Here is a 54,625-nt window from a genome sequence, read left to right on the forward strand (position 1 = left end):
TCAAACTCTCCGTTAAAAAGTTTGACTTGCTCATTGCACAACCGAAGTTGTGGCTCACTATCATTCATTGACGAGATACCTTGTATCTCTTTTACGCTTGGCTTTTGTTCAGTTTTCAAAGGACTCGTTTGTCGCCGTTCTCTCTTGGCGACTCTTAAAAATTTACACTACATCCAACCATTTGTCAACGGTTTTTTAAAACTTTTTTTATAAAACCGCAAAAAAAGGAAGACGGTACATAAAAATATACACCTAGTATGCCTTTTCGTCAACGCCTGTATTTAAGACTTTTTATTGGTTTGTTTCCGAAAAGAAGAGAGGGCATAACGAACATGGTCCTTTGGAGGAGCGACACGTTTATATAAATGAAAAAGAATGCTGTATTTTTCAATCATGACATTTTTGACAACACCATCAATCCGCTCATCCGAAAGATCAATCAACAAGGCTTCCAGCTCACGCTTTACTAAGTATTCCATTTCCTTTACTTCTTTATCAGACAACATCATTCCTAACATCGATCTCACCACTTTCATGGGTTCCTAGTTGGACAGTCTTTTCGTTTTGCTGCTTTTTTATTCATATCTTCCGCGGACAAACATATCTTGTCTTTGAGAACAATTGAAGGAGCGGTGTACATGAAAGGAATTTGGGTGTTTAATTTAAAAAAATGGAAGCCACTGCTGTTTATTTGCATCGCTTCTCTATTCGTTGCTAGCTGGCTGTTTATCCAGCGTGACCATATTTCCGTCTTTACAACTCCAGATGGTCCGCAAGCTTTTTACCGGGCCGAAAACGCTGACCATAAAATTGCGCTTACGTTTAACATAAGCTGGGGAGAGCAAAATGTACGGCCAATTGTCAACATTTTAAAGGAGAATGACGTGGAGCATGCGACTTTTTTCGTTTCGGCTTCATGGGCGGAAACATACCCGGAATTAGTCAAAGAAATTGCAGATTCCGGCTTCCACATTGGCAGCCATGGGTACCGTTATAAAAATTATACCGCTATGGATGATGAGCAAGTCATGAAAGATATGAGAAGAAGCAAACAAGTGTTGCAAGAACTAACAGGAGAAACACCGACGCTCCTTCGCCCTCCGAATGGCGCATTTACAACGCGCACACTTGCTTTAGCGGAACAGCAAGGCTTCGATATTGTCCATTGGAGCGTTAATTCTTACGATTACAAAAATCCTGGAACTGCGCAGATCATTGACAATGTTTTAAATGCGACTCATTCTGGCGATGTTTTAATGTTCCATGCTTCAGACACTGTTAAGCAAACTGGGGCAGCATTGCCAACTATTTTGAAAGAGTTGGAAAAACGCGATTATGAACTTGCCACCCTAGAAGAGCTCATGAACAGCGCCGATGCAACGAGCAATGAGGTGAATTAAAAAAACGCCTGTGCAGGCGTTTTTTACGGTTTAGCGATTAGTCGGTGCAACAATAGCAGTTGCCATGTATTCGCCACAAGCAGAGGCGTTATGTATAACAACAACCACCTGCCGTCGTTCGCCACTAAAGCCGGTACCCACTCAATCGTCGTAATGACAAACATAAAGAAAAGCGCGGGGACAAATGCGCCTTTGTTCGTTTCTTTTGCCTTAATCCGTGCCACAATAAACGCATAAATAAATAGCAATGTCGGGATTAGCAAATACCCCCAAAAGGAGTGCTCTTTTCCGAATGCAATATATCGGAAATAGACAAGGTCAAAAAAGACAAACGCGATTAATACCCACTGTATCCGATTCCATAACGTATGCGATTTCGATAACCCTAAACCAAATCGGTGTAAAAACAAATAAGCAAAAAACCCCATTTGGGCGACCAAGCTAAAAGCAGCGCTTATGCCAAGCATATAGATAATGCCTACGATTAGGTTGCCAATGCCATCCCCAAGATATACCTCTAAATTAATAAAAAAACCGACGATCCCGCCGCTAACGCTTCCAAAAAGCAGCGTCGACCAAAAAAGGAAAACAACTTTTTTGCTGTTCACAAGCCTATCCCCCAGTTCGTTATGCCTCGCTTTCATTGTAGCAACCCTTTTCATGAAACGCCAGCGCGTTATGCATATTTTGTCGCAGACAACAAACACTAAAGCCATCATGATAATGCAGAAAGGAATCATTCATCCATGAGCAAAAAAAATTGGAAAGTTTTGTTGGCATTGCCGTTGCTCGGTCTGCTCATGTTGGCTGGGTGTGCCCAGACAGAGGCGCAACAGAACGCCGATTATGAGGGCACCAAAAAAATGGTCATTGATTTGTTAAAAACGGATGAGGGCAAAAAAGCGTTCCATGAATTGATTGCCGAGGAAGAGATGCGGGAAGAACTTGTCATGGATAGTGACTTTGTCAAAAAAACCATCCAAGATACATTAACATCTGAAGAAGGCAAATCCTTTTGGCAAGAAGTCATGAAAGACCCTGAGTTTGCCAAAACGTTTGCGGAGAGCATGCAGTCGGAAAATGAAAAGATTTTAAAGTCATTGATGAAAGACCCTGAATACCAGCAAATGATGATGGACATCTTAAAAGATCCGCAAATGGGCGAGCAAGCGCTGGAACTGATGAAGTCAAAAGAGTACCGTGAACAAATTATGGGTATTATGAACGAAGCGCTGGAAAGTCCTTATTTCGCCTCAAAAATGACTGATTTAATGAGCAAGGCAATGGAAAAGCAAACAAAAGGACAAGATCAGAATAAAGAAGGTTCGTAATGAACGGGGTTTTAATAAAACTGCCCAGCAGGTCGTAGATTGCGACCTGCTGGGCTTTTATCAAATTCAATCAATCGATTCAGATATTTTCTTTTTAGCTGATTCGATATTGTCTTTATCTAACTCATACAGATGTTGACAAATTTGTTCCGTTACAAAAAGCTGTGACATTTGTGTAATTAATGTACTGCCTTCTTGTTCGATTTCTTTTCCTGCTGTATGAATAATCATCTCTCCGATATTCGTGATCGGCGAGTGGGAATGATTTGTGATCGCAATGGACTTTGCCTTGTTTTTCTTCGCATTTTCTAGCCAGCGAATCGTTTCTTTCGTATCTCCAGTAATGCTAAAGGCAATCGCTAAGTCGCCCTCAGAAATCAGGTGGGAGCTAATAAATTGTGTATGTTGATCCGAAAAAGCATACGCTTTATAGCCGAGGCGCATGAGTCTAATTTGCGCGCCTTGGGCCGCCAGCCCTGAAAACCCAATCCCAAATAGATAGATGGATTGGCTTTCCATAATCCAAGTGGCAGCCTTTTTGAGGACCTCATTATCAGCCAAATTCCGTGTGTCATTCAGCATTTGAATGATCTCTTCATAGGTTTCTTGGACTTCCGTACTAAAGGTGGACGGTGTTGGGTTTCGCAGTTGTTTCGCCATATTCGTTTTGAATTCATGGTACCCGGAAAAACCAAGTTTTTTAAAGAAGCGAAAAACGGTCGCTTCACCCACGCCGCATTCCTTAGCGAATTCCGTTAGTGATGGAAAAACAAAGTGATCGTAATGTTCTGTTATATATTGGGCTACCCGTTGTTCACTTTTCGTTAAGGAAGGGTAAATGCTTTTGATCACTGTTAACACGTCGGTTACATTCACTCCATGCCCCCCTCATCTATCAATGAGTTTCCCGAATGTCTAGATGAATGCTGATTTCAAACATCCGCTTCCAAGGGAATGTAATCTCTAGATTGGATATTACTATATTTTTAAAACTATGTCGAATGTTTGTATCATAAGCTTCTTTCAAGAGCGTTTCTATTTTTTCCCCGACAACTTCTTCTTGTCCTTTCACATCAAAATAGTTGGCTCCAATGTTCGGTAGGAATGTATCAGTGATCGATTTCCTTATAGCAGCCTGGTAAAACCCATCATCAAACAGGTGATAGAGAATGTTTTTCTTTAAGTTGACCGTATGCCGATTTGTGCTCTCAAAGCCGAAAATCGCCGCTGCTATTGAAGTTCCGATCGTATTGCAGTTTGTGTTCCACGCTTTGTACGAAATAATGTGGTCTAGCAGCCTACTGTCATCTAAAAGTGCGATTAGCTCTAAATCACCCCCATTAGCAAAAGCACTGTCCACGACGGCTACAGGGATACCCTCTTGTACATACCGCTCAATCGTATGGACAAAAACCCTCAATTGACGGAAGCTATTGTACGTACTATCTTTCGCCAATTGATCGAACGATTCTTGCATCACTTTTCCAGGCGTATTCACAGCTAAAATAAAATCGGCTTGCTCTGGATTCGAGACCCATATACAATCCGTGACAAACAAGTGTGATGTTAAACTTTCTGCCAGTGGCCTGTCTTCATATAACGGAATGATATTGGCACCTAAGGTTGAACTAAAGAATGGATAAACTTTGATGGTTCGTTTGTTTAAATAATTAAATGCTTTTGCTATCAAAGAGGAACCGGCCTCATCTGCTCCGGGGTACACGACCACTTTCGATTGTAGCCTCTTGCTTACTATTTGGTCATAGACTCGTTTTTGGTCCTGTGATGTATAGCCATATTCAGCAGAATCATCTTGTGGTATCGCTAAAAAGTCAATGACACCGTTCTCGACTAATTCCATAATCTTGACATTCATATTTAAGTTAAAGGCTCGTCTGTCTTCATAATCTTTAATTATGTCTTTTGGAACCTCACGTCGAATCGTTTGAAGTTCCTCTTGCTCTTTTTGAGACAAGCCGCTTCGTTCCCACTTATCGGTTAAATAAGCCCGTTTATATATACGTTCTCCGTACTGTTCATAATAATCGGGTTCTTCATCAGCGCTGTTATAACGAGGCGTTCGCATAATTAAACTAAACGAAAATATCGGTTTATCCCTAACCACTTTCCTTAATGTTCGAAAATAATCGATACGCTTCAACCCTTCATCTTCGCTTAAATGATGCAAGCGAGAAGGAAGTAGCCCTCCATAAAGCAGCATATCAGTAGATAATACAAGGGCATCCGCTGTTTTTGCTTGATCAAATACAAATTCCCATAAAGCCTCCGTATCAGCAGGCTTCTTCTTGTCCCCCAATAGATGGATAGGCGGTATTCGTAATCGCACATCTGATCTTGTGTTGGCTAGGAATGTTGGATAAGCATAGTTGCATGGACGTTCATCTAGCGGGATATAAACGATCGTGTACAAATGTTTCACACTCCTTTTAGAAGTCACTTAGCTTTTAACTGTTCGAGAATCTCTTCCATGCAGGCTTTGACACTTGTTTTCACTACGGTTGCCTTTTGTTTTACAGCTTCCGGGGCATGTTCCATCGCAAAGGAATAGCCGGCGACCTCAAATAAGGAGAGATCGTTTTCAGAGTCGCCTATTGCAACGACTTGCTTCGAGTTGGCCTTTAGTTTTTCCATCGTTTTTTCAAGAGCAGTCCCTTTTGATACGCCGTAGGGTAAAATTTCTAGTGTATGTGGACTCGTGGCGATGAAGTCAACATAGCCATCGTATTTTTTAGAAAGCTTTTCTTTGATTTCAGCAAATATCCCTACATCACCAAAAAGGAGGAAAATGGTAGGTTGAATTTGGACGCCTACCTTTTGCTCAAGATCAGGTTCAATAATCGAGGAGTCGATAAACTCAGCTACTTCCCCTTCCTTTCGCGGCGATGGAAAATAGCGATGATTTATATCAGATACTTCAATGCGAATATCCCAAGCTTTAAGGTCTCTCATTAATCTTTGTGCAACGTCTGAATGGATCTCTTTTTTTAATAAAACTCGGTTCTCTTTATCTTTAATAACCGCACCGTTTTGACTGATGCGAAACTCCCCAGCAATCCCTAGTTGTTTTTCAACATAAACAATATCGTGATCCAGCCTTCCTGTTGCAATCATGAATGAGCCGCCCACATGATGGAATGCTTGGATGACATCTTTTGTGCCAGCCATAATGCGATTTTGTTTATCAAGTAAAGTTCCATCTAAATCACATGCTACAAGGTTTGTCATTGACATCCTCCTGAACGATCGTGTTGTTTTTCTCAAATAAAGAACCAATAGGTTGTATCGGCCGTCGATACAACCTAACAGATTTTAAAAAGATTTAATGACTTCTTTCCTCGTTCGCAACCTTATTCGCTGCGATTACAAAAGGAAGGTAAATAAATACGGAAACACCAATTAACAGCACTGCTAAAAGTGCGGCCCTCCAGTCACCTGCGGTTGATAAAAAAGCAGATAATACGGGAGGCGTTGTCCAAGGAACCATGACAACGGTTTTTGATATGAACCCTAACGATGTAGCCATATAAGCGATATTTAAATTAACCAATGGCACGAGAATAAGGGGTATCGCTAAAATAGGGTTTAGAATAACTGGCAGTCCGAACATTAATGGTTCATTAATATTAAACAAACCTGGTGCCAGTGAAAATTTAGCAACCTCTCGATATTCTGCTCGTTTTGAGGCAATGAAAATGGCAATGATCAATCCGATCGTACATCCGCCGCCTCCAAGCATAGCAAAACTATCAATAAATGGTTTTGTGACAATATTAGGAATATCTAAATTAGTTTGAAAGGCATTGATGTTTTCCTGAATCGCTGTGAGCAACGTCGGTTCTGTTATCGGCCCAAGAACGAACGTCCCGTGGATACCCATTCCCCACAGCAAATTTTGAAAGGTCATCACAACGTTAATGCCGACTAAACCTTGGAAAATGGCCTTAAGAGGCACCTGGATAACCTCTGTTACGATTTCTTGCAGTCCTAAGCCAAACATTGATTGTAGGAGAAAAACCAATGTTCCAAAGAACGACAGTGTAACAAATGCTGGAATCAGCGCTTCAAATGATCTGGATACTGCAGGTGGAACACTTTCAGGTAGCGATATTCGTAATCTCTTGTTTTCTTGAAGCTTTAAAAAGAGCTCTGTTCCGAGCAACGCAGAAATAATCGCGAACAGCAAACCTGTTGCTGATGTCTCTGTCTGTGTAATAATCCCCGTTACTTGTACGGCTGTCTCGCTATTAAGAGGGGTCACATCTAATACAGAAGGGAACATTGTAACAAGGACAGCCACAGACATGACGCCTGGAATGATCCCGTCTTTGCCATAGCTTACCGCCAGTTTATAGGCAACCGTAAATGCAACAAATATCGAGAGAAACCCTAGCGTTCCATTATAGACTTGGGTTCCGATCCCTTTAAATTGACTTAAATCAATGACATTTTTCAAAATGCCATTGTCTGGGTCTAGCACAACATTGTTAATTAATATGAAGAATGAAGCAACAATGACTAAAGGAATCAGTAAAATAAAACCATCACGGACAGCTCCTAAATGGCGCTGATTGGCAAATTTGTTCGCAACGGGTGCCAGCCAAGTTGCGATCTTATCGGATAGTTTGTTCATCCACAATCCCCCCTCAAGCCTATTATTTAGACTGCTCGATCGTTTCTACAATATCTTCAAGCACTTTGTCTCCCCGCAGCATGCCATAATCAGCTTGGTTGATCACTTTCACTGCCATGCGGCCTTTAACGAACTCTTCCATTTGTTTTTGCATAAATGCCACTTGTGGTCCTAATAGCAAAAGATCATAATCATGTTTTTGCACTAAGGCTTTTCCTTCAGTAATAGATACAGCCTCAATATCCAAGTTTACCCCTTGCTTTTCGGCCTCGTTCTTGACCTTTTGTACGAGCATACTCGTTGACATTCCAGCACTGCAGGTCACCAAAACGTTATACATGATTGAACCCCTCCTATTGTTTTAACTTTTCAGCAAATGTGTGTGTAATCAATTGCGGCCGAGTAATGGCGGACCCAACCACGACTGCATGGGCGCCTAATTCTATCGCTTTTTTAGCTTGTTCAGGTGTTTGAATTCGCCCCTCAGCTATGATCGGCATGTTTAGTTCGCGAACCAATTGTTCGAGCAGATGAAAATCCGGCCCTGGTTGTTGTGGCGAATAAGGTGTATACCCTGATAATGTCGTCGAAATGCAATCAACGCCTAACTTGGCTGCCTCCACACCTTCATCGAATGTAGAAATATCGGCCATTACTAAGCATCGGTTTGTCTGAATGTGCCGAACTAACTGTTCCACACGCTCACCATTAGGCCTTTTCCTGTTAGTGGCATCGATTGCAATCATGTCAACACCTGTACTTAAAAGTTCATTTACCTCTGCTTTGGTAGGTGTGATATATACTTCTGATCCGGCATACTCCCGCTTAATGATTCCGATTACAGGAAGGTCTACTTCATTTTTTATGGCTTGAATATCTTGTACGGAATTTGCACGAATACCAACAGCGTTTCCCCATTTCGCTGCTTTCGCCATTTTCGCCATGATCATCGATCCATGCAAAGGCTCATCCTCTAAAGCTTGACAAGAAACAATTAACCCACCTTTTATCTCATTTAGCATGATCACATTCTCCTATTTTTGAACTTTCTCTTTATGCAGAAATAGCATTTCTTTCGCTAAGTCTAGCGCTAACATGGCAGTCATTAAGTGATCCTGTGCATGGATGAGCAGAATAGAAAGGTTGATTTCCTCTCCCCGTGCATTGCTTTGGATCATCTCGGTTTGTACTTTATGAGCGACATTGATTTCCTTCTCTGCTTCCTCTAGCAAATTGTCTGCTTCTGAAAATTGCTGTTCTCTAGCAAATTGTAACGCTTGCATCGTTTTGCTTCTTGCATTTCCGCTATGCAAAATAATGGAAAAAGCGTTTTCATGAATATTCATTGGGAGCCTCCTTTCTTTAATGGGAATGACAATTATAGTTTAAAGGAAGAATATAAAAATGTAAAGTTATTTTCACCACAATAATTATTTTGGAGAAAATATTTCATTTATTCGTTTTTAAACTTGTCCTCTCCTAACGAAGAGCTTTTCAAGAAAACTTAGCGACAGCGCTTGAAGAAAACGATAGAAAGGGAAGAGGAAAAGCCAACAAAAAAAAGCGGGAGAAGCATATCAAATGCTTCTCCCGCTTTTAAGGCAACCTCTTTCAATCACTCTGTTTTTTCAACAATTCGTTCCGCCAAACGGTGGTAAATCTCACCAATTGGATGTTCTTGTGCATAAACGGACGGGGCAAAATCATTTTCATCAATCTCAGGCTGCCCGAGAGGAATTTGCGCAAGCAATTCCGTTTTTAATTCTTCCGCCAAACGTTCGCCGCCGCCCGTTCCAAACACATATTCTTTCTCTCCAGTTGCTTTGCTTTCAAAGTAAGCCATATTCTCTACAACGCCAAGCATTTCATGGTTTGTTTTTATCGCCATTGCACCAGCTCGGGCAGCAACAAATGCTGCTGTTGCGTGTGGGGTGGTCACGATCAGTTCCTTTGAACCTGGCAGCATGGAATGCAAGTCGAGAGCAACATCGCCCGTACCTGGAGGTAAGTCCAAGATGAGATAATCAAGCTCTCCCCATTCGCATTCGGAAAAGAATTGGTTGATCATTTTCCCGAGCATGGGTCCCCGCCAAATGACAGGGGCATTGTCTTCCACGAAAAAGCCCATTGAGATGACTTTAACGCCAAAGCGTTCAACGGGGTGGATACGTTTGTTGATCACTTTCGGCCGTTCTTCAATCCCCATCATGTCAGGGACACTAAATCCGTAAATATCGGCGTCAATAATGCCGACTTTTTTCCCAAGGCGGGCAAGCGCGACTGCCGTGTTGACAGAGACGGTCGATTTGCCAACCCCGCCTTTTCCGCTCGCCACTGTAATAAACGTTGTTTTGCTTGTCGGCGCAAGCAAAGCAGGACCTTTAAAGGGTTCTTCTTTTAGGCCGCCAACCGCTTCTAGCTCTTCCTCAGTAAGTGTATCAAAACGGAGTCCGACTGATTCAGCGCCCTCGTTTTTGAGGACATTGACTATTTCCTGTTGGACTTGCATTTGCTCGGCTGTTCCTGTTTTTGCTAAAGCGACTTTTAGGCTGACGTGGCCATTTTTGTTTTTCAGCTCGCGAATGCCGCCAGTTTCTACTATGCTCTTATTCAAGTCACGATCTTTAATTCGTTTTAGCGCTTCCATTATTTCTTGATCCGTTATCATCGATGGCACCTTCCTTTAACAATCGCTCCTATTTTCCCCAGTATAGCACACATAAATAACAGAAAGAACTAGAGCGCTTCGCCCTAGTCCTTATCTGTTAGCGGTCCACCGCGACAATGCCTTTTTCTTTTGCCAGAACCCGTCCTTTTTTGTTGATGACGACAGTCCCTCCTAAGTTGGTAAACACGACTGGCGTAATTGTAGAAGCACCGTGGTTCCGGATATAATCTAAATCAAATTCGGCCAATTTGTCGCCTGCACTTATCTGGTCGCCTTCTTCTACAAGGACGTCAAACCCTTCTCCTTGAAGTTTAACTGTATCAATGCCGATGTGGATCAACACTTCCATTCCAGTAGATGTCGTCAGTCCAATCGCATGCTTCGTCGGGAAGATGGTCGTCACTTTTCCTTCAACAGGCGAATAAACAATGCCGTCTTCTGGATCAATCGCAAAGCCGTCGCCCATCATTTTTTCAGAAAAGACTTGATCTGGCACTTCCGCGAGCGACATGACCGTACCTGTCATTGGTGCTAGGAATGCCCCGTCATTCATCAATGCGTCTGGCTGGATTTCTTCCAGTTTGCCACTGACTTCCTCTTGTTGATTTGTTTCTAGAGGTCGAGGTGCTTTTCCCACCATGACATCTTGGATTTGGCCTTTAAGCGTCTCTGAACGAGGGCCAAAAATCGCTTGGATGTTGTTGCCTACTTCTAGAACTCCAGCTGCACCAAGCGCCTTCAGTTCGTCTTTGTCGACTGCTTTAATATCATTTACCGATACACGCAGCCGCGTAATGCATGCGTCAAGATGAGCAATATTGTCTTTTCCGCCCATCGCTTGCAACACTTGTCCTGCTAACTCGCCTGTTTTTCCTTTGCCTTTGTTATCATTAGCTGTGTCATCTTCCCGTCCTGGCGTCATTAAATTGAATTTTTGAATCGCAAAGCGAAAAACGACGTAATAAATTACCGCAAATACAAGGCCAATGAGAATGGTAATCCACCATTGTTCTTCATTCGGCAAAATCCCGAATAAGAAAAAGTCAATCGCTCCGCCTGAAAAGGTGAACCCAACATGAACGTCGAACAACGTCATCAATACAAACGATAGGCCATCGAGGATCGCATGTAGCAAAAACAATACCGGCGCGATAAACAAGAACGTAAACTCAATTGGTTCTGTGATTCCTGTCAAAAACGATGTCAACGCCGCAGAACCAAACAAACCAGCAACCAGTTTTTTCTTCTCAGGTTTGGCACAATGGTACATCGCCAGTGCCGCAGCTGGCAGGCCAAACATAAAAATCGGAAATTCGCCTGCCATGAAGTGGCCAGCCGTCAATTCCACGCCATCGCGGAGTTGCGCGAAGAAAATGAGCATGTCGCCACGGACAATTTCCCCTGCCGCATTGGTATAGGAACCGAATTCATACCAGAACGGGGCATGGAAAATGTGGTGCAGTCCAAATGGGATCAAAAGCCGTCTTATAAAACCAAATAAAAACACAGCTACATACAAGCTCGACCCTAACAAAAACTCAGAAAAGCTGTTTAAGCCGTGTTGGATCGGCGGCCAAACAACAAGCAAAAGAAGCGCCATTAAAAATGTAGCAACCGCTGTGATAATAGGGACAAACCGTTTGCCGGCAAAAAAACCAAGAAAAGCGGGCATTTCTATATCGTGAAAGCGGTTATAACAGTAAGCAGCAATTAAGCCGACGATGATCCCGCCAAATACGCCTGTTTGCAGAGTGTCAATCCCCAGAATATTAGCAAAGCTCGGGTCTTCGGCTACCATTTCCGCGCTCACGCCAAGCCATTGGCCCATCACGGTATTCATCACCAAGTAGCCGACTAGCGCTGCAAGTGCGGCTGCGCCGTCACCAGCAAGGCCGATCGCGACCCCGACAGCGAAAATAAGAGACAAGTTGTCAAAAATAATGCCGCCAGCGGCTTCCATCACACCAGCCGTATGTTGAATCCAGCCCGCGTCTAAGAACGGCATGTAGTTCAATGTGTTTTCCATTTGCAAAGCGGCACCAATGCCAAGCAGCAAACCAGCCACCGGCAGCATCGCAACCGGGAGCATCAATGCCTTCCCAATTTTTTGCAACTTCCCAAATGCATTTTTAAACAATAGAATTCCCTCCCAAATTGTTTTTTTGATATGTAGGAACGCAAAAAAGGCATGAGCAAAAAGACACTGGATTGGTTTTAAAACCCAGTCATTTCTTTTTCCTCATGCCTGATCGAATCAGTTACACGAATTTATTTGCTTTTGTTCTGCACCCTCTGCAAGTGCATCGTCAAGTAGACCGCCTCAGCATCATACACTGGTTTACCAAGCGTCCTTTGCATGACTTTAATGAGCTTCCAAGAAAGATTATAACATACGGGATATTCTTGTTTCAACAGTTTTGCAATCGCTTTCGGCTCTTCGACTTTTTCACCCGTCATCACCCGTTCAATCGTAAAGCGCAAATGCCTCACAAGACGAAGATAATCCATGCTCTCTTTGTCCAATTTAATCGCAAACTGGCTCTCCACAAGGGAAACGAGTTGACTAACTAATTGCGAATGGCTATTGACGATATTCATGCTTTTATTTTGAATGGCGCTATGGATATGAAGCGCAATAAAGCCAATTTCTCCTTCAGGGAGCTGGACACCGGTCTGCTGGCCAACAAGGGCTACCACTTCTTTGGCAATCGCATATTCACGTGGATAAAGCGCTTTCGTCTCTGCCAAAAAAGGGTTTTCAATCGACATTCCTTGGGCAATCCGGGCATGGGCAAAGGACAAATGGTCCAGTAGCCCGATATGGATATGCTCGTTTAAATCCATGCCTGCTTTTTTGGCAATAAGAGAAATGGCTTCCACCGTCACATCTATCATCGTTTGCGAAATATGTGGAAGCAGCTTCAAATAGCTTTGTTGCTCTTTTTCATCTTTTAAAACAAACAGTTTCTCAATGTCTTGCTGCTCAAGCCAGTCTCCATTTTTGCGGGCAAAACCGATGCCTTTTCCAATGACGACCACTTCTTGGTTGTCACGCTCAGCAATGACCACATTGTTATTAAGGGCCTTTTTTACTTTGTACTCCCCCACATTCATCACTCCAACAGCTTCTTCCCTTTCATGGTAATCCAGGGACAGACTTACGTCAACTTAATCGTTCACTCGTAAGGATTGCTGTTTGGCGCTTTTTCATCGGTAAAAAACCGAAGCATCCCTTCATAAATGGAAGCAGCCATTTTGTCTTGGTATTCGTCTGTTGCGAGCAGTGCCGCCTCCTGCGGGTTGGACAAAAAACCTGCTTCGATCAATGCCCCAGGAATTTCGGCTTCTTTTAACAAATACACATGATGGATCGGTTTCGGATACCGGTTTGTATTTTGCAAATTGCGCTTGATTTCCTCCTGTATAAAAACAGCCAAATCTTCATTGCGTTGATTTTTTAGGTGGTAAAAAGTTTGCGCGCCATTCCAACGTTCAGCCGGAATCGCATTCATATGAATCGACAAAAACGCATCCGCTTCCGAATCATTGATAATCATTGCCCGTTTTCTTAAGTCTTCGGTTTTTCGCTGCCGTATTTTCGCCGTACCAGCATCGGCCAAATCAACATCTTCCTCCCGCGTCATAATGACAAGCGCGCCAGCTTCCTGCAAATAATCGCGCAACTTCAATGCCACTGCTAACGTAACTTCTTTTTCAAGCGTGCCCGTCTTTGAAACGGCTCCCCCGTCCATCCCGCCATGGCCAGGGTCAAGGACAATCACTTTCCCTGACATCGGCAAGTGCCAAGTAGAAGATGAATCTTTAAGCGTACTGTCATATTGAACCCATAATAATACCGCTGCAAACAAAAGCGCCCCAATAAAAATGCTCCATTTATGTTTCTTCACAGTCCGTTCCCCCTTGTCCTGTATTTATATATACGAGGACAAGGAGAAGTTATGAACGATTAATGAAGGCGAAGCTTGTACGCTTTGCTCGCTTCCCGAAAGCCTTTTTCCCACCACGTGCCAATCAGCATGTCAGAAGCAGCAAGAAGCGCTTCAGTCGGCGCTCTTTCTTCTTTAGACCAACCGGTTAATGTAGCACAAAGGCAATGGGACAAATCAGTCAACTCTTCCTCACAACGTTTGCGCACCTCCTGCGCCGTCTCGCCATAATAACCAAAACGGCCAAACTCTGTGCCAAGCAAATAAGCATCAATCGTCATATCCAAACATTGGTCAATTAAGAAAGGATACGCTTGAAATTGGAACGGAAGGATCGGAAAAATCCATTCCTTTATTGCCTTTTCCATTTCCTTCATGCTAATATGGCGCAACATCTTCTTTTCAAAATTCCACTGTTTTTCTCGTCTTCTTTCGGTAAGTGTCGTAATTACATTCATTGGTCGTTTCCCCTTTTTTCTTTTTAGTATGGTCGTCCCCATTTGCGCCATACACGTAAGAAAAGGTCAAATAATGCTGGGATAACCATTATCTGCTGGGGGAACATGTGCGACCTCCATTTAAAAAAGGGGTATATGGTTAGGTGATATTGCAAACTATAGGAAGGGATACTGACGAGTTTCTAGATGAGGCTCCTAGAAAGGGGCTGTAGAGCTTTTTTAGGTATCGTAAGAATGTCTGAGGGCACTGTAAGGAGGGTATGTATAGAAACAAGCTTTTTCTACCGCTGTCCCTTTTTCCGCTCAACAACCACCTTTAGTAAACGAATAGATCAAGTGTTTTTTATTAAAAACAAAGGATTCTTTTTCCTTAGAAAAACCGATTTTCTCTGCAACACGAATGGACGGAATATTCATTGGGTCGATAATACTTATCAGCTTGTTTAGCCCTAATTGATTTAGGCCGAATTCCATGCAACCTTTTGCTGCTTCAGAAGCGTATCCTTGCGACCAATATTTTTTATTAATATGGTACCCAATTTCAACTTCCATATTGCCCTCCACTATTTGTTTAACAAGACCGCAGTCTCCAATTAGTTCATTTGTTTCCTTCAGGCATACTGCCCATAAACCATAGCCATCTTCTTCGTATCTTTCTCTATTTTTTTGAATCCAGTTTTTCGTTTTCTCGAGGCTAAACGGTGCTGGATAATATTTCATTGTTTCTGCATCTGAAAACATGGAGTGAAGAGGTACAATATCCTCCTTGCTATATTGTCTTAAAAATAACCTTTCTGTTTCCAAAATAACCATCATTGACTGTCTCCCCCAATAAAAATTTTAAGCTTCATTATACGTGATCAATTGTAGCCTAGCACATCAACAATTTGCTTCTACATGGACAATCTTCCTGAAAAATTTATAAAAATTTTATAATTTTGGATCTGTTAACGAAGGCACTTCGTCATATAATGAAAGAGCAACATATTGAAACTAAATATTGGAGGATAAACTCCGACCATTCATTTTCCAGAAATTTAATTTTTTAAACAGGCTGATGGACATCATGAAAAAGAAATCAAAGAAATTTTGGCTTTTTTAATTAATATTCCTTTTATGTTTCGCTATAATTTACTTTTTTCCTGATGACATTCGATTTATCTTTGTTGTTGCATTTCCAATCCTTTTTTGGGGAATGTATGGTTTTCTGAATAACCGTACGACATAGCATGGGATACAGAGGTATGGTTCGCGGATATGCTGGCTTGTTCACCCTAAAAAATAGTCCACCCTTGAGTTTTATTCCTAATAGGGCCGATCCTCCTGGATGGAACCGAGCCATTGTATAGGCTGAAGATGGTGACACACCTTCCGTATACCCTTTTTTCTGAGTTCGATCCCATTCCGTTAATGAACTGGATGAGGACAAACAGACCAAATTGCCCACTAGTTAAAAACTGGATAACCAATGCTTTGCTATATGTCGGCTTTTTCTTCGTATTCGAGTATATCACCAGGCTGACAATTTAATGTCTGGCAGATCTTTTCTAACGTAGCAAAGCGGATACCACGCGCTTTGCCTGTTTTTAGTATTGATAAATTAGCTTGAGTAATATCAATTTTTTCTGCTAACTCTTTTGAAGAAATGTTTCTTTCTAGCATTACTCGATCTAAGTTAATTTTTATCATTAGGCCTCCCACCTAAATCACGTTGTTAGAATCGTCTTGCAAAGATATGCCATATTTAAAAACCACATAAAGCGTATAAATAATGGCTAACAGAAGAATGTTTCCTATTAAACCTGGCGAAGAATCTGAAAAAACATCACTGACATTGTATACATGCGCCTGCGCAAAGAACAGCTGACTAATGATCTGCAAAATGGTAAAGCTAGTAATCGAGATTAAGATTAGTTTGAGATACGTAAGATTTTGAGAAACAAAAAAGTGTTGTTTATAAATATTACCAATCATTTTATGTAGAGCGTACATAATAATAAACAAACAAGCAATGATGGCTAGCGCGACTAAACAAGAAAGTACTAAAAACCATACTGATAGGTTTGTGTTTAACCCTGCATACTGTAGCAATTGCGTTTTGACCCCGCTCGACACGACCAATAAAGCTCCAGCCGCAAATAACAGTATTAATCCAGCAAACGCAAATAAAACTTGAGCAATTAGCGACACAATTGACAGGAATTTTAGAACGGTCTTGGTAAAAAGATTCATTATATGCCCCCCTTAACTACCCATTATTGTAAAACGATAATATGTTATTGTCAAACGATAATTTTTTGTTGCTTGTTTTAAAGGGATTTCGATTTTTGTACTAAAAAACCCCTCCCCGATTTCCTCGGGAAGAGGCTGTAAACGTTGATATTAACGCTTCGAGAACTGAGGCGCACGACGAGCGGCTTTAAGACCGTATTTTTTACGTTCTTTCATGCGGGCATCGCGTGTAAGGAAGCCTGCTGCTTTTAGTGTTGCACGGTTGTCAGGATCGACTTGTAGTAGGGCGCGGGCAATGCCGTGGCGGATTGCGCCTGCTTGGCCGGTGAAGCCGCCGCCATTAACGTTAACATGGACATCGTACTGGCCAGTCACGCCTGTTTCTACAAGCGGTTGTTTTACGATCAATTTTAATGTTTCAAGACCGAAATATTCATCAAGGTCACGGCCGTTTACAACAATTTTGCCTTCGCCAGGAATAAGGCGCACACGGGCAACAGAGTGCTTACGGCGGCCTGTGCCGTAGTATTGTACTTGAGCCATAATCATTACCTCCTAAAGATTAACCGCGAAGCTCGTATGCTTCTGGTTTTTGTGCATGGTGATTGTGTTCTGAGCCTGCATAGACATGCAGTTTCATTCCTTGTTTGCGGCCAAGAGTGTTTTTCGGAAGCATCCCTTTGATCGCCAACTCAAGCATACGCTCAGGCTTGTTCGCACGCATGTCTTGCGCTTTTGTTTGTTTCAAGCCGCCTGGGTGGTTCGTGTGGCGGTAGTAAATTTTATCTTGGAGCTTGTTTCCAGTTAATTGAATTTTGCTTGCATTCAAAACAATCACATGGTCGCCAGTATCGACGTGCGGCGTGAAAGTTGGTTTGTGCTTTCCGCGAAGGATAGATGCTACTTCTGAAGCAAGACGCCCAAGCGTTTGCCCTTCAGCGTCGACTACATACCACTTACGCTCAACTTCGTTTGGCTTTGCCATATATGTTGTACGCATAGTTTAAACCTCCTAAATAATAAACACGTTTTTATCTGATCGTTTTGCCAAGAGAAACACGTTAAACTGGCTGTTTTAATGCGCATTCCCTTTAGCATTGTCCTTTATTCCGTAACCCGGGGCAGTGGGTCTTAAGAATTGCCATCTAATATCATACAATATCGGCTTAGTAAAGTCAATTATTTCATAGAAACTTGTCCGGGTGTTTCATTTACAAAAAGCGGCTGGCCGTAGTCCACTTCATACAGGCATAAGCCATGCGCAGGTGCTGTTTTTCCAGCCAGATTGCGGCTTTTGCCTGCCAAAATGACTTTCATTTCAGAGGCTACACGTTTTCCAGTGCCTATTTCTAGAAGCGTTCCGACTATGATGCGTACCATATTGTATAAAAAACCAGTGCCACGGATTGAAATAAGCAGCCCTTCTTCGCTAGGCTGGACGGCTACATGGGTAATCGTCCTGACTTTATCGACCACGGTTGTGTTCGCTGCACAAAAAGCAGAAAAGTCGTGTGTCCCTAACAAATGCTTGGCCGCCGTTTGCATCGCCGGCACATCAAGAGCTTGTTTAATATGAACAGCAAAATGGCGGCGGAACACATTTTCGAAAGGTCCGCATTGGATATAATAGCGGTACTCTTTCGCCTGCGCCCCATAACGGGCATGAAAATCCGGCTCTACCATTGCCGCGTTTGTGACGACAATATCATCAGGAAGATGGGTGTTTAAAGCAGATACCCAACGCTCAGGGGCAATCGCTAATTCTGTATCAAAATGGAGCACTTGGCCACAGGCGTGCACTCCTGCATCCGTGCGCCCTGACGCTACGACTGGGACTCGTGCCCCTTTATGAATTTCTTGCAGTGCTCTTTCAACTTCGCTTTGGACCGTGCGCTTGCCGGGCTGGACTTGGTAACCGGCAAAAGCCGTGCCGTCATAGCTTAGTTTGCATGCCATTCTAGACATTTCCTTTTGTTCTCCTTCAACTAAAACCAGGCAAGCAGGAACGCCACAGTCGCACTGACAAGCAGCGCATACGTATCCTTAAACGCCCACTGGTTTGTTTTCCAGGACGACCGTTCCCTGTTGCGGCTGTATCCCCGCGCTTCCATGGCTTGAGCCAACTCTTCTGCACGCTTTAAAGAGCGAACAAATAGCGGCACAAGCAGTGGCACGTACGCTAGTACGCGTTTCATGAATGGCAGGTCACGGACGCCAATTCCCCTTGCTGCTTGAGCCCGGGATATCGTGTATAATTCACCACTTAAAATCGGAATAAAGCGTAATGTAATCGACATCATCATCGCAAGGTCTGAAACGGGAAATTTTACGGCCTTTAACGGCTTCAGGAGCGATTCAATCGCCCACGTAATATGCAACGGGCTTGTCGTCATCGTCAATAGCGTTGCAGCAAGAAATAGACACAAAGTGCGCCACGCTAAAATCCCGCCTTCAGCAAGGCCTTCGGCGTAAACGGGCCACCCAAATAGTTGAAAAACCAAGTGGCCTTCCCGCGTTACAATCACTTGCAACAAAGCAAAGGCAATGACAAACCACATAATCGGTTTCAGCGATTTGGCAAGGACAGAGAGCGGCACATTGCTAAAGGCGATCGCCGCTGCAAAATAGCACGCTGACATCGCCAGCGTTGCAGGAGAGGCAACAAAAAATAGCGCAAATGCGACAATGAACACGCTAAGCAACTTGCTGCGCGGGTCGAGGCGATGCACAAATGAATCGCTTTGTCTGTATTGCCCCATTAAAAGCGATGGACCTTTCATTGCCGCCCTCCTTTGCGATCGATGAGCCAATCTGCTAACGTTGCTGCATCAGGTAAAAAAGGAATCGTCCCTTTTGACGTCATTGCCTTTTGTGCAAAAGCCATCGGTCTTGGCAAAGCCAGTTTTGCCGTTTGTAACACATCTTGCTCTTGAAATACGGCAGCAGGCTCGCCCATCATTAGCGGCGTCCCATTATGCATCACCACGCAAAAATCCGCATATTTAGCAACGTCGTCCATTGAATGGGTCACCATCCAAATCGACGCTTTGTTTGTTTGGCGATAATTGCAAAGCAAATGGAACAGCGCCTCTTTGGATGCTGGGTCAAGTCCGGCTCCAGGCTCGTCTAACACAAGCATTTTCGGCTGCTGCACGAAAACAGAGGCAATGGCGACTCGTCGTTTCTGCCCCCCTGAAAGCTGAAACGGGGAAGCGCTGAGTAACGAAGGCGACAGCCCAACTGAGTTAAGGGCTGCGGCAGCGGTTTTCGCCGCCTCGACTTTTGAGACGCCCTGCATCCGTAGTGCATAGCCAATCTCTTTTTCGACTGTTTCTTCAAATAGCTGATGTTCCGGATATTGAAAGACGAAGCCGACCTTTTTCCTTAATTGTTGTAGCTGCTTTTTTTGCTCAGGCAGACGAACGTCCCCAATTTCGACTGTTCCTTTTGTTGGCAAAAGCAAACCGTTTAAATGCTGGACCAATGTCGATTTTCCCGCTCCGCTAGCACCAATCACAGCAACAAACCGACCTGCTGGCACACGGAGCGTAACGCGATTAAGCGCTTGGACCGTTGTGCCTGCATCGTTGTATTCGTAGCTTACTTCGTTAAATGCAACGTCCATAATGCTTGCACTAGCTCCTCTTCCGTTTGGGAATTGCCTATCGCTACACCGCGCTTGTGCAATTCAGCTTGGAGCTCATATAAAAAAGGAAGCGCGATATCGAGCTGTTCTACTTGGTCGTAATCAAAAAATAGCTGGGCCGGTGTGCCATCAAAAACCAAACAGCCCTCTTTAAGCGCTAAAACACGGTCTGCAAAGGGCAGTTCTTCTGGATCGTGGGTAATGGACAAGATGGTCTTGCCTTTGCGATGGAGTTTCTTTAATAGCGAAAGCCATTCCCTTTGCCCAGCCGGATCTAGCATGGAGGTGGCTTCATCGAGAACGAGAATGTCTGGGTCAGGTGCTAGCACACCCCCAAGGGCGACTCGTTGCTTTTGACCACCTGATAGGCGGCTCACATCCCGTTTTAGCAATGCTTCAATGCCTAGTTCCTTTGCCACTGTTGCAACACGCCGTGAAATTTGCTCAGGTGGCCACCCACGGTTTTCCAGCCCAAACGCAAGATCATCTTCCACAATGGTTGTGACAATTTGATTGTCGGGATTTTGAAAAACAAACCCCACTGTTAGGCGGATTTTCTCTGCATTTGCTTCCGTTGTCCACTTTTGGACCGTCACTGTTCCGGAAGAGGGCAGCAATAAGCCATTTAATAGCCTTGCCAACGTCGATTTCCCAGAGCCACTACGCCCGACAACTGCAACCCACTCACCCTTTTGAACGTGCAGCGAAATGTCCGAGAGCGCATCGGTAGCATGATTGGCATAACGATAGGAAACATGCTCACAAACAAGCATCCCCACACCCCATTTTTTTACGTAACAAAAAAGGGCATAGAGTGAAAGAAGCACCTTGCTCCTATTGTCTCCTGCCCTTAATCGCCGCTTACCTGAGCTTTTTAAACAAACTCAATGATTGCCATTGGTGCACCGTCACCACGACGAGGACCAACTTTAAGAATGCGTGTATATCCACCTTGACGCTCTGCAAAGCGCGGAGCGATATCTGCAAACAGCTTTTGGATTGCATCTTGCCCTGATTCAACGTCTGCTGTTTCGTTGCGAACGAACGCTGCAGCTTGACGACGGGCATGCAAATCACCGCGTTTTCCAAGCGTAATCATTTTTTCGACGATTGGACGCAGCTCCTTTGCTTTTGCTTCAGTCGTTTCAATGCGTTCGTTGATGATAAGGTCTGTCACCAAATCACGAAGCAACGCTTTGCGTTGTGAGCTCGTACGGCCAAGTTTTGCGTATGCCATGCTAATTCCCTCCTTTGAGACAAAAACCTATTCCTTATTCTTCATTGCGAAGCCCGAGGCCAAGTTCGCCCAACTTCTCTTGTACTTCTTCAAGTGATTTACGGCCAAGGTTGCGGACTTTCATCATGTCTTCCTCTGTTTTGTGCGTCAATTCCTGTACAGTATTAATGCCAGCACGCTTCAAACAGTTGTACGAACGGACCGATAAGTCAAGTTCCTCAATGGTCATTTCAAGTACTTTTTCTTTTTGGTCCTCTTCTTTTTCGACCATGATTTCCGCATTTTGCGCTTGGTCTGTTAAACCTACGAAAATATTTAAGTGCTCCGTAAGAATTTTCGCGCCAAGAGAAACGGCTTCTTCTGGGCGAGTACTTCCATCGGTCCACACATCAAGGGTTAGTTTATCATAGTTTGTGACTTGCCCGACACGCGTGTTTTCAACTTGGTAGTTAACGCGCGCCACCGGTGTATAGATCGAGTCAATCGGAAGAACGCCAATTGGCTGGTCATCATTTTTGTTGCCTTCAGCAAGAACGTACCCACGACCTCGTTTCGCCTGCAAGCGCATGCGGAACGATGCTCCTTTTGTAAGCGTAGCGATATGAAGATCAGGATTTAATACTTCAACGTCACTGTCATGAGTCAAATCACCGGCAGTTACATTGCCTTCACCTTGTACATCAATTTCAAGCGTTTTTTCTTCATCTGAATAAATTTTCAAAGCCAATTTTTTCAGATTCAAGATGATTGTCGTAACATCTTCTACAACGCCTTCAATTGTTGAAAATTCGTGAAGGACACCGTCAATTTGAACAGATGTAACCGCAGCTCCTGGAAGCGAGGACAAAAGGATGCGACGCAAGGAGTTTCCTAGTGTTGTTCCATAACCGCGCTCTAGAGGCTCTACGACAAATTTGCCGTATTTCGCGTCTTCGCTAACTTCCACCGTTTCAATATTCGGCTTTTCAATTTCAATCATTAAACAAACCCTCCTTCAAAACGTCGAACTCCGGCAAACGCAAGGATTGCCCAAAGAGCTCCTTTATTTGGGCTTCCACCTGAGCAAATCCTATTAGTCTTACCTTCATTGTCTATAGATCTCGTCTTATCCATTATAGACATTAGCGGGAAATCTATACAATGACGATTTTCTTACACTCTACGACGTTTCGGCGGACGGCAGCCATTATGTGGAACTGGTGTCACATCTTTAATCATGTTCACTTCAAGCCCTACAGCTTGCAATGAACGGATTGCCGCTTCACGGCCAGCTCCTGGGCCTTTAACTGAAACTTCGATCGTTTTCATGCCATGTTCCATCGCTGTTTTGGCAGCTGATTCAGCAGCCATTTGCGCAGCAAATGGTGTTGACTTACGAGAGCCTTTAAAACCAAGTGCGCCAGCGCTAGCCCAAGAAATCGCATTGCCATGAGGATCTGTAATCGTCACAATTGTGTTGTTGAATGTAGAACGGATGTGCGCCACACCACTGTCAATGTTTTTTCTTTGACGACGTTTTGGACGAGTATTCGTTTTTTTAGCCATGTTTTTCATTTCCCTCCTTGCTTATTTTTTCTTATTCGCAACCGTACGTTTTGGACCTTTGCGCGTACGAGCATTGTTTTTTGAGTTTTGGCCGCGGACTGGTAAGCCACGACGATGACGAATTCCACGATAGCTGCCGATTTCGATTAGACGTTTGATGTTCAAGGAAACTTCACGGCGCAAATCGCCTTCCACTTGATAGCCTTCAACCGCTTCGCGAATACGGCCAAGTTCTTCTTCCGTTAGGTCACGAACGCGTGTATTTTCATCAACGCCAGCTGTTTCAAGGATTTTTGCTGCTGTTGATTTACCAATACCAAATACGTAAGTGAGTGAGATTACAACGCGCTTATCGCGAGGAATGTCAACACCTGCAACACGTGCCATGGGCTAGGCACCTCCTTATCATTTAACCTTGTTTTTGTTTGTGTTTCGGGTTTTCACAAATTACCATAACATTGCCTTTGCGGCGAATAACCTTGCATTTTTCGCAAATCGGTTTGACTGATGGTCTTACCTTCATTGTATAAACCTCCTTATATACGGAGAGTGTTTTATTTATAACGGTACGTAATCCGCCCGCGCGTCAAATCGTAAGGAGAAAGTTCAACCGTTACTTTATCGCCAGGCAAGATGCGGATAAAGTTCATGCGAATTTTTCCAGATACATGCGCAAGAATTTTATGACCGTTTTCAAGTTCTACACGAAACATTGCGTTTGGCAACGGCTCAATCACCGTGCCTTCCACTTCTATCACGTCTTCTTTTGCCATGAATGGATATCCTCCCTTCGAGTAGATGCAAGCAATACCTTTTTGTCTTCATCACTGTACAGACAGTCTATCTTACCTGAAAAATTATGCTTTCGTCAAGATCTCGTATCCTGTTTCTGTGATTGCAACCGTATGCTCAAAATGGGCACAGTTCTTTTTATCGACTGTCACCACTGTCCAGTTATCAGCAAGCGTCCGTACGTAACGAGAGCCTGCATTGACCATTGGCTCAATCGCCAATACCATTCCAGGCTTCAACTTTGGCCCTTTCCCAGGAGGACCGTAGTTGGGAATGTTCGGGTCTTCATGCAAGTCTTTCCCAATGCCGTGGCCGGCATACTCACGTACGACTGCGTATCCTGACTGTTCGACAAAAGCTTGAACCGCATGGGAAATATCCGATAGGCGATTTCCAGGGCGTGCCAGTTCTAACCCTTTGTACAAAGAAGCCTCCGTTGCATCAAGCAGCTTTTGGTCTTCTTCTTTAATCGTCCCGACTCCATACGTCCAAGCCGAATCGCCATGATAGCCATTGTAATAGGCGCCTATATCTAAGCTGATAACATCTCCATCTGCAAGCATGCGATCGCCAGGTATGCCGTGCACCAACTCTTCGTTCACCGACGCACAAATGCTTCCTGTGAAACCGCCGTATCCAAGAAAAGAAGGCGTTGCATCATGAGAACGAATAAACGCTTCAGCTAGTGCATCCAACTCACCAGTTGTAATGCCTGGCTTAATGTAAGGCTTCAAGTGGGCATGCGTTAGGGCGACAATCTGCCCGGCTTTTCGCATCACGTCAAGCTCGCGTTCCGTTTTAATGACAATCATGCACGCTTCTCCGATAGAATCGCTTTTATCTCAGCATACACAGTGTTCATGTCTTGGTTGCCGTCCACTTGTCTTAAGTAGCCTTTTGCTTCATAAAAGTCAATGAGTGGCTTCGTTTGCTTTTCATTTACTTCTAGGCGTCTTTTGACTGTTTCCGGCTTGTCGTCATCGCGTTGAATTAAATCGCTGCCGTCAATATCGCATTTGCCTTCCACTTTTGGCGGGTTATAAACAATATGGTATGTCTTACCCGAAGTAGGAGACACGCGGCGCCCCGTTAAACGCTCCATCAGAAGTTCTTTCGGGACTGCGATATTCAACACATGGTCAAGCTGTTTGCCGAGGGATGAAAGAATGCCTTCCAGCGCTTCCGCCTGGGCAATGGTACGAGGAAAACCATCGAGCAAAAAACCATTCTCGCAATCGTCTTCCGACAAACGCTCTTTGACTATTCCAATTGTTACTTCGTCAGGGACAAGATCACCTGCGTCTATAAACGACTTCGCTTTTAATCCAAGCTCCGTTTCGTTTTTCATCGCAGCGCGAAACATATCGCCTGTAGAAATGTGCGGAATGCCATAGTCGTTCACAATTTTTTCCGCCTGTGTTCCTTTGCCGGCGCCTGGCAATCCCATTAAAATTAAATTCATTAAGATCCCCTTCCTGCAAGTCAAAAAGACGAACGGGTAAGGCTTTTGTCCTGCCCGTCCTTCTTTTTAGTTAATGAAGCCTTTATACGAACGTTTAATGAGCTGCCCTTCGATTTGTTTCATCGTATCTAGCGCAACGCCAACGATGATTAACAAGCCCGTGCCGCCAATTTGCACTTGCTGCGGCAAGTCAAGTAGCGCAATAAACACAACCGGTATCGTTGCGATGGTCGCCAGGAATAGAGCACCAACGAACGTAAGCCGATATAAAATTTTCGTGATAAAAGACTGCGTTGCTTGACCAGGACGAATGCCAGGGATATACCCGCCTTGCCGTTTCAAATTATCGGCCATCTTTTCCGGGTTAACCTGTACAAATGTGTAAAAATACGTAAACGCGATAATCAGGACAACAAAAATGCTGCCTCCGATCCATGAACTGGGCACGAAATGTTCGATAATCCATCTTGCCCATGCCTTGTCCTCTGGTCCAACAAAAGAAGCAATGGTTGACGGAAAATAAAACAATGCTGAGGCAAAGATGACCGGAATGACCCCTGCAGCGTTCACTTTAATCGGCAAATGCGTTGACTGTCCGCCTACTTGGCTGCGATTGACGACGCGCTTCGCATATTGGACAGGTATTTTCCGCAAGGCTTGGTGCACGTAAATAACGCCAATGATAATCAGTAAAACGATTAAAGCGAGCAATGCAACGGTGGCGATGCTCAAAAACAACTGGTCGCCTGCGCCTTCAATTTCAGATGTATATAAAGCATTCAGCATGTTTGGAATGCCGGCTGCAATACCAGCAAAGATAATGAGCGAGATTCCATTCCCTACACCATGAGCCGTAATCTGCTCTCCTAGCCACATTAAAAATGCTGTACCCGCTGTAAGGACAATGGCGATATAGACGTACGTCATCACAGATGGATTTTCAATCAAGCCAGGGCCTGCTCCTTGATACATTGAATTAAAACCGACTGACATGGCGATTGCTTGGACAAACCCTAAAACAATCGTGCCATATCGAGTTACTTGCGTTAGCTTTTTCCGACCAGCCTCGCCCTGTTTCGCCCATTCTGCAAACTTCGGCACTACATCAAGTTGAAGAAGCTGAACAACGATCGAGGCTGTGATGTAAGGCATGATCCCCATTGCAAAAATCGAGAAGTTGCTTAATGCGCCGCCGCCAAAGGTATCGAGAAACCCAAAAGCATTAGCGCCGCCAAAAAGCATCTCAAGCGCATCACTGTTCGTGCCTGGCACGGGTATGAATGCGCCGATTCGAAAAACAATAAGCATCAGAAGCGTAAAGACGATTTTTCGACGTAAATCTCTCACACGGAAGATGTTGGAGATCGCCTTAAACATTAAACCACCTCGGTTTTTCCGCCAGCAGCCTCAATTGCTTTTACTGCAGATGCAGAGAACTTATGAGCTTTTACAGTCAAGTTTTTGTCTAAATTGCCATTGCCAAGCACTTTAATGCCATGCTTTACGTTTTTTACCGTTTTCGTTTCAATAAGAAGTTCTGGAGTCACTTCTGTGCCAGCTTCAAAACGATTCAGCACGTCTAGGTTCACAACTGTATACTCTTTACGGTGAATGTTCGTGAATCCACGTTTTGGCAAACGGCGATAAAGCGGGTTTTGCCCACCTTCAAATCCAGGACGAACGCCGCCGCCTGAACGGGCTTTTTGTCCTTTATGGCCTTTGCCTGCCGTTTTTCCGTTGCCAGAACCGATACCGCGACCTACACGATTGCGGACTTTGCGTGAACCTTCTGCTGGTTGTAGTTCGTGAAGTTTCATGCTTCCTACACCTCCTCGTTATGAAAAAATGATCTATTTACGCGTCGATCTCATTAACAGTAATCAAATGTTTAACTTTGTTTACCATTCCGCGGATCGCTGCATTATCTTCTTGTACGACCGTTTGGTGCAATTTACGCAAACCAAGCGTATTTACTGTCACGCGTTGATCGCTTGGGCGGCCAATCAAGCTACGTGTAAGGGTGATTTCTAATTTCTTCGCCATCGTAATCCCTCCCTTAACCTAACAGTTCTTCTACGGATTTGCCACGTAGTTTCGCTACTTCTTCAGCACGCTTCAAGTTTGTTAGGCCAGTTATAGTAGCGCGAACCATGTTGATCGGGTTGCTTGAGCCAAGAGATTTGGAAAGGACGTCACCGATGCCAGCGAGTTCAAGCACAGCACGTACAGGACCGCCAGCGATAACGCCAGTACCTTCAGAGGCTGGCTTCAAAAATACGCGACCCGCACCAAAACGCCCAACAATTTGGTGTGGAATCGTTGTATTAACGATCGGCACTTCAATTAAGTTTTTCTTTGCATCTTCTACAGCTTTACGAATGGCTTCAGGCACTTCTTGTGCTTTCCCCATTCCAAAACCGACGTGTCCGTTTTTGTCGCCTACGACCACAAGCGCGGCAAAACGAAAACGGCGTCCACCTTTAACCACTTTTGCAACACGGTTGATTGTGACAACTTTTTCTTCAAGTTCCAATGTGTTTGGATCGATAGAACGCATATACGATGTTTCCCTCCTTCGTAATTAGAATTTAAGGCCAGCTTCGCGAGCGCCATCCGCCAGCTCAGCAATACGGCCGTGATACAAGTAGCCTCCACGATCAAAGACCACTGATTCGAATCCCGCATCAACCGCACGTTTTCCTACAAGTTCGCCGACTTTACGCGCAGCTTCTTTGTTGCCGCCGTTCTCAAGCCCCAACTCTTTGTCAAGCGTAGAAGCTTGTGCAAGAGTTACGCCATTCACATCATCAATAAGCTGAGCGTAAATGTGCTTAGAAGAACGGAATACGTTCAAACGTGGACGCTGCGGCGTGCCGCTTAGTGTGCGGCGTACGTGAGCGTGTCTTTTCTTACGGCCTGCATTTTTGTTAGGCTTCGTAATCATGAGACGTCATTCCTTTCTATACGAAACTAATTATTTACCAGTTTTGCCTTCTTTGCGACGCACATATTCGCCTTCATAACGAATCCCTTTGCCTTTGTAAGGTTCAGGCAGACGGACAGCGCGAATGTTTGATGCAAGCGCCCCAACTCGTTCTTTGTTGATTCCTTTTACAACCACTTTCGTATTGGAAGGAACTTCGATTTCAAGGCCTTCTTCAGGAGTGATTTCAACTGGGTGAGAGTAACCAACGTTAAGCACAAGCTTGTTGCCAGATTTAGAAGCACGGTAACCGACACCGTTCAGTTCTAGCGCGCGTTCAAATCCTTTTGTTACACCTTCAACCATGTTGTTTACGAGCGCACGCATCGTTCCGTGAAGAGCACGGTGCTCTTTATGGTCAGACGGGCGTTCAAATGTAATTTCGTTGCCCTCAACAGTAATGTTAATATCCGGGTGAAGCTCACGGCTTAATTCACCTTTTGGACCTTTGACAGTGCAAAGGTTTCCGTCGAATGTAACTGTGACGCCATCAGGAATAATGACAGGTTTTTTACCTACGCGAGACATTTATGTCCACCTCCATTCATTTAAAGCTACTTACCAAACGTAAGCGAGCACTTCTCCGCCGACTTGTTGTTGACGTGCTTCTTTGTCGGTCAAAACGCCTTTTGAAGTTGAAACAAGCGCAATGCCTAAACCACCAAGAACACGTGGAAGTTCATTTGATTTTGCGTATACGCGCAATCCAGGTTTTGAAATACGCTTCAATCCAGTAATTACACGTTCGTTAGATGGACCGTATTTAAGGAAGATACGGATTACACCTTGTTTATTGTCTTCAATGAATTCGTAATCGCGGATGAAGCCCTCGCGCTTAAGAATATCGGCAATCTCTTTTTTAAGCATAGAGGCCGGAAGTTCTAGTTTTTCATGGCGTACAAGGTTCGCATTACGAATACGTGTCAGCATATCTGCAATTGGATCAGTCATGACCATTGATAATTACCTCCTTCCAATCGTTTTTACCAGCTTGCTTTTTTCACGCCAGGAATTTGCCCTTTGTAAGCAAGTTCTCTGAAGCAAATACGGCAAAGTTTGAATTTGCGCAGCACTGAATGAGGACGGCCGCAACGCTCACAACGAGTATAAGCTTGAACATTATACTTCGGTGTGCGTTTTTGCTTTGCGATCATTGATTTTTTTGCCAACGTGTTCCCTCCTCTTCTAAGAGATTATTTTTGGAACGGCATGCCTACTTGAGTAAGTAATTCACGCGCTTCTTCGTCTGTTTTCGCAGTTGTGACGATGACAATGTCCATACCGCGGACTTTATCGACTTTATCGTAATCAATCTCAGGGAAAATCAGTTGCTCTCTCACGCCGAGCGTGTAGTTTCCGCGACCGTCAAACGCTTTTTTTGATACACCGCGGAAGTCGCGAACACGTGGCAATGAAACAGATACTAATTTATCCAAGAAGTCATACATGCGCTCGCCACGCAATGTTACTTTTGCACCGATTGGCATTCCTTCACGGAGTTTAAAGCCGGCAATCGATTTTTTTGCTTTCGTAATGACAGGCTTTTGACCAGTGATCGCTTGCAGTTCTTCAACAGCTTTGTCGAGCACTTTCGCATTTTGAACGGCATCGCCAATGCCCATGTTGACAACGATTTTCTCAATCTTTGGCACAGCCATTACAGATGGGTAATTAAACTTCTCTGTTAGAGAAGAAACGATTTCGTTTTGGTATTTCTCTTTTAAACGATTCATTGAAATGGTCCTCCTTTCACACACTGACTACTTAATGATTTCGCCAGATTTTTTTGCAACGCGTACTTTTTTGCCGTTTTCTTCTTTGTAGCCCACTCGAGTGCGTTCACCTGTCTTTGGATCAACAAGCATGACATTGGAAGAGTGGATCGGTGCTTCTTGGTTTAGAATTCCGCCTTGTGGATTGTCTTGCGACGGCTTAGCGTGTTTTTTCACCATGTTTACACCTTCAACGAGCACACGGCTTTTTTTCGGGTAAGCTTCTAGTACCGTCCCTTGCTTCCCTTTGTCTTTGCCTGTAATGACAACGACTTTGTCGCCTTTTTTGACATGCATACAATGGCACCTCCTTAAGCTTAGTACATCAATTCTCTGCTTAAAGAACTTCTGGAGCAAGAGAAACGATTTTCATGAACTGGTTGTCACGAAGTTCACGTGCAACTGGTCCAAAGATACGAGTTCCGCGCGGGCTTTTGTCGTCACGGACAATGACTGCTGCGTTTTCGTCAAATTTGATGTAAGAACCATCATTGCGGCGTACACCACTTTTAGAACGAACGATTACAGCCTTTACAACGTCGCCTTTCTTGACAACGCCCCCTGGTGTTGCTTCTTTTACCGAACAAACAATGACATCGCCAATGTTCGCTATCTTACGCCCAGAGCCACCTAGCACTTTAATGCAGAGCACTTCACGGGCCCCAGAGTTGTCGGCGACTTTTAAGCGGCTTTCTTGTTGGATCATTCAGTTTTACCTCCCTTCAACGGACGCATTGTCAAATGATGATCGCTTCTTCGACGATCTCTACTAAACGGAAACGTTTATCTTTTGAAAGCGGGCGTGTTTCCATAATGCGGACAATGTCGCCTACTTTTGCAGTGTTTTGTTCATCATGCGCTTTAAATTTCTTTGAGTATTTTACGCGTTTTCCGTAAAGGCGGTCTTTTTTATACGTTTCAACGAGTACAGTGATGGTTTTATCCATTTTATCAGAAACGACACGCCCTTGGTAAACTTTACGCTGGTTGCGGTCCATGCAGCAAACCCTCCTTTAGCCGTTGTTAATTCCGAGCTCACGTTCGCGCAAGACCGTTTTAGCACGAGCGATGCTTTTACGGACTTCACGGATACGAACTGGGTTGTCAAGTTGTCCAGTTGCGAGTTGAAAGCGTAGATTGAATAACTCTTCTTTTAGAGATTGTGTCTTTTGTTCAATTTCAGCAGTGGTTAAATCGCGGAGATCAGTTGCTTTCATTTGAGTCACCACCCACTTCTTCGCGTTTTACAAACTTACATTTAATCGGTAATTTGTGAGAGGCAAGACGTAATGCTTCGCGGGCAACTTCTTCAGATACACCGGAAATTTCGAACATAATCTTACCTGGTTTCACAACGGCAACCCATCCTTCAGGTGCCCCTTTACCAGAACCCATACGAACTTCAAGCGGCTTTGCTGTGTATGGTTTTGAAGGGAAAATTTTAATCCATACTTTACCGCCACGTTTCATGTAACGAGTCATCGCAATACGAGCTGCCTCAATTTGACGGTTTGTGATCCATGAAGCTTCAAGAGCTTGCAAACCAAACTCGCCAAAGTGGACTTCTGTACCGCCTTTTGCACGCCCGCGCATTTTTCCGCGGTGTTCGCGACGGTATTTTACACGTTTAGGCATTAACATGATTAGTTGCCTCCTTCCTCTTTGTTCGTTCCTTTCGTTGGAAGGACTTCACCACGATAAACCCAGATTTTTACGCCGATTTTACCGTATGTTGTATCAGCTTCAGCTGTACCATAGTCAATATCAGCACGAAGCGTGTGAAGTGGAACAGTTCCTTCGCTATAGTGCTCAGCACGAGCAATGTCTGCTCCGCCAAGGCGGCCTGACACTTGTGTTTTAATTCCTTTTGCACCAGCGCGCATTGTGCGTTGAATTGCTTGTTTCATTGCACGACGGAATGAAATACGGTTTTCAAGTTGACGTGCAATGTTTTCAGCAACAAGCTTGGCGTCAAGGTCTGCTTGCTTGATTTCTGAAATGTTAATGTGCACGCGTTTTCCTGTTAACTCATTAAGAGATTTACGAAGTGCTTCAACTTCTGAACCGCCTTTTCCGATCACCATACCTGGCTTGGCAGTAGAAATTGTGATGTTCACACGGTTCGCAGCACGCTCAATTTCTACTTTTGAGACAGAGGCATCTTTTAGACGGCCTTCTACATGCTCGCGAATCGCGATGTCTTCGTGAAGCAAGTCTGCGTAGTCTTTCTTGCCGGCATACCATTTAGAATCCCAATCACGGATGACGCCGACGCGCAGACCGACTGGATTTACTTTTTGACCCATATGTTATCCCTCCTTCTTTTCTGTTACAACCAATGTAATATGGCTTGTGCGTTTATTGATCCGGCTAGCGCGGCCTTGTGCGCGTGGACGGAAACGTTTCAGCGTTACGCCTTCGTTCACGTACGCTTCAGATATTACGAGATTGTTTGGCTCCATTTCATAGTTGTGCTCAGCGTTCGCAATTGCCGAATTTAAAAGCTTTTCAACTACTGGAGAAGCAGCTTTAGGCGTGTGTTTTAAAATAGCGATGGCTTCACCGACTTGCTTACCACGAATAAGATCGATCACAAGACGGACTTTGCGAGGCGCTATGCGGACTTGCTTCGCAACAGCTTTAGCTTGTTCCATGAGAAAAGGTCCTCCTTCCTTACTTAGCGTCTTGTTTTCTTATCAGCGGCATGCCCTTTGTACGTACGAGTAGGGGCAAATTCGCCAAGTTTGTGACCAACCATGTCTTCAGAAACGTAAACCGGTACATGCTTGCGGCCATCATAGACAGCAAACGTGTGGCCGATAAATTCAGGGAAAATTGTTGAACGACGAGACCAAGTCTTCACGACTTTCTTGTCGTTCGTTGCGTTTAATGCTTCTACTTTTTTCATGAGATGACCATCAACGAAAGGTCCTTTTTTCAAACTACGGCCCATGTATGTTCCTCCTTTCGGGATTCGTCCACGGTTCTGCGTGAGAACCGCAGGCAAACCACGTTATTTTTTACGACGGCGAACAATGTACTTGTCGGAGTGTTTGTTTTTCTTACGTGTTTTGTAACCAAGCGTTGGTTTGCCCCATGGTGACATTGGCGACGGACGGCCAATTGGCGCTTTTCCTTCACCACCGCCATGCGGGTGATCGTTAGGGTTCATAACAGAACCACGAACAGTTGGGCGGATGCCTTTCCAACGTGAACGTCCAGCTTTACCGATGTTAATCAGTTCATGCTCAACATTTCCGACTTGGCCAATTGTAGCGCGGCAAGTAGATAAAATGTAGCGTGTTTCCCCTGAGTTCAAACGAACAAGGGCATAATCGCCTTCTTTACCAAGAAGCTGGGCTTCTGTGCCAGCTGAACGGACTAACTGACCGCCTTTTCCTGGACGAAGCTCGATATTGTGGATCACTGTACCTACTGGAATATTCGCTAACGGCAATGCGTTACCTGTTTTAATGTCGGCATCAGGACCAGACACGATAACTGTGCCAACTGTTAGACCTTTAGGCGCTAGAATGTAACGCTTCTCGCCATCTGCATAGTTGATTAAAGCGATATTCGCGGAACGGTTTGGATCGTATTCGATCGTGGCAACGCGGCCCGGAATTCCATCTTTGTTGCGTTTAAAGTCAATAACACGATATTGACGTTTATGGCCGCCACCTTGGTGACGAACAGTTAAACGACCTTGGTTGTTGCGTCCGCCTTTTTTATGCAAAGGGGCAAGCAACGACTTTTCCGGCTTGTCAGTCGTAATTTCAGCAAAATCAGATACGCTCATATTACGACGACCGGCACTGGTCGGTTTATACTTTTTAATTGCCATGTTGATGTTCCCTCCTTCTCTTGTTACTTACACTTCAAAGAAGTCTAGTTCTTTACTGTCAGCAGAGAGCTGAACAATTGCTTTTTTGCGTTTAGGGGTAAAGCCCGTGTAGCGTCCGAAACGCTTCGCTTTCCCTTTATAATTTACTGTGTTAACGTTTGTCACTTTCACTTCAAAGATTTCTTCAATAGCATCTTTGATTTGCGTTTTGTTGGCGCGGACGTCAACTTCAAACGTGTATTTTTTGTCTTCCATCAGTTCAGTAGAACGTTCAGTGATGACAGGGCGCTTAATGATATCACGTGCGTTTGACATTACGCAAGCACCTCCTCTACCTTTTCGACTGCGTCTTTTGTGATGACAAGCTTGTCATGTTTAAGCAAGTCAAGGACGTTTACGCCGTCGGCTGTAAGGAACGTGATCCCTGGCAAGTTCCGTGCAGACAAAGCAACATTTTCGTTGTAGTCAGCTGTTACAACGAGTGCTTTTGAATCTACAGAAAGGCTTGCAAGCACGTCCTTCATAGCTTTCGTTTTGATTGCTTCTAGCTTCAAGTCATCTAGTACAACCAACTCTGAGTCTTTCACTTTAGATGAAAGCGCTGATTTAATAGCAAGACGACGAACTTTCTTCGGCAGTTTGTAGCTATAGCTGCGCGGTGTTGGACCAAATACTACGCCACCACCAACCCATTGTGGGCTGCGAATAGAACCTTGGCGAGCACGCCCAGTTCCTTTTTGACGCCATGGCTTTCTTCCGCCGCCGCGTACTTCTGAACGGCCTTTGGTTTTGTGTGTACCTTGACGAAGAGATGCTTGTTGCATAACAACAGCGTCATGTAAGACACTTTCATTTGGCTCAACACCAAAAACGGTGTCCGCTAGTTCGATCTCTCCTACTTGTGAACCTGTTTGGTTAAAAAGTGATACTTTCGGCATTCGAATGGCCTCCTTTCTTAAGCGTTACGCCTTAACTGCAGATTGCACAGTTACATAGCTTTTCTTAGCCCCTGGCACGTTGCCTTTAACGAGAAGCAAGTTGCGCTCTTCGTCAACGCGAACGATCTCAAGGTTTTGCATTGTAATTTGTTCTCCGCCCATACGGCCAGGAAGCGCTTTGCCTTTAAAAACACGGTTTGGCGCTACAGGGCCCATTGAACCTGGACGACGGTGGTAACGAGAGCCGTGTGACATTGGTCCACGGGATTGGTTATGGCGTTTGATCGCGCCTTGGAACCCTTTCCCTTTAGACGTTCCTGTTACGTCAACAAGATCTCCTGCTGCAAATGTTGTTACGTTAATCGCTTGACCTACCTCAACTTCGTCAAGATTAACGCCACGGATTTCCTTAATGAAGCGCTTAGGAGCCGTCTCAGCTTTTGCGGCATGGCCGGTAGCTGGTTTGTTCGGCTTTTTCGCATCAGCAAAACCGATCTGAATCGCCTCGTAGCCATCAGATTCCACTGTCTTCTTTTGAAGGACAATATTTGGTTCTGCTTCAATTACTGTTACTGGAATGACTTCTCCGTTTTCTGCAAACACTTGAGTCATACCGATTTTTCTACCTAAGATTCCTTTGGTCATCCGTTACACCTCCTACTATTGTTCGTTTTATATAGTCTTACAGTTTTATTTCAATATCAACGCCAGATGGTAAATCCAAACGCATTAAAGCATCGACTGTTTGCGGCGTTGGATTAATGATGTCAATTAGACGTTTGTGCGTACGCATTTCGAACTGTTCGCGGGAATCTTTGTATTTATGAACCGCACGCAGAATCGTGTAGACCGATTTTTCAGTTGGAAGTGGAATCGGACCTGAAACGCTCGCACCTGAACGTTTTGCCGTTTCTACAATCTTCTCAGCTGATTGATCTAACACGCGGTGATCATACGCTTTTAAACGAATACGAATCTTTTGTTTTGCCATGATAGCCCTCCTTTATCGTCCATTTTTAAAATAGACATACTCCGCGGAAATTTCCTCACCCTCCCATGGCAAAGGGGCCGGGTGTGTCAGCAACCTTCCGCATCATCGCTGTCAACGTGCAAACACGAAAATAACCGTTCCCTACCTTTCTCTTAGGCATGAAACGTAACCATCGGGCACACTTCTACTATTATATAGATTTAGGCCAGTGAACGCAAGGGATTCAAGAAAAAAACATAAAACAAAAGAGGACGATCGATAACCGTCCTCTTTTGCATAAGCATAAGCTTATTCAATAATCGTAGAAACAACGCCTGAACCAACAGTACGTCCGCCTTCACGGATAGAGAAGCGTGTACCTTCTTCGATTGCGATAGGCGCAATTAGTTCAACTGTCATTTCAGTGTTATCGCCAGGCATAACCATTTCCGTTCCTTCTGGAAGGTTTACAACGCCAGTTACGTCCGTTGTACGGAAATAGAATTGTGGACGATAGTTAGAGAAGAATGGCGTATGACGTCCACCCTCGTCTTTAGAAAGGACATACACTTCAGCAGAGAACTTTGTGTGTGGCGTAATTGTGCCTGGTTTTGCAAGCACTTGCCCACGTTGGATTTCTTCGCGGGAAACGCCACGAAGAAGTGCGCCAATGTTGTCGCCAGCTTCTGCATAGTCAAGAAGCTTACGGAACATTTCTACACCTGTAACAGTTGTAGATTTTTTCTCTTCGTTGATACCAAGAATTTCAACCGTGTCGCCAACATTCAATTGTCCACGCTCTACACGGCCAGTCGCAACTGTACCACGACCAGTGATAGAGAACACGTCCTCAACAGGCATCATAAATGGTTTGTCTTTGTCGCGTTCTGGAGTTGGGATGTACTCATCGACTGCATTCATCAATTCGATGATTTTTTCTTCCCACTCAGCTTCGCCTTGGAGAGCTTTAAGGGCAGAACCTTGGATAACAGGAACATCGTCGCCAGGGAAGTCGTACTCAGAAAGAAGGTCACGTACTTCCATTTCAACAAGCTCAAGAAGTTCTTCGTCATCAACCATGTCGCATTTGTTTAGGAATACAACAAGGTAAGGAACACCTACGTTACGAGAAAGCAAGATGTGCTCACGTGTTTGTGGCATTGGGCCGTCAGCAGCAGATACAACTAGGATACCGCCGTCCATTTGTGCAGCACCAGTGATCATGTTTTTAACATAGTCAGCGTGGCCTGGGCAGTCAACGTGTGCATAGTGACGAGCATCTGTTTCATATTCAACGTGTGCTGTTGAAATTGTGATACCGCGCTCGCGCTCTTCTGGAGCACCGTCGATCGCGTCATATGCCATTGCTTGGCCTTTACCAGAACGCTTTGCAAGTACAGTTGTAATTGCAGCTGTTAGAGTTGTTTTACCATGGTCAACGTGTCCAATTGTACCAATGTTGGCATGTGTTTTGGAGCGGTCGAATTTTTCTTTTGCCATGAGTCATTTTCCTCCCTTAAATACGGATTTGATTTTATGTCAATAAGAAAGGACGGCTGAATGGTCAGCCTATTCCTCCCCTAGCTTACAACAAAAAATGTCGCAAAACAACGAGAAGTAATTAAGCACCCGTTTGTTTTTTGATAATTTCTTCGGCAATGCTCTTCGGCACTTCTTCGTAGTGGTCGAAAACCATTGAGTATGTGCCACGTCCTTGCGTACGAGAACGAAGGCTTGTTGCATAACCGAACATTTCCGCAAGCGGTACAAACGCTTTTACAACTTGCGCATTTCCACGTGCTTCCATGCCTTCGACACGGCCCCGGCGTGCTGTAACGTCACCCATAATGTCACCCATGTATTCTTCTGGGACGACAATTTCAACTTTTGAAATCGGCTCAAGCAGAACTGGGTCACATTTTGACTTAGCGTTTTTAAGCGCCATTGAAGCGGCGATCTTAAAGGCCATTTCAGAAGAGTCAACATCATGGTATGAACCGTCATAAAGCTTTGCTTTAATGTCGATGACAGGATAGCCTGCAATCATACCGTTTTGCAACGCTTCTTCAATACCCGCTTGAACGGACGGGATGTATTCACGAGGAACGACGCCTCCGACAATCGCGTTTTCAAATTCAAAGCCAGCGCCTTCTTCGTTTGGCGAGAACTCAACCCAAACGTGTCCGAACTGACCGCGTCCACCAGATTGGCGAACGAATTTGCCTTCCACTTGTGCAGCAGTACGGATTGTTTCACGGTAAGAAACTTGCGGCGCACCAACGTTCGCTTCGACCTTAAACTCGCGGCGTAGACGGTCAACGATAATGTCAAGGTGAAGCTCACCCATACCACCAATAACCGTTTCACCCGTCTCTTCGTCCGTAAATGTTTTGAAAGTCGGATCTTCTTCAGCAAGCTTGGCAAGCGCAATACCCATTTTGTCTTGGTCGGCCTTTGATTTCGGCTCAACGGACAAATGGATAACTGGATCTGGAAATTCCATAGACTCTAAAATAACAAGATTTTTCTCGTCGCATAGAGTATCGCCAGTTGTTGTATCTTTCAAACCAACAGCAGCTGCAATATCTCCGGAGTAAACAGTTGAAATTTCCTCACGGGAGTTTGCGTGCATTTGCAGGATACGTCCGATACGCTCACGCTTGTCTTTCGTTGCATTGCGCACATAGGAACCAGAGTTAAGCGTACCTGAGTAAACACGGAAGAATGTAAGTTTCCCTACAAATGGATCCGTCATTACTTTAAAAGCCAATGCGGCAAACGGTTGGTCGTCGCCAGGCTCACGCGTTACTTCTTCGTCTGTTCCAGGGACTTGGCCGCGGATTGCTGCGACGTCAAGCGGTGATGGCAAGTAGTCAAGCACTGCATCAAGAAGCGCTTGAACCCCTTTGTTCTTAAAGGCAGTACCACAAACGACTGGGTAGAACTCAACATTACAAGTTCCTTTGCGGATAGCCGCTTTTAGTTCGTCTTTTGTTAATTCTTCGCCTTCTAGATACTTCATCATGAGCTCTTCGTCTAATTCTGCTACAGCTTCAACCAACGATTCACGAAGGCTTTCCGCTTCGTCTTTATAGTCAGCAGGAACTTCAGTAACTTCCCAATCTTGGCCTAAGTCGTCTTTCGAAATATGCGCTTGCATTTCGATCAAATCGACAAAGCCGACGAAATCATCTTCAGCGCCAATCGGCAACTGGATTGGATGTGCATTGGCCTGCAAACGGTCACGCAAAGTGCTTACAGAATACATGAAATCGGCACCGGTTTTGTCCATTTTGTTGATGAATACAATACGCGGCACCCCGTATGTCGTCGCTTGACGCCATACTGTTTCTGTTTGCGGCTCAACGCCTGATTGCGCGTCAAGTACCGCAACAGCTCCATCAAGTACACGTAACGAACGTTCAACTTCAACTGTAAAGTCTACGTGTCCAGGTGTATCAATAATGTTGATACGGTGGCCTTTCCACTGAGCTGTTGTAGCCGCAGACGTGATCGTAATGCCACGTTCTTGCTCTTGCTCCATCCAGTCCATTTGGGAGGCACCTTCGTGTGTTTCACCAATCTTGTGCACACGACCTGTGTAGAACAAAATACGTTCTGTTGTCGTCGTTTTACCGGCATCAATGTGAGCCATGATGCCGATATTACGCGTATCTTTTAAGGAGAATTCTCTTGCCATAGGTTCGTTCTCCTTTCTCTATCGAGTGAATAAGATTCTTACCAACGATAATGAGCAAATGCTTTGTTCGCTTCTGCCATTTTGTGCGTGTCTTCGCGCTTCTTGACAGCCGCGCCAGCATTGTTGGCTGCATCAAGAATTTCGTTAGCGAGACGCTCTTCCATTGTCTTTTCGCCACGAAGACGTGCGTAATTGACCAACCAACGCAAACCTAGAGTCGTACGACGCTCTGGTTTCACTTCAATTGGCACTTGATAGTTGGAACCGCCGACACGGCGAGCTTTCACTTCAAGGACAGGCATAATGTTTTTCAACGCTTGATCGAATACTTCCATTGGATCGTTACCGCTACGCTCTTTTACTAGTTCAAACGCATTATAAAGAATCGTTTGTGCTGTTCCACGCTTCCCGTCAACCATGATGCGGTTAATGAGGCGGGTAACAAGTTTAGAGTTATATATTGGATCAGGCAATACGTCGCGACGTGCAACTGGACCTTTACGAGGCATGTTTCCCCCTCCTTTCAACATTTATCTACATTAAAAACGTAGGTTATTTCTTATCTTTTGGCTTTTTTGTACCGTATTTTGAACGGCCTTGCATACGGTTTTGAACACCAGCAGTGTCAAGAGCGCCACGCACGATGTGGTAGCGTACCCCTGGCAAGTCTTTAACACGGCCACCGCGGATAAGCACAACACTGTGCTCTTGCAAGTTATGGCCAATGCCTGGGATGTATGCAGTAACCTCAATTTGGTTTGTCAAACGCACACGCGCATATTTACGAAGAGCCGAGTTCGGTTTCTTCGGCGTCATTGTGCCGACACGAGTACAAACACCGCGTTTTTGCGGAGAAGAAACATCCGTTTGTGACTTCTTGAAACTGTTGTACCCTTTGTTCAACGCAGGTGAGTCAGACTTTTTCACTTTGTCTACCCGGCCTTTGCGGATTAACTGGTTAATAGTAGGCATGTTGTGTTCCTCCCTTCCACATTTTTAAGACCACTGATCCAGGTGGTTCATGTTTAGGCAAAAGAATATATTGTAAGGCGTCAGCGCCAAACAATATCTTTACTTCCTTAACGCTACAGCAGCAGCGCCAACATCAATTCCGCAAGCTTTTCCTAGCCGTTTCATTGAGTCGACATACACGACCGTCACATCTGTATCTTTCGCGGCTTCAAGTACGTCTGCCACAACTCGTGGGTCAGCGTCTTTTGCCACGTACAATTCACTGACTAAACGAGCGTGTAAAGCTTTTTGTGTCTGTTTCTTACCGATAATCGGATCTTTTGCCTGCTCCACTTTTTCATAAGACATCATTCTCATCCTCCAAAGCAACAGGCCTCATCAGGCACACTTTGATATATTATCACCGCCTGATAGGCTGTGTCAACAGCCTATCGCGGCGATTCTAAAATTAATCTTGGACAAGCACTTCTTCTGGCGTACCCGCTTCTTCATTCTCAGCTCTTTCATCATGAGTGGAATGAATGCCGAGCGTTTTATAGCGAGCAAGCCCTGTTCCCGCCGGAACGAGTTTGCCGATGATGACATTTTCTTTCAAGCCAAGCAACTCGTCGCGTTTTCCTTTAATGGCTGCATCCGTCAAGACACGTGTGGTTTCTTGGAATGAAGCAGCAGATAAGAAGGAATCCGTTTCAAGTGAAGCTTTCGTAATGCCTAACAGCACTGGGCGGCCAGTAGCTGGACGCATATTGCTTAACAACACTTTCTTGTTTGCTTCGTTAAAGCGTTGAATTTCAACGAGAGAGCCAGGAAGAATGCCTGTATCTCCAGCATCAACGACACGCACTTTGCGAAGCATTTGCCGAACCATTACTTCAACGTGCTTATCGCCAATTTCTACCCCTTGGAGACGGTATACTTTTTGGACTTCACGGAGCAAGTATTCTTGTACGCCACCCATACCCGTTACTTTGAGAAGTTCTTTTGGATCAATCGAACCTTCTGTTAACGTTTGGCCAGCAACAACCTTGTCCCCGACTGCCACTTTCAGACGAGAGCCATACGGAATCGAGTAACTTTTCGTCTCGAGTTCACTTTGTACAGTGACTTCACGTTTGTCGCCGTCTCTGACATCGACCACATCGCCGTCGATTTCGGTAATAACGGCCTGCCCTTTTGGATTACGGGCTTCAAACAGCTCTTGAATACGTGGAAGACCTTGGGTAATATCGTCTCCAGCAACACCGCCTGTGTGGAACGTCCGCATTGTTAGCTGCGTTCCTGGTTCCCCGATGGACTGGGCGGCGATGATGCCAACTGCTTCGCCAACTTCTACATCGCTGCCAGTAGCGAGGTTGCGGCCATAGCAAGCCTTGCACACGCCGTGATGTGTGTTACAAGTGAAGACAGACCGAATCGTTACTGATTCAACGCCAGCATCAACAATTTGTTTAGCTGTGTCCTCATTCATCAACTCGCCGCGGTGGACAAGGACCTCATCCGTTTCTGGATGACGCACCGTTTTGAAAGCAACACGGCCGACTAAACGGTCGTAAAGGCCTTCAATCGTTTCGGTACCTTCTTGAATCGCCGTCACTTCCAAGCCACGGTCTGTGCCACAGTCATTTTCCCGAACAATGACATCTTGGGCTACGTCAACAAGGCGGCGTGTCAAGTAACCTGAGTCAGCTGTTTTCAGCGCTGTATCAGCAAGACCTTTCCGGGCTCCGTGCGTTGAAATAAAGTACTCAAGGACTGTCAGCCCTTCACGGAAGCTCGATTTAATTGGAAGTTCAATGATCCGTCCAGATGGGTTGGCCATCAAACCACGCATACCAGCAAGCTGGGTAAAGTTTGAGGCGTTACCACGAGCGCCTGAATCACTCATCATGAAGATTGGATTGCGGGCATCAAGGGTACCCATGAGCTTGCTTTGGATTAAGTCTTTGGCGTCGCTCCAAATTGAGATGACGCGGTCGTAGCGCTCTTCTTCCGTGATCAAACCACGGCGGAATTGCTTCATGATGCGCTCGACTTTTTTGTCCGCTTCATCAAGAATTTCTTTCTTCTCGGAAAGGACGACAATGTCTGACACGCCTACCGTGATCCCGGCTTTCGTTGAATACTTAAAGCCAAGGTCTTTCATCCGGTCAAGCATTTTAGACGTTTCCGTAATCTTGAATTTCTTGAACACTTCCGAAATGATGTTGCCAAGAAACCCTTTTTTAAACGGCGGAACAAGATCCCGTTCTTTTAAGAGTTGTTTTACATTGGTGTTGCTTGGTACCAAGTATTTTTCTGGCGTCTTCACTTCCAAGTTCGACGCCGTCGGCTCATTGATGTACGGGAACGAGTCAGGCATAATCTCGTTAAACAAAAGTTTTCCGACTGTTGTCAATAGCAACATGTTCGACTCTTCGTCAGCAAACGTCGGTTTATTCAGCGATGCCACTGGAACAGCAATACGTGTATGCAAGTGGACATAGCCGTTTTGATACGCGATTAGCGCTTCGTTGGAATCTTTAAATACAGAGCCTTCCCCACGGGCATTTGCATTTTCCATTGTCAAATAATAGTTTCCTAAAACCATATCTTGAGAAGGCGTTACAACCGGTTTGCCATCTTTAGGGTTCAAGATGTTTTGTGCAGCAAGCATGAGAATCCGTGCTTCCGCTTGTGCTTCCGCCGACAACGGCACGTGGACAGCCATTTGGTCGCCGTCAAAGTCGGCGTTGTATGCTGTACAGACAAGCGGATGCAATTTAATTGCACGCCCTTCTACTAAGATAGGCTCGAACGCTTGAATTCCAAGACGGTGCAATGTTGGCGCACGGTTCAGGAGGACAGGATGCTCGCGGATGACTTCTTCAAGCACATCCCAAACTTCCGGCTGGACACGCTCGACTTTCCGCTTAGCGCTCTTAATGTTATGGGCAAGCCCTTTAGAAACAAGCTCTTTCATCACAAAAGGCTTGAATAATTCTAGCGCCATTTCTTTTGGAAGCCCGCATTGGTACATTTTCAAGTTAGGACCAACTACGATAACCGAACGGCCGGAATAGTCAACCCGTTTTCCGAGCAAGTTTTGGCGGAAACGCCCTTGTTTCCCTTTTAGCATATGGGACAATGATTTTAACGGACGGTTCCCTGGGCCAGTAACTGGGCGGCCGCGGCGTCCATTATCAATCAAGGCATCGACAGCTTCTTGAAGCATCCGCTTCTCATTTTGCACAATAATGTTCGGCGCTCCTAAATCAAGCAACCGTTTCAAACGGTTATTGCGGTTAATGACGCGGCGGTACAAGTCATTTAAATCAGAAGTAGCAAAGCGGCCGCCATCTAGCTGTACCATTGGCCGTAATTCTGGCGGAATGACAGGAAGAACATCAAGCACCATCCATGACGGTTCATTACCAGAATTGCGGAATGCTTCCAGCACTTCTAGCCGTTTAATCGCACGTGTACGCCGTTGCCCTTGTGCTGTTTCGAGCTCTTCTTTAAGGGCATTGACTTCTTTTTGTAAGTCAATGTCGGCAAGCAATTTGCGAATCGCTTCCGCACCCATAGAAGCTGTAAACGTACGGCCATATTTATCGTAATAAGCACGGTACTCTTTCTCTGACAAAAGCTGTTTTTTCTCTAGTGGTGTATCGCCTGGTTCAGTCACTACATAAGAAGCGAAGTAAATGACTTCCTCAAGGGAACGGGGCGACATATCCAGCACAAGGCCCATCCGACTTGGAATCCCTTTAAAATACCAAATATGCGACACAGGAGCGGCAAGCTCAATATGCCCCATCCGTTCCCGGCGCACTTTTGCACGGGTAACTTCAACGCCGCAGCGATCGCAAACGACCCCTTTGTAACGGACACGCTTATATTTTCCGCAGTGGCATTCCCAGTCTTTCTGCGGCCCAAAAATACGCTCACAGAACAAACCATCTTTTTCCGGCTTTAATGTCCGGTAGTTGATTGTTTCTGGTTTTTTGACTTCTCCACGGGACCACGAGCGGATTTTATTTGGTGATGCCAAACCAATTTTCATGTATTCAAAGTTATTTACATCGATCAAGGGGCCAACCTCCCTTATGATTTCACCCAATGTGGGTAACTGTTCAATGCGGATTATTCTTGAGGGGCAAAGGGGAAGAAACACATGTTTCTCCCCTCAGACTGTAGACAAACGCTCGCATACGTCATCGTTTGCCTCGGTCATCTGCTTTAGAACCGTCGTTCCACGCGCAAGCACTGTTGCTCATGGATAGTCGTTCTATTCGCATCTCCCCTGCCCTTTATAGTTGTGATTCGTTCGTCTCTAAGTTGAGGTTGAGTTTTTCAGACGTTTGGTCTTCTTCGTCATCCAGCTCACGCATTTCAATTTCCTCTTCGTTGCTGGAGAGCATCTTCACATCCATGCCCAACGATTGCAATTCTTTAATGAGGACTTTAAACGATTCTGGCACCCCTGGCTCAGGAACGTTTTCCCCTTTTACAATTGCCTCGTACGTTTTCACACGCCCAACAACGTCATCTGATTTAACAGTGAGGATTTCTTGGAGCGTGTAAGCAGCACCATATGCTTCCAGTGCCCATACTTCCATCTCCCCGAAACGCTGTCCACCAAATTGAGCTTTACCGCCAAGAGGCTGCTGCGTAACGAGTGAGTACGGGCCTGTTGACCGCGCATGGAGCTTGTCGTCAACCATATGGGCAAGCTTGATCATATACATAATCCCAACGGATACGCGGTTGTCAAACGGTTCGCCAGTACGGCCATCATATAAAATTGTTTTTCCGTCTCGGGCCATGCCTGCTTCTTCCAATGTGCCCCAAACATCTTCTTCACTGGCGCCGTCAAATACTGGAGACGCAACATGGATGCCTAGTTTGCGGGCAGCCATACCAAGATGGAGTTCAAGCACTTGTCCGATATTCATCCGCGAAGGCACACCAAGTGGGTTTAACATAATGTCAACAGGCGTTCCGTCTGGTAAAAACGGCATATCTTCTTCTGGCAGGATTCGGGAAATAACACCTTTGTTCCCGTGACGGCCAGCCATTTTATCGCCCTGGTTAATTTTCCGCTTTTGTACAATGTAGACACGGACAAGTTGGTTGACGCCTGGAGGAAGTTCATCGCCGTCTTCACGGTTAAAGATTTTCACATCAAGAACGATTCCGTCTCCACCATGCGGTGCACGCAATGAAGTATCCCGCACTTCACGGGCTTTCTCTCCAAAAATCGCATGCAAGAGGCGTTCTTCCGCCGTCAGCTCCGTTACGCCTTTTGGCGTCACTTTACCAACAAGAATGTCGCCATCTTTGACTTCAGCCCCGATGCGAATAATTCCCCGCTCGTCAAGGTTGCGTAATGCATCCTCACCAACGTTCGGAATATCGCGCGTAATCTCTTCAGGTCCGAGTTTTGTATCACGGGCATCCGATTCATATTCCTCAATATGAATGGACGTATAAACGTCATCTTTGACAAGGCGCTCACTTAAAATGATCGCATCCTCGTAGTTGTAGCCGTCCCATGTCATAAAGGCGACAAGCACATTGCGGCCAAGCGCCATTTCGCCCATCTCCATTGAAGGACCATCTGCGAGGATTTCACGTTTTTCAACGCGATCGCCTTCGCGTACAATCGGGCGCTGATTATAACTTGTGCCCTGGTTGGAGCGCACAAATTTTTGTAGTTTGTATTTATCAAGGTCGCCTTTCGTTTCTTTGCCATCTACTTCTTCAATGCGGCGGACCCAAATTTCTTTAGCAGTAACGCGTTCAACGATACCGGCATATTTTGAGACAACAGCAGCCCCTGAATCTTTAGCAGACACGTGCTCCATCCCTGTTCCGACAAGCGGTGCTTCTGGAACGAGCAAAGGCACGGCCTGGCGCTGCATGTTTGCGCCCATTAGTGCGCGGTTCGAGTCGTCATTTTCCAAAAACGGAATACATGACGTCGCGGCAGAGACAACTTGTTTAGGCGAAACGTCCATATAGTCGACACGATCACAAGGAACGACGGTGTTTTCACCGCGGAAGCGGGCAATGATGTTATCATCGACAAACGATCCGTCTTCATTCAGCTTCGCATTTGCTTGGGCAACTACATAATTGTCCTCTTCATCGGCTGTTAAATAGTCAATTCGCGATGTCACTTTCCCTGTTTCAGGGTCAACACGGCGGTATGGTGTTTCCATAAAGCCGAACTCATTCACTTTCGCATAAGAGGACAGCGTGTTAATTAAGCCGATGTTCGGACCTTCCGGCGTTTCAATCGGACACATCCGGCCGTAATGGGAGTAATGAACGTCACGCACTTCCATTCCAGCGCGCTCCCGAGTTAAGCCACCTGGTCCAAGCGCTGAAAGACGGCGCTTATGCGTCAGTTCAGCAAGGGGGTTCGTTTGGTCCATGAACTGCGAAAGCTGCGAGCTACCAAAGAACTCTTTTATCGAGGCAATGACTGGACGAATGTTAATAAGCGCTTGTGGCGTAATTACATTCGGGTCTTGAATCGACATCCGTTCCCGTACCACGCGCTCCATCCGAGAAAGGCCAATCCGGAATTGGTTTTGTAACAGTTCTCCAACGGAACGGAGACGGCGATTGCCCAAATGGTCAATGTCATCTGTATCGCCGACACCATGCAGCAAGTTGAAGAAATAGCTGATGGAAGCGATGATATCGGCAGGGGCAATATGCTTCACGTCGCGTTCCACCATGCCGTTGCTAATAACAGAAATAACGCGCTCGCCCTCGTAGTCATCTGCTACATAAATTTTAACCGATTGAATTTCAACGTCGGATTCCTCAAGAACGCCGCCAGATGTACGGGCTGTACGGAAACCAACATTTTTCTCCAAATGCGGGATCAGTTTATCCAACGTTCTGCGGTCAAGCAGTGTTCCCTCTTCAGCTAGAACTTCACCTGTTTCCGGATCAACAAGCTTTTCCGCCAAACGTTGGTTAAATAGCCGATTTTTGATATGAAGCTTTTTATTTATTTTATAACGACCGACATTTGCGAGGTCATAACGCTTAGGATCGAAAAAGCGAGATTCAAGCAAGCTTTTCGCATTTTCTACTGTTGGCGGCTCGCCTGGGCGCAAACGCTCATAGATTTCAAGCAGCGCTTTATCGGTTGAATCTGTGTTATCTTTCTCAAGCGTGTTGCGCAAATACTCGTTTTCGCCTAAGAGGTCAACGATTTCTTGATCAGACCCAAAGCCTAGAGCACGCAAAAGTACTGTTACTGGAATTTTACGAGTACGGTCAATACGTACATAAACAATATCTTTTGCATCTGTCTCAAGCTCAAGCCACGCTCCACGGTTCGGAATGACAGTGGCAGTAAAGCCTTTTTTTCCGTTTTTGTCGAGCTTTTGGCTATAGTAAACGCTCGGTGAGCGAACAAGCTGAGAAACGATAACGCGCTCAGCGCCATTGATGATAAATGTCCCTGTTTCTGTCATCAACGGGAAATCGCCCATAAAGACTTCCTGTTCTTTTACTTCGCCTGTCTCTTTATTAATAAGACGAACTTTGACACGTAGAGGAGCGGCAAAGGTCACGTCACGCTCTTTTGACTCATCAACAGGATACTTTGGTTCTCCTAGACTGTAATCAATAAACTCTAACACTAAATTGCCAGTGAAGTCTTGGATCGGTGAGATGTCTTGAAACATCTCCCGCAAACCCTCATCAAGAAACCATTGATAAGAAGCTGTTTGAATTTCAATCAAGTTTGGCAGTTCGAGCACTTCATTAATTCGCGCATAGCTTCTCCGCTGGCGGTGGCGTCCATACTGAATTAGTTGACCTGTCAACTGATTCACCCCTTAAATCTCGCGTTATAGTATCTAAAAAACACTGTTTATAAGCTGCATCAAAAACCTATAAACAGAGGTACCCGTTCAGACAAAAAGGCTTGTTTTTGTATCGAATCTGCGAAGAGACTATACAAAACCGCAAAAAAGCTTTATAGTATGAAAATCAGGAACCTTTTTTACGAGAACAAAACCCATTGTACTAGCATAACCAAAAATGAACCGTTTCAATCACTGAGTCTTTCCTCATGAATCTGGAAACGGCAAATTAGGCAGTTATACGCATTAAATGATAATATCATAGTCAAAACCAGCAGTCAATTCTTTTTTGCAAGAAAGACATAATAACCCTTCTTTTTCCCCTTGACCTCGACATTTTCTGCCCCAAAAAGCTCAGCTAACTTTTGCTTGGTCGATGGCGCCCCTTGCTTTTTTTGGATCACTACCCAAAGTTCCCCCTCAGGAATTAACCGTTCGTACGCTTGTTCATAAATGTCGTAGACGACGTTCTTTCCAGCACGTATCGGCGGATTCGTTACAACCGCAGCATAACGGGCCACTTGCTCAAAACCAGCTAAGCCCCGTTCATTGAAACGAACGTCGGCATTTTTTACACCGTTTTCTTTGGCGTTTTTTTCCGCCAATTGGCAAGCGCGTTCATTGACGTCTACCATAACGACCCGCCTTGAAGGGTCCGCTTTTGCCAACGCTAGCCCAATCGGCCCATACCCGCAGCCAACATCAAGTATATCGCCATCGAGTTCAGGAAAGGCAAATGTCTCAATGAGAAGTCGACTTCCAAAATCGACTTCACCTTTCGAAAACACACCGCGGTCTGTTGTAAAGGAAAACGATTCTCCTCGCAGCGTGAATGTCCATGTTTTTTCATCATGGGGCGAAGACGGTTGGTTTGTATAATAATGCTCACTCAAGGCGATCACTCCTTTCATGAATGGGAAAAGAAGGCCCGCGGATGTTCCGCGGGCCTTCTCGTGCGAGGCTAAACGCCTACTTCAACTCGACGCTAGCGCCTGCTTCTTCAAGCTTGCCTTTGATTTCTTCGGCTTCTTCTTTCGCAACGCCTTCTTTAATTGGAGCCGGAGCACCATCAACAAGGGCTTTTGCTTCTTTCAAGCCAAGGCCAGTGATTTCGCGAACCACTTTGATAACGCCAATTTTAGAAGAACCAGCAGACTCAAGAACAACATCGAATTCAGTTTGTTCAGCTGCGCCACCTTCTGCTGCGCCGCCAGCAACTGCTACAGGCGCTGCTGCTGTTACACCAAACTCCTCTTCGATTGCTTTTACAAGGTCATTAAGTTCAAGAACAGTCATTTCTTTAATCGCTTCAATGATTTGGTCTTTGCTCATTGTAAATCCTCCTAGTCAATTTTCATTATGAAATGCATTTAAGCAAGCAACAATTTACGCGCCTTGCTCTTCTTTTTGCTCGGCCACCGCTTTTGCAGCAAGTGCAAATTGGCGAACTGGCGCTTGAAGGACGTTGGCAAGCATAGAAAGAAGCCCTTCGCGTGAAGGAAGCTCGGCCAAGGCTTTCACTTCAGCCGCAGTCGAAATGTTCCCTTCGATGACGCCTGTTTTGATTGTTAATGCTTCGTTGTTTTTCGCAAATTCGTTTAGCACTTTCGCAGGAGCAATAACATCATCGACACCAAACGCAATTGCAGTCGGGCCAACGAGATGCTCATCCAAGCCAGTAAGGCCAGCTTCTGCTGTCGCACGGCGCACAAGCGTATTTTTGTATACTTTGTACTCAACGCCAGCTTCACGCAACTGTTTACGAAGTTCAGTAACTTGCGCTACATTCAGTCCACGGTAATCAACAATTACCGTTGATTTGCTGTCGCGCAACTTTGCCGCTACTTCAGCTACAACTTGTTGTTTTTGCTCTAAAACTTTGCTCATCGTTACACCTCCTGTAAAACTGTTCGCACACCGCTTGAGTTTCCATAGAAAAGCCCTCGTGGCACGAAGACACACGAGGGCTTTAAGCTCTATTAAAAAGAGATCTATTCGCTCACCTCGGCAGGATATTTAAGCTGATAAAGCACCTGCTGTCTACGGTATGACTATTCTATTTCCAACTACCAACATAACACAGGTTATATTGCTAGCGCAACTTTTATTTTGCAAAAGCAGTCGTAGTCACACGGATCCCAGGACCCATCGTTGAGGCTACTGCAATGTTTTTCACGTATGTTCCTTTTGCAGCTGCCGGCTTCACTTTGTGAAGTGTTTCTACGATTGTTTGGAAGTTTTCCAGCAATTTAGGCGTATCAAATGATACTTTGCCGATTGGCACATGGATGTTGCCGGATTTGTCAACACGGTACTCAACTTTACCCGCTTTGATTTCTTCAACGGCTTTCGTTACATCAAATGTGACCGTGCCTGTTTTCGGGTTTGGCATTAGGCCTTTCGGTCCAAGCACCCGTCCAAGTCTACCGACTTGCGCCATCATATCAGGCGTCGCAACGATCACGTCAAAATCAAACCAACCTTGGTTAATTTTGTTGATGAGGTCGTCTTCGCCAACGTAATCTGCTCCAGCCGCTTCCGCTTCTTTTGCTTTTTCGCCTTTCGCAAATACTAGCACACGTTGGGTTTTGCCTGTTCCATGAGGAAGCACAACCGCGCCGCGGATTTGTTGGTCCGCTTTTTTAGGATCAACGCCAAGGCGAACAGCAACTTCTACTGTTTCGTCAAACTTAGCGACTGATGTTTTCTTTACTAGTTCAAGCGCTTCTTCCGCTTGGTAAGCCGTATCACGGTCTACAAGCTTTAAAGCGTCTGCATATTTCTTGCCTTTTTTAGCCATTTTATTTCCTCCTCGTATGTGGTGTTAACGGAAATTCCTCCCACTATTTGAAAGGCTGCGACTCCAGCTCGGGCGCAACCTCTCACAGCAACCAATTAGTCTTCAATCACAATGCCCATGCTGCGGGCTGTACCCTCAACCATGCGCATAGCCGCTTCTACAGAAGCCGCATTCAGATCTGGCATTTTTGTTTCAGCAATTTCACGTACTTTATCGCGTTTAACCGTTGCAACTTTTGTACGATTCGGCTCGCCAGAACCTGAGTCAATTCCTGCCGCTTTTTTCAAAAGCACAGCAGCAGGTGGCGTTTTCGTGATGAATGTAAACGAACGGTCTTCAAATACAGTGATTTCCACTGGAATAATCAAACCTGCTTGGTCAGATGTACGAGCGTTAAATTCTTTACAAAATCCCATAATGTTCACACCTGCTTGACCGAGGGCCGGTCCAACTGGTGGTGCCGGATTGGCTTTACCCGCAGGGATTTGTAGCTTAACCATTTTAATTACCTTTTTAGCCACGTGACACACCTCCTTAAGTCCGTGATGTGGTTACCGGATACACAACTTGTACCCTCCCACTCAAAAAGACGGATGCACATGCATCCGACAAGCATAGTGAAATCTATACTAAACATTGAAATTCTATCACCAATACCGCCAAGAAGCAAGGTTTTTTAAGAAATCTTTTCAACTTGACCGAACTCAAGCTCCACTGGCGTTTCGCGCCCGAACATATTCACATGGACTTTCAGTTTCCGTTTTTCCACCTGTATCTCTTCGATTGTGCCGACAAAATCAGCAAACGGACCCGACTTCACTTTAACCGATTCTTTCAGTTCAAAGTCTACTTCTTCTTGGGCTTCAACAACGCCCATTTGCTTCAAGATCCGCTCAACCTCATCGGGCATAAGCGGCGTCGGCTTGGAGCCTGCTCCAGCTGAACCAACGAACCCTGTTACCCCTGGTGTATTGCGGACAACATACCACGAATCGTCAGTCATGACCATTTCCACTAGCACATAGCCTGGGAACACTTTGCGTGAAACTTGTTTCGTTTTTCCGTTTTTTATTTCTGTCTCTTCTTCGACAGGTACAAGCACACGAAAAATATGGTCAGTCATTTCCATTGACTCAACCCGCTTTTCAAGGTTCGCTTTCACTTTGTTTTCATAGCCAGAGTATGTGTGTACCACAAACCAGTTTTTTTCCATTGTTCAGGACAGCGTCCTTCCCTCCTTTAACATTCCCAGAGCTTCAACTTTACGCTACAGCATCCGCAGCAACGTCGAAATACCTAGATCGACTAGATAGAAAAAAGCAACCATAAAGATAAGCGTTGTTAGGACAACTAACGTATAACGGGTTAACTCTTTTTTAGTTGGCCATGTTACGCGTTTCATTTCCCTGCCTACATTCCGAAGAAAAGTAACTGGTCCTTTGTTTTCATCTGCCATGTGATCCGTACACCTCCAGCATTACACAATATCGAAAAGATAAACGTTAGAGCTTTGCGATTTCCTGTATTTATCAACGCGTTTCTACATGCAGTGTATGTCCATTGCACCGTTTGCAAAATTTTTTTACGGTAAGCCGGGTATCGCTTTTTTTAGCGCTTGTTACCGAGTAATTACGTGACTTGCAGATTTCGCAAGCCAAGACACGTTTGCCACTCACGGGCACACCTCCGTACTTTGCACACACTCTTTGACTCTAGCACAGCACTAAACTGGTGTCAATGCTGGGCTGAAGCGTAATAGATAAAGGACGGAAGCTAATTGCCCCGCCCTTTCAATCACAACATTACGCTTTTCAGTTCCACATACCTTTCCAGTTTACGTTTTACACGCTGGAGGGCATTGTCTATCGATTTGACGTGTCGCTTTAAATCAATCGATATTTCCTGGTACGTTCTGCCATCCAAATAAAGCATCAACACTTGCCTCTCCAGCTCACTTAAGATCTCGCTCATCTTCCCTTCAATGTAAGCAAAATCTTCTTGATTAATTAAAAGCGCTTCTGGATCTGTTACCTTGTTGCCGCAAATGACATCCATTAATGTCCTGTCCGACTCCTCATCATAAAGAGGCTTGTCCAACGACACATATGAATTGAGGGGTATGTGCTTTTGCCTTGTAGCTGTTTTTATCGCGGTAATAATTTGCCTTGTGATGCACAATTCTGCGAAAGCCTTAAACGAAGAAAGCTTGTCCACATTAAAGTCTCTTACAGCCTTATATAAACCAATCATACCTTCTTGCACAATGTCTTCGTGATCAGCGCCAATAAGAAAATACGACCGTGCTTTAGCCCGAACAAAATTGCGGTACTTTCCAATCAAGTGCTCTAAGGCTAACGTATTGCCAGTTCGGACTTCTTTAATCAAAGAATCATCTTCCCACTCTTCAAACGGACTTTCTTTGTACGTTGATGTTCCTTCTGCTAGACTTGCACCCAAACTAATCACTCCTCCGCGATAGCATCGACATAATGTTGTGAAAAGTTATACACATTATATAGCACTTTTTTCTAGCAGGTCAACTATTCATTTGCCGCCTCGACGCCATCTCTCAAAAACTTCGGCAACTTCCTCTGATAACATAATTTTCGACGACTCTTGCGTTTTCTTCGTTTTTTGTACGATTTTGTCGATTTCTTTTGTTGCGATTCCCATTTCAATTGCCATCTCCCTAGCTGACTTCCGCAGTGCCCCACTCCCAAAGGCGTGAGACTGCTCAGCCAAGTCGGAAGTGGCTACGTGGATCACCCGGTCGATCCGCTTCAATGTCTGAACAAGCTTCTCGATCCGCTCATCGGCTGTCTCGTTTTTCTTCGTATAGACAATCTCGACGCGATGGCGATTATACGATTTGCCGATCCCAGCAACCATATGGGCGTCAAAAACGGCAATAACGCGGTAACCTGTATATGCCGCATATTCCGCCAATAAGTCAACCAGTTGATCCCTAGCCGCGCCAAAATCCTTTTCCTTCAATTTCTGCAAAGATGGCCATGCCCCAATCATGTTGTAGCCGTCAACGAGCAGAATATTCTCCATTGCTCGCTCACTGCCCAGCCCGCTTGTGAAACACTTCGTACATCAGCAAGCTTGCCGCAACGGACGCATTCAATGAAGTGACGCGCCCTTTCATCGGAATGCTAACGAGAAAATCGCATTTCTCTTTAATCAGGCGGCTAATCCCTTTGCCTTCACTGCCAATGACGAGGCAAAGCGGCAAATTGTAATCGGCTTCGCGATAGTCACCCTCTGCTGCCGCGTCCGTGCCAGCAAACCACAGTCCTTGCTTTTTGAGCTCGTCCATTGTCCGCGCCAAATTGGTGACACGGACAACAGGAATGTATTCAATCGCTCCTGTCGATGCTTTTGCGACTGTTTGCGTCAGCCC

At 45.1% G+C, this 54,625-nt stretch carries 73 protein-coding genes and 1 other annotated feature (1 of these 74 cut by a window edge); of the genes, 2 read left to right on the forward strand and 71 right to left on the reverse strand.

The annotated features are described in order from the left end of the window. Window positions 1-281: 281 nt before the first annotated feature. Window positions 282-518: a hypothetical protein gene (locus N6H06_RS21565; protein WP_062751178.1), complete on the reverse strand. Its 237-nt coding sequence runs from the start codon at window positions 516-518 to the stop codon at window positions 282-284. A 120-nt stretch (window positions 519-638) separates the two neighbouring features. Here N6H06_RS21565 and pdaB point away from each other — a divergent pair, with 120 nt between their 5' ends. Then, window positions 639-1,400, forward strand: coding sequence for a polysaccharide deacetylase family sporulation protein PdaB (pdaB, locus tag N6H06_RS21570; RefSeq protein WP_062751180.1), 762 nt, complete (start codon window positions 639-641; stop codon window positions 1,398-1,400). 23 nt (window positions 1,401-1,423) lie between these two features. On the opposite strand, the gene N6H06_RS21575 is transcribed toward pdaB, so the two are convergent. Continuing rightward, on the reverse strand, window positions 1,424-2,008 hold the full coding sequence (locus N6H06_RS21575) for a KinB-signaling pathway activation protein (protein ID WP_062751182.1): 585 nt from the start codon (window positions 2,006-2,008) through the stop codon (window positions 1,424-1,426). 138 nt (window positions 2,009-2,146) lie between these two features. Here N6H06_RS21575 and gerD point away from each other — a divergent pair, with 138 nt between their 5' ends. Next, entirely contained in the window at window positions 2,147-2,731 is a 585-nt protein-coding gene (gene gerD / locus N6H06_RS21580; RefSeq protein ID WP_213029625.1) for a spore germination lipoprotein GerD, read from the forward strand. Window positions 2,732-2,797: 66 nt separating this feature from the next. Here the strand turns inward: gerD and N6H06_RS21585 are convergent, their stop codons facing one another. From N6H06_RS21585 to rlmB, 69 genes are all read right to left on the reverse strand, one after another. Next, entirely contained in the window at window positions 2,798-3,607 is an 810-nt protein-coding gene (locus N6H06_RS21585; protein WP_062751186.1) for a MurR/RpiR family transcriptional regulator, read from the reverse strand. A 19-nt stretch (window positions 3,608-3,626) separates the two neighbouring features. Further along, window positions 3,627-5,162, reverse strand: a complete 1,536-nt coding sequence (locus tag N6H06_RS21590; protein ID WP_062751188.1) for a DUF4127 family protein — start codon at window positions 5,160-5,162, stop codon at window positions 3,627-3,629. Window positions 5,163-5,185: 23 nt separating this feature from the next. Then, window positions 5,186-5,977 carry an HAD family hydrolase gene (locus tag N6H06_RS21595; protein WP_263707925.1) on the reverse strand — a complete coding sequence of 264 codons (792 nt, stop codon included), beginning with the start codon at window positions 5,975-5,977 and terminating at the stop codon, window positions 5,186-5,188. Window positions 5,978-6,071: 94 nt separating this feature from the next. Continuing rightward, on the reverse strand, window positions 6,072-7,382 hold the full coding sequence (locus N6H06_RS21600; protein WP_263707926.1) for a PTS sugar transporter subunit IIC: 1,311 nt from the start codon (window positions 7,380-7,382) through the stop codon (window positions 6,072-6,074). Between the two features lie 22 nt (window positions 7,383-7,404). Beyond that, window positions 7,405-7,722 (reverse strand): PTS sugar transporter subunit IIB, encoded by a 318-nt coding sequence (locus N6H06_RS21605; protein ID WP_062751194.1) that lies wholly within the window; start codon window positions 7,720-7,722, stop codon window positions 7,405-7,407. A gap of 13 nt (window positions 7,723-7,735) precedes the next feature. Further along, window positions 7,736-8,404: an N-acetylmannosamine-6-phosphate 2-epimerase gene (locus N6H06_RS21610; protein WP_263707927.1), complete on the reverse strand. Its 669-nt coding sequence runs from the start codon at window positions 8,402-8,404 to the stop codon at window positions 7,736-7,738. Window positions 8,405-8,416: 12 nt separating this feature from the next. Beyond that, window positions 8,417-8,728: a PTS lactose/cellobiose transporter subunit IIA gene (locus tag N6H06_RS21615; RefSeq protein WP_263707928.1), complete on the reverse strand. Its 312-nt coding sequence runs from the start codon at window positions 8,726-8,728 to the stop codon at window positions 8,417-8,419. A gap of 269 nt (window positions 8,729-8,997) precedes the next feature. Beyond that, window positions 8,998-10,050, reverse strand: coding sequence for an Mrp/NBP35 family ATP-binding protein (locus tag N6H06_RS21620; protein WP_062751199.1), 1,053 nt, complete (start codon window positions 10,048-10,050; stop codon window positions 8,998-9,000). A 97-nt stretch (window positions 10,051-10,147) separates the two neighbouring features. After that, complete coding sequence (gene ptsG, locus N6H06_RS21625) at window positions 10,148-12,187, reverse strand: glucose-specific PTS transporter subunit IIBC (protein ID WP_263707929.1); 2,040 nt, start codon at window positions 12,185-12,187, stop codon at window positions 10,148-10,150. A gap of 131 nt (window positions 12,188-12,318) precedes the next feature. Further along, window positions 12,319-13,158 (reverse strand): glucose PTS transporter transcription antiterminator GlcT, encoded by an 840-nt coding sequence (gene glcT / locus N6H06_RS21630; protein WP_274520474.1) that lies wholly within the window; start codon window positions 13,156-13,158, stop codon window positions 12,319-12,321. Window positions 13,159-13,226: 68 nt separating this feature from the next. Next, entirely contained in the window at window positions 13,227-13,958 is a 732-nt protein-coding gene (gene cwlD, locus N6H06_RS21635) for an N-acetylmuramoyl-L-alanine amidase CwlD (RefSeq protein WP_062751203.1), read from the reverse strand. A gap of 59 nt (window positions 13,959-14,017) precedes the next feature. Then, a complete protein-coding gene (locus N6H06_RS21640; RefSeq protein ID WP_263707930.1) occupies window positions 14,018-14,455 on the reverse strand; it encodes a YbaK family protein in 438 nt (145 codons plus the stop codon). A 303-nt stretch (window positions 14,456-14,758) separates the two neighbouring features. Beyond that, a complete protein-coding gene (locus tag N6H06_RS21645; protein ID WP_263707937.1) occupies window positions 14,759-15,268 on the reverse strand; it encodes a GNAT family N-acetyltransferase in 510 nt (169 codons plus the stop codon). 663 nt (window positions 15,269-15,931) lie between these two features. Further along, entirely contained in the window at window positions 15,932-16,144 is a 213-nt protein-coding gene (locus N6H06_RS21650) for a helix-turn-helix domain-containing protein (RefSeq protein WP_062751205.1), read from the reverse strand. A 12-nt stretch (window positions 16,145-16,156) separates the two neighbouring features. Beyond that, complete coding sequence (locus N6H06_RS21655; protein WP_062751207.1) at window positions 16,157-16,687, reverse strand: DUF2975 domain-containing protein; 531 nt, start codon at window positions 16,685-16,687, stop codon at window positions 16,157-16,159. Between the two features lie 150 nt (window positions 16,688-16,837). Beyond that, entirely contained in the window at window positions 16,838-17,230 is a 393-nt protein-coding gene (gene rpsI / locus N6H06_RS21660; RefSeq protein WP_011245047.1) for a 30S ribosomal protein S9, read from the reverse strand. Between the two features lie 19 nt (window positions 17,231-17,249). Further along, window positions 17,250-17,687: a 50S ribosomal protein L13 gene (gene rplM / locus N6H06_RS21665; RefSeq protein WP_011245046.1), complete on the reverse strand. Its 438-nt coding sequence runs from the start codon at window positions 17,685-17,687 to the stop codon at window positions 17,250-17,252. A 179-nt stretch (window positions 17,688-17,866) separates the two neighbouring features. Continuing rightward, window positions 17,867-18,652 (reverse strand): tRNA pseudouridine(38-40) synthase TruA, encoded by a 786-nt coding sequence (gene truA, locus N6H06_RS21670; protein WP_213029635.1) that lies wholly within the window; start codon window positions 18,650-18,652, stop codon window positions 17,867-17,869. Window positions 18,653-18,672: 20 nt separating this feature from the next. Then, entirely contained in the window at window positions 18,673-19,467 is a 795-nt protein-coding gene (locus N6H06_RS21675) for an energy-coupling factor transporter transmembrane component T family protein (protein ID WP_263707931.1), read from the reverse strand. Beyond that, window positions 19,464-20,312, reverse strand: a complete 849-nt coding sequence (locus tag N6H06_RS21680; protein ID WP_263707932.1) for an ATP-binding cassette domain-containing protein — start codon at window positions 20,310-20,312, stop codon at window positions 19,464-19,466. Before N6H06_RS21680 ends, N6H06_RS21675 begins: the two co-directional genes overlap by 4 nt. Next, window positions 20,288-21,106 carry an energy-coupling factor transporter ATPase gene (locus N6H06_RS21685; RefSeq protein ID WP_263707933.1) on the reverse strand — a complete coding sequence of 273 codons (819 nt, stop codon included), beginning with the start codon at window positions 21,104-21,106 and terminating at the stop codon, window positions 20,288-20,290. The genes N6H06_RS21680 and N6H06_RS21685 overlap by 25 nt, the downstream gene beginning before the upstream one ends. A 101-nt stretch (window positions 21,107-21,207) precedes the next feature. Next, on the reverse strand, window positions 21,208-21,570 hold the full coding sequence (gene rplQ / locus N6H06_RS21690) for a 50S ribosomal protein L17 (protein WP_062751215.1): 363 nt from the start codon (window positions 21,568-21,570) through the stop codon (window positions 21,208-21,210). Window positions 21,571-21,604: 34 nt separating this feature from the next. Then, window positions 21,605-22,549, reverse strand: a complete 945-nt coding sequence (locus N6H06_RS21695) for a DNA-directed RNA polymerase subunit alpha (RefSeq protein ID WP_035202235.1) — start codon at window positions 22,547-22,549, stop codon at window positions 21,605-21,607. A gap of 173 nt (window positions 22,550-22,722) precedes the next feature. After that, complete coding sequence (gene rpsK, locus N6H06_RS21700; RefSeq protein ID WP_035202254.1) at window positions 22,723-23,115, reverse strand: 30S ribosomal protein S11; 393 nt, start codon at window positions 23,113-23,115, stop codon at window positions 22,723-22,725. A 21-nt stretch (window positions 23,116-23,136) separates the two neighbouring features. Further along, the gene (gene rpsM, locus N6H06_RS21705; RefSeq protein ID WP_011245038.1) at window positions 23,137-23,502 is read right to left on the reverse strand and encodes a 30S ribosomal protein S13; all 366 of its coding nucleotides are present in this window, start codon (window positions 23,500-23,502) and stop codon (window positions 23,137-23,139) included. 22 nt (window positions 23,503-23,524) lie between these two features. Next, window positions 23,525-23,638: a 50S ribosomal protein L36 gene (gene rpmJ, locus N6H06_RS21710; RefSeq protein WP_003333770.1), complete on the reverse strand. Its 114-nt coding sequence runs from the start codon at window positions 23,636-23,638 to the stop codon at window positions 23,525-23,527. Between the two features lie 31 nt (window positions 23,639-23,669). Then, complete coding sequence (gene infA, locus N6H06_RS21715; RefSeq protein WP_011245037.1) at window positions 23,670-23,888, reverse strand: translation initiation factor IF-1; 219 nt, start codon at window positions 23,886-23,888, stop codon at window positions 23,670-23,672. A gap of 84 nt (window positions 23,889-23,972) precedes the next feature. Beyond that, a complete protein-coding gene (map, locus tag N6H06_RS21720; protein ID WP_062751217.1) occupies window positions 23,973-24,719 on the reverse strand; it encodes a type I methionyl aminopeptidase in 747 nt (248 codons plus the stop codon). Next, window positions 24,716-25,369 carry an adenylate kinase gene (locus tag N6H06_RS21725; protein WP_062751219.1) on the reverse strand — a complete coding sequence of 218 codons (654 nt, stop codon included), beginning with the start codon at window positions 25,367-25,369 and terminating at the stop codon, window positions 24,716-24,718. The genes map and N6H06_RS21725 overlap by 4 nt, the downstream gene beginning before the upstream one ends. Window positions 25,370-25,435: 66 nt before the next feature. Further along, window positions 25,436-26,746 (reverse strand): preprotein translocase subunit SecY, encoded by a 1,311-nt coding sequence (gene secY, locus N6H06_RS21730; protein WP_062751221.1) that lies wholly within the window; start codon window positions 26,744-26,746, stop codon window positions 25,436-25,438. Continuing rightward, a complete protein-coding gene (gene rplO, locus N6H06_RS21735; RefSeq protein WP_011245033.1) occupies window positions 26,746-27,186 on the reverse strand; it encodes a 50S ribosomal protein L15 in 441 nt (146 codons plus the stop codon). The genes secY and rplO overlap by 1 nt, the downstream gene beginning before the upstream one ends. Window positions 27,187-27,223: 37 nt before the next feature. Beyond that, complete coding sequence (rpmD, locus tag N6H06_RS21740; protein WP_011245032.1) at window positions 27,224-27,412, reverse strand: 50S ribosomal protein L30; 189 nt, start codon at window positions 27,410-27,412, stop codon at window positions 27,224-27,226. A gap of 13 nt (window positions 27,413-27,425) precedes the next feature. Beyond that, a complete protein-coding gene (gene rpsE, locus N6H06_RS21745) occupies window positions 27,426-27,926 on the reverse strand; it encodes a 30S ribosomal protein S5 (protein WP_011245031.1) in 501 nt (166 codons plus the stop codon). 24 nt (window positions 27,927-27,950) lie between these two features. Further along, complete coding sequence (rplR, locus tag N6H06_RS21750) at window positions 27,951-28,313, reverse strand: 50S ribosomal protein L18 (RefSeq protein WP_011245030.1); 363 nt, start codon at window positions 28,311-28,313, stop codon at window positions 27,951-27,953. A gap of 30 nt (window positions 28,314-28,343) precedes the next feature. Continuing rightward, window positions 28,344-28,880: a 50S ribosomal protein L6 gene (rplF, locus tag N6H06_RS21755; protein ID WP_062751223.1), complete on the reverse strand. Its 537-nt coding sequence runs from the start codon at window positions 28,878-28,880 to the stop codon at window positions 28,344-28,346. A 30-nt stretch (window positions 28,881-28,910) separates the two neighbouring features. After that, on the reverse strand, window positions 28,911-29,309 hold the full coding sequence (rpsH, locus tag N6H06_RS21760) for a 30S ribosomal protein S8 (RefSeq protein WP_062751225.1): 399 nt from the start codon (window positions 29,307-29,309) through the stop codon (window positions 28,911-28,913). 26 nt (window positions 29,310-29,335) lie between these two features. Beyond that, window positions 29,336-29,521: a type Z 30S ribosomal protein S14 gene (locus tag N6H06_RS21765; protein ID WP_011245027.1), complete on the reverse strand. Its 186-nt coding sequence runs from the start codon at window positions 29,519-29,521 to the stop codon at window positions 29,336-29,338. A 24-nt stretch (window positions 29,522-29,545) separates the two neighbouring features. After that, window positions 29,546-30,085: a 50S ribosomal protein L5 gene (gene rplE, locus N6H06_RS21770; protein WP_011245026.1), complete on the reverse strand. Its 540-nt coding sequence runs from the start codon at window positions 30,083-30,085 to the stop codon at window positions 29,546-29,548. 27 nt (window positions 30,086-30,112) lie between these two features. Continuing rightward, window positions 30,113-30,421 (reverse strand): 50S ribosomal protein L24, encoded by a 309-nt coding sequence (rplX, locus tag N6H06_RS21775; protein WP_011245025.1) that lies wholly within the window; start codon window positions 30,419-30,421, stop codon window positions 30,113-30,115. A gap of 40 nt (window positions 30,422-30,461) precedes the next feature. Further along, window positions 30,462-30,830 carry a 50S ribosomal protein L14 gene (rplN, locus tag N6H06_RS21780; protein ID WP_011245024.1) on the reverse strand — a complete coding sequence of 123 codons (369 nt, stop codon included), beginning with the start codon at window positions 30,828-30,830 and terminating at the stop codon, window positions 30,462-30,464. 31 nt (window positions 30,831-30,861) lie between these two features. Next, the gene (gene rpsQ, locus N6H06_RS21785; RefSeq protein WP_011245023.1) at window positions 30,862-31,122 is read right to left on the reverse strand and encodes a 30S ribosomal protein S17; all 261 of its coding nucleotides are present in this window, start codon (window positions 31,120-31,122) and stop codon (window positions 30,862-30,864) included. A gap of 15 nt (window positions 31,123-31,137) precedes the next feature. After that, on the reverse strand, window positions 31,138-31,341 hold the full coding sequence (gene rpmC / locus N6H06_RS21790; RefSeq protein WP_011245022.1) for a 50S ribosomal protein L29: 204 nt from the start codon (window positions 31,339-31,341) through the stop codon (window positions 31,138-31,140). After that, window positions 31,328-31,765 (reverse strand): 50S ribosomal protein L16, encoded by a 438-nt coding sequence (gene rplP / locus N6H06_RS21795; protein WP_011245021.1) that lies wholly within the window; start codon window positions 31,763-31,765, stop codon window positions 31,328-31,330. The genes rpmC and rplP overlap by 14 nt, the downstream gene beginning before the upstream one ends. A gap of 2 nt (window positions 31,766-31,767) precedes the next feature. Then, window positions 31,768-32,430 carry a 30S ribosomal protein S3 gene (gene rpsC, locus N6H06_RS21800; protein ID WP_011245020.1) on the reverse strand — a complete coding sequence of 221 codons (663 nt, stop codon included), beginning with the start codon at window positions 32,428-32,430 and terminating at the stop codon, window positions 31,768-31,770. 3 nt (window positions 32,431-32,433) lie between these two features. Then, window positions 32,434-32,778, reverse strand: a complete 345-nt coding sequence (gene rplV / locus N6H06_RS21805; RefSeq protein WP_011245019.1) for a 50S ribosomal protein L22 — start codon at window positions 32,776-32,778, stop codon at window positions 32,434-32,436. Window positions 32,779-32,801: 23 nt separating this feature from the next. Beyond that, window positions 32,802-33,077 (reverse strand): 30S ribosomal protein S19, encoded by a 276-nt coding sequence (gene rpsS / locus N6H06_RS21810; RefSeq protein WP_094424297.1) that lies wholly within the window; start codon window positions 33,075-33,077, stop codon window positions 32,802-32,804. Window positions 33,078-33,137: 60 nt separating this feature from the next. Continuing rightward, the gene (gene rplB / locus N6H06_RS21815; RefSeq protein WP_011245017.1) at window positions 33,138-33,968 is read right to left on the reverse strand and encodes a 50S ribosomal protein L2; all 831 of its coding nucleotides are present in this window, start codon (window positions 33,966-33,968) and stop codon (window positions 33,138-33,140) included. Between the two features lie 27 nt (window positions 33,969-33,995). Then, on the reverse strand, window positions 33,996-34,283 hold the full coding sequence (gene rplW, locus N6H06_RS21820) for a 50S ribosomal protein L23 (protein ID WP_011245016.1): 288 nt from the start codon (window positions 34,281-34,283) through the stop codon (window positions 33,996-33,998). Beyond that, window positions 34,283-34,906, reverse strand: a complete 624-nt coding sequence (gene rplD / locus N6H06_RS21825) for a 50S ribosomal protein L4 (RefSeq protein WP_062751230.1) — start codon at window positions 34,904-34,906, stop codon at window positions 34,283-34,285. The genes rplW and rplD overlap by 1 nt, the downstream gene beginning before the upstream one ends. A gap of 24 nt (window positions 34,907-34,930) precedes the next feature. Beyond that, window positions 34,931-35,551: a 50S ribosomal protein L3 gene (gene rplC / locus N6H06_RS21830; RefSeq protein WP_011245014.1), complete on the reverse strand. Its 621-nt coding sequence runs from the start codon at window positions 35,549-35,551 to the stop codon at window positions 34,931-34,933. 37 nt (window positions 35,552-35,588) lie between these two features. Further along, entirely contained in the window at window positions 35,589-35,897 is a 309-nt protein-coding gene (gene rpsJ, locus N6H06_RS21835; RefSeq protein WP_011245013.1) for a 30S ribosomal protein S10, read from the reverse strand. A gap of 288 nt (window positions 35,898-36,185) precedes the next feature. Beyond that, on the reverse strand, window positions 36,186-37,376 hold the full coding sequence (gene tuf, locus N6H06_RS21840) for an elongation factor Tu (protein WP_263707935.1): 1,191 nt from the start codon (window positions 37,374-37,376) through the stop codon (window positions 36,186-36,188). Between the two features lie 121 nt (window positions 37,377-37,497). Next, a complete protein-coding gene (gene fusA, locus N6H06_RS21845) occupies window positions 37,498-39,576 on the reverse strand; it encodes an elongation factor G (RefSeq protein ID WP_062751233.1) in 2,079 nt (692 codons plus the stop codon). Window positions 39,577-39,614: 38 nt separating this feature from the next. Then, window positions 39,615-40,085, reverse strand: coding sequence for a 30S ribosomal protein S7 (rpsG, locus tag N6H06_RS21850; protein ID WP_011245010.1), 471 nt, complete (start codon window positions 40,083-40,085; stop codon window positions 39,615-39,617). Window positions 40,086-40,128: 43 nt separating this feature from the next. Further along, a complete protein-coding gene (rpsL, locus tag N6H06_RS21855; RefSeq protein WP_011245009.1) occupies window positions 40,129-40,548 on the reverse strand; it encodes a 30S ribosomal protein S12 in 420 nt (139 codons plus the stop codon). 99 nt (window positions 40,549-40,647) lie between these two features. Continuing rightward, window positions 40,648-40,896 (reverse strand): 50S ribosomal protein L7ae-like protein, encoded by a 249-nt coding sequence (locus tag N6H06_RS21860; RefSeq protein ID WP_062751274.1) that lies wholly within the window; start codon window positions 40,894-40,896, stop codon window positions 40,648-40,650. Between the two features lie 100 nt (window positions 40,897-40,996). After that, window positions 40,997-44,617, reverse strand: a complete 3,621-nt coding sequence (gene rpoC, locus N6H06_RS21865; RefSeq protein WP_062751234.1) for a DNA-directed RNA polymerase subunit beta' — start codon at window positions 44,615-44,617, stop codon at window positions 40,997-40,999. 220 nt (window positions 44,618-44,837) lie between these two features. Continuing rightward, complete coding sequence (rpoB, locus tag N6H06_RS21870; protein WP_263707936.1) at window positions 44,838-48,380, reverse strand: DNA-directed RNA polymerase subunit beta; 3,543 nt, start codon at window positions 48,378-48,380, stop codon at window positions 44,838-44,840. Window positions 48,381-48,697: 317 nt separating this feature from the next. Further along, a complete protein-coding gene (locus N6H06_RS21875) occupies window positions 48,698-49,312 on the reverse strand; it encodes a class I SAM-dependent methyltransferase (RefSeq protein WP_062751238.1) in 615 nt (204 codons plus the stop codon). Window positions 49,313-49,388: 76 nt separating this feature from the next. Beyond that, window positions 49,389-49,751, reverse strand: a complete 363-nt coding sequence (rplL, locus tag N6H06_RS21880) for a 50S ribosomal protein L7/L12 (protein WP_011245004.1) — start codon at window positions 49,749-49,751, stop codon at window positions 49,389-49,391. Window positions 49,752-49,805: 54 nt separating this feature from the next. Beyond that, on the reverse strand, window positions 49,806-50,306 hold the full coding sequence (gene rplJ / locus N6H06_RS21885) for a 50S ribosomal protein L10 (protein WP_062751240.1): 501 nt from the start codon (window positions 50,304-50,306) through the stop codon (window positions 49,806-49,808). Between the two features lie 37 nt (window positions 50,307-50,343). Then, window positions 50,344-50,483: a sequence feature (ribosomal protein L10 leader region), on the reverse strand. A 40-nt stretch (window positions 50,484-50,523) separates the two neighbouring features. Then, on the reverse strand, window positions 50,524-51,219 hold the full coding sequence (gene rplA / locus N6H06_RS21890) for a 50S ribosomal protein L1 (protein WP_011245002.1): 696 nt from the start codon (window positions 51,217-51,219) through the stop codon (window positions 50,524-50,526). Window positions 51,220-51,314: 95 nt separating this feature from the next. Continuing rightward, entirely contained in the window at window positions 51,315-51,740 is a 426-nt protein-coding gene (gene rplK / locus N6H06_RS21895; RefSeq protein WP_011245001.1) for a 50S ribosomal protein L11, read from the reverse strand. 155 nt (window positions 51,741-51,895) lie between these two features. Beyond that, on the reverse strand, window positions 51,896-52,432 hold the full coding sequence (nusG, locus tag N6H06_RS21900; protein WP_011245000.1) for a transcription termination/antitermination protein NusG: 537 nt from the start codon (window positions 52,430-52,432) through the stop codon (window positions 51,896-51,898). Between the two features lie 54 nt (window positions 52,433-52,486). Beyond that, window positions 52,487-52,675 (reverse strand): preprotein translocase subunit SecE, encoded by a 189-nt coding sequence (gene secE, locus N6H06_RS21905; RefSeq protein ID WP_011244999.1) that lies wholly within the window; start codon window positions 52,673-52,675, stop codon window positions 52,487-52,489. A gap of 73 nt (window positions 52,676-52,748) precedes the next feature. After that, window positions 52,749-52,922, reverse strand: coding sequence for a 50S ribosomal protein L33 (rpmG, locus tag N6H06_RS21910; protein ID WP_404830381.1), 174 nt, complete (start codon window positions 52,920-52,922; stop codon window positions 52,749-52,751). A gap of 91 nt (window positions 52,923-53,013) precedes the next feature. Next, window positions 53,014-53,676, reverse strand: coding sequence for an RNA polymerase sporulation sigma factor SigH (gene sigH / locus N6H06_RS21915; RefSeq protein ID WP_062751242.1), 663 nt, complete (start codon window positions 53,674-53,676; stop codon window positions 53,014-53,016). A gap of 87 nt (window positions 53,677-53,763) precedes the next feature. Continuing rightward, window positions 53,764-54,276, reverse strand: coding sequence for an NYN domain-containing protein (locus N6H06_RS21920; protein ID WP_062751244.1), 513 nt, complete (start codon window positions 54,274-54,276; stop codon window positions 53,764-53,766). 7 nt (window positions 54,277-54,283) lie between these two features. After that, on the reverse strand, window positions 54,284-54,625 hold the end of the coding sequence (gene rlmB / locus N6H06_RS21925) for a 23S rRNA (guanosine(2251)-2'-O)-methyltransferase RlmB (protein ID WP_062751246.1). It continues 450 nt past the right edge of the window; only the last 342 of its 792 coding nucleotides appear in the window; its start codon lies beyond the right edge, outside the window; it ends in the stop codon at window positions 54,284-54,286.

The organism is Shouchella tritolerans, assembly GCF_025770735.1.
GTDB lineage: Bacteria > Bacillota > Bacilli > Bacillales > Bacillaceae_D > Shouchella > Shouchella tritolerans.

What these genes read in the sequence shown, in the direction of transcription:
- N6H06_RS21595 (WP_263707925.1), bottom strand. Translation starts at nt 5,977, where the DNA reads ATGACAAACCTTGTAGCATGTGATTTAGATGGAACTTTACTTGATAAA.
- rpsL (WP_011245009.1), bottom strand. Translation starts at nt 40,548, where the DNA reads ATGCCTACTATTAACCAGTTAATCCGCAAAGGCCGGGTAGACAAAGTG.
- N6H06_RS21645 (WP_263707937.1), bottom strand. Translation starts at nt 15,268, where the DNA reads ATGGTTATTTTGGAAACAGAAAGGTTATTTTTAAGACAATATAGCAAG.
- rpsJ (WP_011245013.1), bottom strand. Translation starts at nt 35,897, where the DNA reads ATGGCAAAACAAAAGATTCGTATTCGTTTAAAAGCGTATGATCACCGC.
- rpsM (WP_011245038.1), bottom strand. Translation starts at nt 23,502, where the DNA reads ATGGCACGTGTTGCAGGTGTTGACATTCCTCGCGATAAGCGCGTTGTA.
- N6H06_RS21920 (WP_062751244.1), bottom strand. Translation starts at nt 54,276, where the DNA reads ATGGAGAATATTCTGCTCGTTGACGGCTACAACATGATTGGGGCATGG.
- rpsC (WP_011245020.1), bottom strand. Translation starts at nt 32,430, where the DNA reads ATGGGTCAAAAAGTAAATCCAGTCGGTCTGCGCGTCGGCGTCATCCGT.
- N6H06_RS21605 (WP_062751194.1), bottom strand. Translation starts at nt 7,722, where the DNA reads ATGTATAACGTTTTGGTGACCTGCAGTGCTGGAATGTCAACGAGTATG.
- rplP (WP_011245021.1), bottom strand. Translation starts at nt 31,765, where the DNA reads ATGTTAATGCCTAAACGTGTAAAATACCGTCGCGAACACCGCGGAAAA.
- rplO (WP_011245033.1), bottom strand. Translation starts at nt 27,186, where the DNA reads ATGAAACTTCACGAACTACAACCAGCAGAAGGTTCACGCAAAGTCCGC.
- rplE (WP_011245026.1), bottom strand. Translation starts at nt 30,085, where the DNA reads ATGAATCGTTTAAAAGAGAAATACCAAAACGAAATCGTTTCTTCTCTA.
- rplC (WP_011245014.1), bottom strand. Translation starts at nt 35,551, where the DNA reads ATGACCAAAGGAATCTTAGGTAGAAAAATCGGTATGACTCAAGTGTTT.
- N6H06_RS21675 (WP_263707931.1), bottom strand. Translation starts at nt 19,467, where the DNA reads ATGAAAGGTCCATCGCTTTTAATGGGGCAATACAGACAAAGCGATTCA.
- rpsI (WP_011245047.1), bottom strand. Translation starts at nt 17,230, where the DNA reads ATGGCTCAAGTACAATACTACGGCACAGGCCGCCGTAAGCACTCTGTT.
- N6H06_RS21685 (WP_263707933.1), bottom strand. Translation starts at nt 21,106, where the DNA reads ATGCTTGTTTGTGAGCATGTTTCCTATCGTTATGCCAATCATGCTACC.
- rplA (WP_011245002.1), bottom strand. Translation starts at nt 51,219, where the DNA reads ATGGCTAAAAAAGGCAAGAAATATGCAGACGCTTTAAAGCTTGTAGAC.
- rplF (WP_062751223.1), bottom strand. Translation starts at nt 28,880, where the DNA reads ATGTCTCGCGTAGGTAAAAAACCTGTCATTATTCCTGATGGCGTCACA.
- N6H06_RS21620 (WP_062751199.1), bottom strand. Translation starts at nt 10,050, where the DNA reads ATGATAACGGATCAAGAAATAATGGAAGCGCTAAAACGAATTAAAGAT.
- rpsQ (WP_011245023.1), bottom strand. Translation starts at nt 31,122, where the DNA reads ATGGACCGCAACCAGCGTAAAGTTTACCAAGGGCGTGTCGTTTCTGAT.
- rplX (WP_011245025.1), bottom strand. Translation starts at nt 30,421, where the DNA reads ATGCATGTCAAAAAAGGCGACAAAGTCGTTGTCATTACAGGCAAAGAC.
- pdaB (WP_062751180.1), top strand. Translation starts at nt 639, where the DNA reads ATGAAAGGAATTTGGGTGTTTAATTTAAAAAAATGGAAGCCACTGCTG.
- N6H06_RS21655 (WP_062751207.1), bottom strand. Translation starts at nt 16,687, where the DNA reads ATGAATCTTTTTACCAAGACCGTTCTAAAATTCCTGTCAATTGTGTCG.
- N6H06_RS21640 (WP_263707930.1), bottom strand. Translation starts at nt 14,455, where the DNA reads ATGAATGTAATTACGACACTTACCGAAAGAAGACGAGAAAAACAGTGG.
- nusG (WP_011245000.1), bottom strand. Translation starts at nt 52,432, where the DNA reads ATGGAAAAAAACTGGTTTGTGGTACACACATACTCTGGCTATGAAAAC.
- secY (WP_062751221.1), bottom strand. Translation starts at nt 26,746, where the DNA reads ATGTTTAAGGCGATCTCCAACATCTTCCGTGTGAGAGATTTACGTCGA.
- rpsE (WP_011245031.1), bottom strand. Translation starts at nt 27,926, where the DNA reads ATGCGTTCTATCGATCCAAACACATTGGAACTTGAAGAAAAAGTTGTC.
- rplJ (WP_062751240.1), bottom strand. Translation starts at nt 50,306, where the DNA reads ATGAGCAAAGTTTTAGAGCAAAAACAACAAGTTGTAGCTGAAGTAGCG.
- rplL (WP_011245004.1), bottom strand. Translation starts at nt 49,751, where the DNA reads ATGAGCAAAGACCAAATCATTGAAGCGATTAAAGAAATGACTGTTCTT.
- N6H06_RS21695 (WP_035202235.1), bottom strand. Translation starts at nt 22,549, where the DNA reads ATGATTGAAATTGAAAAGCCGAATATTGAAACGGTGGAAGTTAGCGAA.
- N6H06_RS21860 (WP_062751274.1), bottom strand. Translation starts at nt 40,896, where the DNA reads ATGTCTTATGAAAAAGTGGAGCAGGCAAAAGATCCGATTATCGGTAAG.
- fusA (WP_062751233.1), bottom strand. Translation starts at nt 39,576, where the DNA reads ATGGCAAGAGAATTCTCCTTAAAAGATACGCGTAATATCGGCATCATG.
- N6H06_RS21615 (WP_263707928.1), bottom strand. Translation starts at nt 8,728, where the DNA reads ATGAATATTCATGAAAACGCTTTTTCCATTATTTTGCATAGCGGAAAT.
- rplM (WP_011245046.1), bottom strand. Translation starts at nt 17,687, where the DNA reads ATGCGTACAACATATATGGCAAAGCCAAACGAAGTTGAGCGTAAGTGG.
- gerD (WP_213029625.1), top strand. Translation starts at nt 2,147, where the DNA reads ATGAGCAAAAAAAATTGGAAAGTTTTGTTGGCATTGCCGTTGCTCGGT.
- rpsK (WP_035202254.1), bottom strand. Translation starts at nt 23,115, where the DNA reads ATGGCTAAAAAAACGAATACTCGTCCAAAACGTCGTCAAAGAAAAAAC.
- N6H06_RS21600 (WP_263707926.1), bottom strand. Translation starts at nt 7,382, where the DNA reads ATGAACAAACTATCCGATAAGATCGCAACTTGGCTGGCACCCGTTGCG.
- N6H06_RS21725 (WP_062751219.1), bottom strand. Translation starts at nt 25,369, where the DNA reads ATGAATTTAATTTTAATGGGATTGCCAGGCGCCGGCAAAGGAACACAG.
- truA (WP_213029635.1), bottom strand. Translation starts at nt 18,652, where the DNA reads ATGTCTAGAATGGCATGCAAACTAAGCTATGACGGCACGGCTTTTGCC.
- map (WP_062751217.1), bottom strand. Translation starts at nt 24,719, where the DNA reads ATGATTGTCATTAAAACGGAACGCGAGCTTGACGTGATGCGAAAAGCC.
- N6H06_RS21650 (WP_062751205.1), bottom strand. Translation starts at nt 16,144, where the DNA reads ATGATAAAAATTAACTTAGATCGAGTAATGCTAGAAAGAAACATTTCT.
- rpsG (WP_011245010.1), bottom strand. Translation starts at nt 40,085, where the DNA reads ATGCCTCGTAAAGGTCCAGTTGCACGTCGCGACGTATTGCCTGATCCA.
- rplV (WP_011245019.1), bottom strand. Translation starts at nt 32,778, where the DNA reads ATGGAACAAGCTAAAGCTGTTGCGAAGCAAGTCCGCATAGCGCCTCGC.
- rplN (WP_011245024.1), bottom strand. Translation starts at nt 30,830, where the DNA reads ATGATCCAACAAGAAAGCCGCTTAAAAGTCGCCGACAACTCTGGGGCC.
- tuf (WP_263707935.1), bottom strand. Translation starts at nt 37,376, where the DNA reads ATGGCAAAAGAAAAATTCGACCGCTCCAAAACACATGCCAACATTGGT.
- N6H06_RS21680 (WP_263707932.1), bottom strand. Translation starts at nt 20,312, where the DNA reads ATGGACGTTGCATTTAACGAAGTAAGCTACGAATACAACGATGCAGGC.
- rpsH (WP_062751225.1), bottom strand. Translation starts at nt 29,309, where the DNA reads ATGGTCATGACTGATCCAATTGCAGATATGCTGACACGTATTCGTAAT.
- infA (WP_011245037.1), bottom strand. Translation starts at nt 23,888, where the DNA reads ATGGCAAAAGAAGACGTGATAGAAGTGGAAGGCACGGTGATTGAGCCG.
- rplB (WP_011245017.1), bottom strand. Translation starts at nt 33,968, where the DNA reads ATGGCAATTAAAAAGTATAAACCGACCAGTGCCGGTCGTCGTAATATG.
- rpsS (WP_094424297.1), bottom strand. Translation starts at nt 33,077, where the DNA reads ATGGGCCGTAGTTTGAAAAAAGGACCTTTCGTTGATGGTCATCTCATG.
- rplR (WP_011245030.1), bottom strand. Translation starts at nt 28,313, where the DNA reads ATGATTACGAAGCCTAACAAAAATGCAGGCCGTAAGAAAAGACACGCT.
- rplD (WP_062751230.1), bottom strand. Translation starts at nt 34,906, where the DNA reads ATGCCGAAAGTATCACTTTTTAACCAAACAGGTTCACAAGTAGGAGAG.
- secE (WP_011244999.1), bottom strand. Translation starts at nt 52,675, where the DNA reads ATGGCAGATGAAAACAAAGGACCAGTTACTTTTCTTCGGAATGTAGGC.
- N6H06_RS21565 (WP_062751178.1), bottom strand. Translation starts at nt 518, where the DNA reads ATGTTAGGAATGATGTTGTCTGATAAAGAAGTAAAGGAAATGGAATAC.
- rpmC (WP_011245022.1), bottom strand. Translation starts at nt 31,341, where the DNA reads ATGAAAGCAACTGATCTCCGCGATTTAACCACTGCTGAAATTGAACAA.
- N6H06_RS21610 (WP_263707927.1), bottom strand. Translation starts at nt 8,404, where the DNA reads ATGCTAAATGAGATAAAAGGTGGGTTAATTGTTTCTTGTCAAGCTTTA.
- rpmD (WP_011245032.1), bottom strand. Translation starts at nt 27,412, where the DNA reads ATGGCGAAGAAATTAGAAATCACCCTTACACGTAGCTTGATTGGCCGC.
- rplQ (WP_062751215.1), bottom strand. Translation starts at nt 21,570, where the DNA reads ATGGCATACGCAAAACTTGGCCGTACGAGCTCACAACGCAAAGCGTTG.
- rplW (WP_011245016.1), bottom strand. Translation starts at nt 34,283, where the DNA reads ATGTCAAACGCACGTGATATCATTAAGCGCCCTGTCATCACTGAACGT.
- rpmJ (WP_003333770.1), bottom strand. Translation starts at nt 23,638, where the DNA reads ATGAAGGTAAGACCATCAGTCAAACCGATTTGCGAAAAATGCAAGGTT.